General features: G+C 73.9%; 54 protein-coding genes and 1 riboswitch (1 of these 55 only partly in view). Of the genes, 25 read left to right on the top strand and 29 right to left on the bottom strand.

The window, feature by feature from the left end:
- Window positions 1-1,209, bottom strand: the 5' portion of a protein-coding gene (locus AB0K51_RS22900) for an acyltransferase (RefSeq protein ID WP_363458483.1). The gene continues 144 nt to the left of window position 1, outside the view; 1,209 of the gene's 1,353 nt are visible here — the first part of the coding sequence; its start codon is at window positions 1,207-1,209; the stop codon falls past the left edge of the window.
- 339 nt (window positions 1,210-1,548) lie between these two features.
- On the opposite strand from AB0K51_RS22900, the gene AB0K51_RS22895 reads away from it, so the two are divergent.
- On the top strand, window positions 1,549-3,114 hold the full coding sequence (locus AB0K51_RS22895; RefSeq protein WP_363458482.1) for an APC family permease: 1,566 nt from the start codon (window positions 1,549-1,551) through the stop codon (window positions 3,112-3,114).
- A gap of 63 nt (window positions 3,115-3,177) precedes the next feature.
- Here AB0K51_RS22895 and AB0K51_RS22890 read toward each other — a convergent pair whose 3' ends face one another.
- Window positions 3,178-4,194: a hypothetical protein gene (locus AB0K51_RS22890; protein ID WP_363458481.1), complete on the bottom strand. Its 1,017-nt coding sequence runs from the start codon at window positions 4,192-4,194 to the stop codon at window positions 3,178-3,180.
- Window positions 4,195-4,372: 178 nt separating this feature from the next.
- On the opposite strand from AB0K51_RS22890, the gene AB0K51_RS22885 reads away from it, so the two are divergent.
- Window positions 4,373-5,707, top strand: a complete 1,335-nt coding sequence (locus tag AB0K51_RS22885) for a cytochrome P450 (protein WP_363458479.1) — start codon at window positions 4,373-4,375, stop codon at window positions 5,705-5,707.
- Window positions 5,708-5,789: 82 nt separating this feature from the next.
- Here the strand turns inward: AB0K51_RS22885 and AB0K51_RS22880 are convergent, their stop codons facing one another.
- Window positions 5,790-6,440: an NAD(P)H-binding protein gene (locus tag AB0K51_RS22880; RefSeq protein ID WP_363458478.1), complete on the bottom strand. Its 651-nt coding sequence runs from the start codon at window positions 6,438-6,440 to the stop codon at window positions 5,790-5,792.
- A gap of 288 nt (window positions 6,441-6,728) precedes the next feature.
- Here AB0K51_RS22880 and gcl point away from each other — a divergent pair, with 288 nt between their 5' ends.
- A complete protein-coding gene (gene gcl / locus AB0K51_RS22875; protein WP_363458476.1) occupies window positions 6,729-8,510 on the top strand; it encodes a glyoxylate carboligase in 1,782 nt (593 codons plus the stop codon).
- Between the two features lie 194 nt (window positions 8,511-8,704).
- Here the strand turns inward: gcl and AB0K51_RS22870 are convergent, their stop codons facing one another.
- Together AB0K51_RS22870 and AB0K51_RS22865 are read right to left on the bottom strand one after the other, a co-directional pair.
- Window positions 8,705-8,962 carry a DUF4190 domain-containing protein gene (locus tag AB0K51_RS22870; protein WP_363458474.1) on the bottom strand — a complete coding sequence of 86 codons (258 nt, stop codon included), beginning with the start codon at window positions 8,960-8,962 and terminating at the stop codon, window positions 8,705-8,707.
- 15 nt (window positions 8,963-8,977) lie between these two features.
- A complete protein-coding gene (locus tag AB0K51_RS22865; RefSeq protein WP_363458473.1) occupies window positions 8,978-9,130 on the bottom strand; it encodes a hypothetical protein in 153 nt (50 codons plus the stop codon).
- 103 nt (window positions 9,131-9,233) lie between these two features.
- Here AB0K51_RS22865 and AB0K51_RS22860 point away from each other — a divergent pair, with 103 nt between their 5' ends.
- The 5 genes from AB0K51_RS22860 (at window position 9,234) to AB0K51_RS22840 (ending at window position 13,833) form a co-directional block, all read left to right on the top strand.
- Window positions 9,234-9,854 (top strand): TetR family transcriptional regulator, encoded by a 621-nt coding sequence (locus AB0K51_RS22860; RefSeq protein WP_363458471.1) that lies wholly within the window; start codon window positions 9,234-9,236, stop codon window positions 9,852-9,854.
- Window positions 9,855-9,973: 119 nt separating this feature from the next.
- Window positions 9,974-10,792: a serine protease gene (locus tag AB0K51_RS22855; RefSeq protein ID WP_363458470.1), complete on the top strand. Its 819-nt coding sequence runs from the start codon at window positions 9,974-9,976 to the stop codon at window positions 10,790-10,792.
- A 126-nt stretch (window positions 10,793-10,918) separates the two neighbouring features.
- Window positions 10,919-11,515 carry a TetR/AcrR family transcriptional regulator gene (locus tag AB0K51_RS22850; RefSeq protein ID WP_363458468.1) on the top strand — a complete coding sequence of 199 codons (597 nt, stop codon included), beginning with the start codon at window positions 10,919-10,921 and terminating at the stop codon, window positions 11,513-11,515.
- Entirely contained in the window at window positions 11,515-13,134 is a 1,620-nt protein-coding gene (locus tag AB0K51_RS22845) for an isovaleryl-CoA dehydrogenase (protein ID WP_363458466.1), read from the top strand. Before AB0K51_RS22850 ends, AB0K51_RS22845 begins: the two co-directional genes overlap by 1 nt.
- Window positions 13,135-13,347: 213 nt before the next feature.
- Window positions 13,348-13,833: a DUF2269 family protein gene (locus AB0K51_RS22840; protein ID WP_363458464.1), complete on the top strand. Its 486-nt coding sequence runs from the start codon at window positions 13,348-13,350 to the stop codon at window positions 13,831-13,833.
- Here AB0K51_RS22840 and AB0K51_RS22835 read toward each other — a convergent pair.
- Window positions 13,802-14,038: a DUF2277 domain-containing protein gene (locus tag AB0K51_RS22835; RefSeq protein ID WP_363458462.1), complete on the bottom strand. Its 237-nt coding sequence runs from the start codon at window positions 14,036-14,038 to the stop codon at window positions 13,802-13,804. The genes AB0K51_RS22840 and AB0K51_RS22835 overlap by 32 nt on opposite strands.
- 20 nt (window positions 14,039-14,058) lie before the next feature.
- Window positions 14,059-15,045, bottom strand: coding sequence for an Lrp/AsnC family transcriptional regulator (locus AB0K51_RS22830; protein WP_363458461.1), 987 nt, complete (start codon window positions 15,043-15,045; stop codon window positions 14,059-14,061).
- A gap of 101 nt (window positions 15,046-15,146) precedes the next feature.
- Here AB0K51_RS22830 and AB0K51_RS22825 point away from each other — a divergent pair, with 101 nt between their 5' ends.
- Together AB0K51_RS22825 and AB0K51_RS22820 are read left to right on the top strand one after the other, a co-directional pair.
- Window positions 15,147-15,932 (top strand): inositol monophosphatase family protein, encoded by a 786-nt coding sequence (locus AB0K51_RS22825; RefSeq protein WP_363458460.1) that lies wholly within the window; start codon window positions 15,147-15,149, stop codon window positions 15,930-15,932.
- A gap of 85 nt (window positions 15,933-16,017) precedes the next feature.
- Complete coding sequence (locus AB0K51_RS22820) at window positions 16,018-16,935, top strand: SDR family oxidoreductase (protein ID WP_363458458.1); 918 nt, start codon at window positions 16,018-16,020, stop codon at window positions 16,933-16,935.
- Window positions 16,936-16,991: 56 nt separating this feature from the next.
- Here AB0K51_RS22820 and AB0K51_RS22815 read toward each other — a convergent pair whose 3' ends face one another.
- Window positions 16,992-17,648, bottom strand: a complete 657-nt coding sequence (locus AB0K51_RS22815) for a 4'-phosphopantetheinyl transferase superfamily protein (protein ID WP_363458456.1) — start codon at window positions 17,646-17,648, stop codon at window positions 16,992-16,994.
- Window positions 17,649-17,812: 164 nt separating this feature from the next.
- On the opposite strand from AB0K51_RS22815, the gene AB0K51_RS22810 reads away from it, so the two are divergent.
- Window positions 17,813-19,216, top strand: coding sequence for a choice-of-anchor A family protein (locus AB0K51_RS22810; protein WP_363458454.1), 1,404 nt, complete (start codon window positions 17,813-17,815; stop codon window positions 19,214-19,216).
- A gap of 67 nt (window positions 19,217-19,283) precedes the next feature.
- On the opposite strand, the gene kynU is transcribed toward AB0K51_RS22810, so the two are convergent.
- A complete protein-coding gene (kynU, locus tag AB0K51_RS22805; RefSeq protein WP_363458452.1) occupies window positions 19,284-20,513 on the bottom strand; it encodes a kynureninase in 1,230 nt (409 codons plus the stop codon).
- A complete protein-coding gene (locus AB0K51_RS22800; protein ID WP_363458450.1) occupies window positions 20,510-21,337 on the bottom strand; it encodes a tryptophan 2,3-dioxygenase family protein in 828 nt (275 codons plus the stop codon). Before AB0K51_RS22800 ends, kynU begins: the two co-directional genes overlap by 4 nt.
- A gap of 161 nt (window positions 21,338-21,498) precedes the next feature.
- Between AB0K51_RS22800 and AB0K51_RS22795 the strand changes: the two genes are divergently transcribed.
- Window positions 21,499-21,933, top strand: coding sequence for an Lrp/AsnC family transcriptional regulator (locus AB0K51_RS22795; protein WP_363458448.1), 435 nt, complete (start codon window positions 21,499-21,501; stop codon window positions 21,931-21,933).
- A 6-nt stretch (window positions 21,934-21,939) separates the two neighbouring features.
- Here the strand turns inward: AB0K51_RS22795 and AB0K51_RS22790 are convergent, their stop codons facing one another.
- Window positions 21,940-22,566 (bottom strand): MarC family protein, encoded by a 627-nt coding sequence (locus AB0K51_RS22790; RefSeq protein ID WP_363458446.1) that lies wholly within the window; start codon window positions 22,564-22,566, stop codon window positions 21,940-21,942.
- A gap of 17 nt (window positions 22,567-22,583) precedes the next feature.
- Window positions 22,584-22,901 carry a barstar family protein gene (locus AB0K51_RS22785; RefSeq protein WP_363458444.1) on the bottom strand — a complete coding sequence of 106 codons (318 nt, stop codon included), beginning with the start codon at window positions 22,899-22,901 and terminating at the stop codon, window positions 22,584-22,586.
- 112 nt (window positions 22,902-23,013) lie between these two features.
- Here AB0K51_RS22785 and AB0K51_RS22780 point away from each other — a divergent pair, with 112 nt between their 5' ends.
- From AB0K51_RS22780 to AB0K51_RS22770, 3 genes are all read left to right on the top strand, one after another.
- Entirely contained in the window at window positions 23,014-23,577 is a 564-nt protein-coding gene (locus tag AB0K51_RS22780) for a DoxX family protein (RefSeq protein WP_363458442.1), read from the top strand.
- Window positions 23,578-23,611: 34 nt separating this feature from the next.
- On the top strand, window positions 23,612-24,142 hold the full coding sequence (locus AB0K51_RS22775; RefSeq protein ID WP_363458440.1) for a hypothetical protein: 531 nt from the start codon (window positions 23,612-23,614) through the stop codon (window positions 24,140-24,142).
- A gap of 268 nt (window positions 24,143-24,410) precedes the next feature.
- Window positions 24,411-26,225 (top strand): glycosyl hydrolase family 18 protein, encoded by a 1,815-nt coding sequence (locus AB0K51_RS22770; protein ID WP_363458438.1) that lies wholly within the window; start codon window positions 24,411-24,413, stop codon window positions 26,223-26,225.
- 91 nt (window positions 26,226-26,316) lie between these two features.
- On the opposite strand, the gene AB0K51_RS22765 is transcribed toward AB0K51_RS22770, so the two are convergent.
- Window positions 26,317-26,877, bottom strand: coding sequence for a MarR family transcriptional regulator (locus tag AB0K51_RS22765; protein ID WP_363458436.1), 561 nt, complete (start codon window positions 26,875-26,877; stop codon window positions 26,317-26,319).
- 142 nt (window positions 26,878-27,019) lie between these two features.
- Here AB0K51_RS22765 and AB0K51_RS22760 point away from each other — a divergent pair, with 142 nt between their 5' ends.
- Entirely contained in the window at window positions 27,020-28,294 is a 1,275-nt protein-coding gene (locus tag AB0K51_RS22760; protein WP_363458434.1) for an MFS transporter, read from the top strand.
- Window positions 28,295-28,352: 58 nt separating this feature from the next.
- Here AB0K51_RS22760 and AB0K51_RS22755 read toward each other — a convergent pair whose 3' ends face one another.
- Window positions 28,353-29,408: a MerR family transcriptional regulator gene (locus AB0K51_RS22755; protein ID WP_363458432.1), complete on the bottom strand. Its 1,056-nt coding sequence runs from the start codon at window positions 29,406-29,408 to the stop codon at window positions 28,353-28,355.
- Between the two features lie 168 nt (window positions 29,409-29,576).
- Between AB0K51_RS22755 and AB0K51_RS22750 the strand changes: the two genes are divergently transcribed.
- From AB0K51_RS22750 to AB0K51_RS22740, 3 genes are all read left to right on the top strand, one after another.
- A complete protein-coding gene (locus AB0K51_RS22750) occupies window positions 29,577-31,145 on the top strand; it encodes a phospholipid carrier-dependent glycosyltransferase (RefSeq protein WP_363458501.1) in 1,569 nt (522 codons plus the stop codon).
- 21 nt (window positions 31,146-31,166) lie between these two features.
- Complete coding sequence (locus AB0K51_RS22745; protein WP_363458431.1) at window positions 31,167-31,931, top strand: ABC transporter permease; 765 nt, start codon at window positions 31,167-31,169, stop codon at window positions 31,929-31,931.
- 241 nt (window positions 31,932-32,172) lie between these two features.
- A complete protein-coding gene (locus tag AB0K51_RS22740) occupies window positions 32,173-32,760 on the top strand; it encodes a TMEM165/GDT1 family protein (protein WP_363458429.1) in 588 nt (195 codons plus the stop codon).
- A 73-nt stretch (window positions 32,761-32,833) separates the two neighbouring features.
- Here the strand turns inward: AB0K51_RS22740 and AB0K51_RS22735 are convergent, their stop codons facing one another.
- Together AB0K51_RS22735 and AB0K51_RS22730 are read right to left on the bottom strand one after the other, a co-directional pair.
- Window positions 32,834-34,198, bottom strand: a complete 1,365-nt coding sequence (locus tag AB0K51_RS22735) for a peptidoglycan-binding protein (protein ID WP_363458427.1) — start codon at window positions 34,196-34,198, stop codon at window positions 32,834-32,836.
- Window positions 34,199-34,547: 349 nt separating this feature from the next.
- Entirely contained in the window at window positions 34,548-35,489 is a 942-nt protein-coding gene (locus tag AB0K51_RS22730) for an AraC family transcriptional regulator (RefSeq protein ID WP_363458425.1), read from the bottom strand.
- A 138-nt stretch (window positions 35,490-35,627) separates the two neighbouring features.
- Between AB0K51_RS22730 and AB0K51_RS22725 the strand changes: the two genes are divergently transcribed.
- The gene (locus AB0K51_RS22725) at window positions 35,628-36,158 is read left to right on the top strand and encodes an anthrone oxygenase family protein (RefSeq protein WP_363458423.1); all 531 of its coding nucleotides are present in this window, start codon (window positions 35,628-35,630) and stop codon (window positions 36,156-36,158) included.
- Window positions 36,159-36,256: 98 nt separating this feature from the next.
- The gene (locus tag AB0K51_RS22720; protein WP_363458422.1) at window positions 36,257-36,589 is read left to right on the top strand and encodes an antibiotic biosynthesis monooxygenase; all 333 of its coding nucleotides are present in this window, start codon (window positions 36,257-36,259) and stop codon (window positions 36,587-36,589) included.
- A gap of 40 nt (window positions 36,590-36,629) precedes the next feature.
- Here the strand turns inward: AB0K51_RS22720 and AB0K51_RS22715 are convergent, their stop codons facing one another.
- The 6 genes from AB0K51_RS22715 to AB0K51_RS22690 form a co-directional block, all read right to left on the bottom strand.
- Window positions 36,630-37,481 carry an ECF transporter S component gene (locus tag AB0K51_RS22715; RefSeq protein ID WP_363458420.1) on the bottom strand — a complete coding sequence of 284 codons (852 nt, stop codon included), beginning with the start codon at window positions 37,479-37,481 and terminating at the stop codon, window positions 36,630-36,632.
- Window positions 37,478-39,274 carry an ATP-binding cassette domain-containing protein gene (locus AB0K51_RS22710; protein WP_363458418.1) on the bottom strand — a complete coding sequence of 599 codons (1,797 nt, stop codon included), beginning with the start codon at window positions 39,272-39,274 and terminating at the stop codon, window positions 37,478-37,480. Before AB0K51_RS22710 ends, AB0K51_RS22715 begins: the two co-directional genes overlap by 4 nt.
- Window positions 39,271-40,356, bottom strand: a complete 1,086-nt coding sequence (locus AB0K51_RS22705) for a CbiQ family ECF transporter T component (RefSeq protein ID WP_363458500.1) — start codon at window positions 40,354-40,356, stop codon at window positions 39,271-39,273. The genes AB0K51_RS22710 and AB0K51_RS22705 overlap by 4 nt, the downstream gene beginning before the upstream one ends.
- A gap of 50 nt (window positions 40,357-40,406) precedes the next feature.
- Entirely contained in the window at window positions 40,407-41,180 is a 774-nt protein-coding gene (locus AB0K51_RS22700; RefSeq protein WP_363458416.1) for an SCO2322 family protein, read from the bottom strand.
- A gap of 31 nt (window positions 41,181-41,211) precedes the next feature.
- A complete protein-coding gene (locus AB0K51_RS22695) occupies window positions 41,212-42,633 on the bottom strand; it encodes a hypothetical protein (protein ID WP_363458414.1) in 1,422 nt (473 codons plus the stop codon).
- Window positions 42,634-42,736: 103 nt separating this feature from the next.
- A riboswitch (cobalamin riboswitch) is annotated at window positions 42,737-42,807 on the bottom strand.
- Window positions 42,808-42,869: 62 nt separating this feature from the next.
- Window positions 42,870-43,526, bottom strand: coding sequence for a TetR family transcriptional regulator (locus tag AB0K51_RS22690; RefSeq protein WP_363458412.1), 657 nt, complete (start codon window positions 43,524-43,526; stop codon window positions 42,870-42,872).
- Between the two features lie 214 nt (window positions 43,527-43,740).
- Between AB0K51_RS22690 and AB0K51_RS22685 the strand changes: the two genes are divergently transcribed.
- Genes AB0K51_RS22685 through AB0K51_RS22675 form a run of 3 tightly spaced genes read left to right on the top strand, consistent with a single transcriptional unit; the run spans window position 43,741 to window position 46,915 of the window.
- A complete protein-coding gene (locus AB0K51_RS22685) occupies window positions 43,741-45,060 on the top strand; it encodes a glycosyltransferase family 4 protein (RefSeq protein ID WP_363458410.1) in 1,320 nt (439 codons plus the stop codon).
- A 47-nt stretch (window positions 45,061-45,107) separates the two neighbouring features.
- The gene (locus AB0K51_RS22680) at window positions 45,108-45,839 is read left to right on the top strand and encodes a class I SAM-dependent methyltransferase (protein ID WP_363458498.1); all 732 of its coding nucleotides are present in this window, start codon (window positions 45,108-45,110) and stop codon (window positions 45,837-45,839) included.
- Complete coding sequence (locus AB0K51_RS22675) at window positions 45,836-46,915, top strand: prenyltransferase/squalene oxidase repeat-containing protein (protein WP_363458409.1); 1,080 nt, start codon at window positions 45,836-45,838, stop codon at window positions 46,913-46,915. The genes AB0K51_RS22680 and AB0K51_RS22675 overlap by 4 nt, the downstream gene beginning before the upstream one ends.
- 100 nt (window positions 46,916-47,015) lie before the next feature.
- Here the strand turns inward: AB0K51_RS22675 and AB0K51_RS22670 are convergent, their stop codons facing one another.
- From AB0K51_RS22670 to AB0K51_RS22650, 5 genes are all read right to left on the bottom strand, one after another.
- Window positions 47,016-48,002, bottom strand: a complete 987-nt coding sequence (locus tag AB0K51_RS22670) for a hypothetical protein (RefSeq protein WP_363458407.1) — start codon at window positions 48,000-48,002, stop codon at window positions 47,016-47,018.
- A 183-nt stretch (window positions 48,003-48,185) separates the two neighbouring features.
- Window positions 48,186-49,166, bottom strand: a complete 981-nt coding sequence (locus tag AB0K51_RS22665; RefSeq protein WP_363458405.1) for an N-acetylmuramoyl-L-alanine amidase — start codon at window positions 49,164-49,166, stop codon at window positions 48,186-48,188.
- A 7-nt stretch (window positions 49,167-49,173) separates the two neighbouring features.
- Window positions 49,174-50,502 (bottom strand): hypothetical protein, encoded by a 1,329-nt coding sequence (locus AB0K51_RS22660; RefSeq protein ID WP_363458403.1) that lies wholly within the window; start codon window positions 50,500-50,502, stop codon window positions 49,174-49,176.
- 236 nt (window positions 50,503-50,738) lie between these two features.
- Window positions 50,739-51,404 carry a class I SAM-dependent methyltransferase gene (locus tag AB0K51_RS22655; RefSeq protein ID WP_363458402.1) on the bottom strand — a complete coding sequence of 222 codons (666 nt, stop codon included), beginning with the start codon at window positions 51,402-51,404 and terminating at the stop codon, window positions 50,739-50,741.
- A 67-nt stretch (window positions 51,405-51,471) separates the two neighbouring features.
- Entirely contained in the window at window positions 51,472-52,827 is a 1,356-nt protein-coding gene (locus AB0K51_RS22650; protein WP_363458400.1) for a M48 family metallopeptidase, read from the bottom strand.
- 226 nt (window positions 52,828-53,053) lie between these two features.
- Between AB0K51_RS22650 and AB0K51_RS22645 the strand changes: the two genes are divergently transcribed.
- The gene (locus AB0K51_RS22645; protein WP_363458398.1) at window positions 53,054-54,142 is read left to right on the top strand and encodes an alcohol dehydrogenase catalytic domain-containing protein; all 1,089 of its coding nucleotides are present in this window, start codon (window positions 53,054-53,056) and stop codon (window positions 54,140-54,142) included.
- A gap of 180 nt (window positions 54,143-54,322) precedes the next feature.
- Here AB0K51_RS22645 and AB0K51_RS22640 read toward each other — a convergent pair whose 3' ends face one another.
- Both AB0K51_RS22640 and AB0K51_RS22635 read right to left on the bottom strand, forming a co-directional pair.
- Window positions 54,323-54,475: a hypothetical protein gene (locus AB0K51_RS22640; RefSeq protein WP_363458396.1), complete on the bottom strand. Its 153-nt coding sequence runs from the start codon at window positions 54,473-54,475 to the stop codon at window positions 54,323-54,325.
- 202 nt (window positions 54,476-54,677) lie between these two features.
- Window positions 54,678-55,632, bottom strand: a 955-nt coding sequence (locus AB0K51_RS22635; protein WP_363458394.1) for an ABC transporter ATP-binding protein, incomplete at its 5' end; no start/stop codon positions are given.

Here is a 55,632-nt window from a genome sequence, read left to right as displayed (position 1 = left end):
CTCCACCAGCCAGGAGGTCCAGGGGAGTTGGAGGGTGGCGACGGGGCTGAAGGCGACCGGGAGGGCGCCGGCCAGCGGGTGGTCGTAGAGGCCCAGGCGGCACCAGTTGGAGAGGGTGAGGGTGCGGCGGGCCGGGTCGAAGCCGGTCGGGATGCAGTCGGTGACGCGGTCCCGTCCGAGCGCTTCGAGGAACAGCCGGGTGCTCCGCACGCTCAGGTGGCGCTCGGTGAACTCCTCGACGGCACCGCGCAGTTCGGCGGCGAAGCCGGCGGGGGTGGTGCCCGCCCGCCAGGGCAGGCGGATCTCGCCGAGCAGGTTGCCGAGCGCGCCGTCCGGGAGGCCGAGGACGCGGCGCAGGTTGACCGGCATGGTCAGCGAGGGCTCGGACGCGCCGCCGTCCACCTCGCGCAGCACGGCCAGCAGGTGCGCGCAGAGCGCGTCGTTGGCGGACAGCCGGCGGCCGGCCTCGGCGCTGAACTCGTCGCGCAGCCGGGCGACTTCACCGGGCGTGAAGTAGACCTGCAGGGTGCGGTTGGCCAGTGCGGCGGAGGCGATCTCGCGGCGCAGCGCCTCGTTCTCGGCGGCCGAGGGCAGCCGCAGCGTGGGGGCGCCGCCGTCGACGGGCGGCAGGTGGGCGTCCAGGTAGGCGTCGCGGTCGGCGGCGAGGTCGACGGGGGGCAGCGGCAGGTCCTCGGTGCAGGCGGACCAGGTGCGCAGCAGCAGCGCGAAGGTCTGCATGTCGCCGATCGCGTGGTGCCAGGAGATGCCGAGCGCGCTGGTGCCGTCGGCGAGGCGGTTCAGCCGGACGGTGAGCAGCGGCAGGTCCTCCTGCCGGGCGCGGGTGGCCTGGACGTGGTCGACCAGTCCGGAGGTCGGCAGCAGCACCCGGTCCAGCGCCTCTTCGAGCGTGTAGGGGGCGTCGGCGACGGTGAACGGGACGCCGGCGCCGGTGCAGTCCAGGTACAGCTCGCCGCCGGGGGCGGTGCGCAACCGGCCGGCGAAGGCGGGCAGGTGGGCGAGGGCGCGGGCGAGTCCGGCGGCGAGGGCGTCGGCGTCCAGCAACCGGTCGTAGCAGAGCACCACCGAGACCGGCAGGTCGGCGAGCGACAGGTCGCCGACCGAGCAGCGGACGCTCACGGTGTCCGCTCCGGGTGTGCCCTCGGCGCGGACGGTGCGGATCTCGGGGTCGGACGTCAGCGTGCCGGTCATACCGCTCCCCTCCCAGGACTGACGGGGGAACGATAGGGGCCCGCGGGCCGGGGAACCAGAGGTGTCCGAACGGCCGGGGGCGCGGCGCCGCTTGGCCCGGTCGCGTTACCGAGTCGGTATGTGGTGTTTCTCATACTGATGCCGGAAAGGCCGGGAATCGTCCGAGCTGCGGTTTTCGTCCCGTCCCAAGCAAGGGTCAAGAGGAGTGAAACTAAGGTCGATCACGGGAAAAGATCATGCAATCAACGGAAACATAGCCTAGCAGCTCGATGAAACGCAGGGGAATCCCAGCCTGTCGCCTCGACCTGCTGCGGAAACAGTGCCCGTTACGGTTCCCGCATGGTTCAGCTCGACAATCGTCCGCGGGCCGGCGCCGAGGGCGCCGCCGGCCGGGACGCCCACGGCGGCGTCCGCGACAAGGGCCTCAACGGCAACTCGGTGGGTCTGCTCGGCAACGCCGTCATCGGCGTCTCCACCGTCGCCCCGGTGTACTGCCTGACCACCACGCTGGGCACCACGGTGGCCGCCGTCGGCCTGCAGATGCCCGCGCTCTTCCTGGCCGGGTTCCTGCCGATGATGCTGGTGGCGTTCGCCTACCGGGAGCTGAACAAGGCGATCCCGGACAGCGGCACCTCGTTCACCTGGACGGTCAAGGCGTTCGGCCCGAAGGTCGGCTGGATGTGCGGCTGGGGCCTGGTGATCGCCACCATCATCGTGCTGTCCAACCTCGCGGGCGTCGCCACCGAGTACCTCTACCTGCTGCTCGGCGAGATCACCCGCAGCGACTCGGTCGCCGCACTCAACGACGACCGGCTGGTGCACGTCGCCACCTGCCTGGCGCTGATCGCGATCGCCACGATGATCAGCTACCGCGGCATGACGGCCACCAAGGGCGTCCAGTACGCCCTGGTCGGGCTGCAGTTGGCGGTGCTCGGCCTGTTCGGGGTGCTCGCGATCGGCAAGGCGCTGGACGGCGACGCGGCCGGCTCGCTCGACTTCTCCTGGAGCTGGATGAACCCGTTCCAGGCCGACTCCTTCAGCTCCTTCGTCGCCGGGCTCTCGCTCTCCCTCTTCATGTACTGGGGCTGGGACGCCTGCCTGAGCGCCAACGAGGAGACCGGCGGCAGCGAGAAGACCCCGGGCCGGGCCGCGATGCTGGCGATGGCGGTGCTGGTCGGCTCCTACCTGTTCACGGCCGTCGCGGTGCAGATGTACGCGGGCGTCGGCACCACCGGCACCGGCCTCGGCAACCCCGACACCTCCTCCAACGTGCTGGCGGTGCTGGCCGGGCCGGTGATGGGCCCGGTGCTCGGCGTGCTGCTCTTCGTCGCGGTGCTCGCCTCCGCCTCCGCCAGCCTGCAGACCACCTTCATCCCGGTCAGCCGCACCGTGCTGGCGATGAGCGTGTACGAGGCGCTGCCCGCCTCCTTCACCAAGGTCAACGCGCGCTACCGGACCCCCGGCCGGGCGATCGTCACCGCCGGCGTCGGAACCGGCGCGTTCTACACCGTGATGACGCTGGTCAGCTCGCACGTGCTCGCCGACACCATCGCCGCACTGACGCTGATGATCTGCTTCTACTACTCGCTGACCGCGTTCGCCTGCGCCTGGTACTTCCGCCGCGACCTGCGCCGCTCGGTCCGCGACGCGGTGCTCAAGTGCGTCTTCCCGCTGCTCGGCGGGCTCACCCTGGCCGCGATCTTCGCCAAGTCGCTGGTGGACATGGTCGATCCGGCCTACGGCAGCGGCAGTTCGGTCTTCGGCGTCGGCAGCGTCTTCGTGGTCGGCGCCGGCCTGCTCGCCCTCGGCCTGGTCGGCATGGCCGTGATGACCCGCCGCAGCCCGGCCTTCTTCCGCGGCGAGGTGCTCACCCGCGACACCCCCGCGCTGGTCATCCCCGACTGACCGCGCGCGAGCGCCGCAAGGGCCCCGGACCGCTCACGGTCCGGGGCCTTCGGCTCCATGGGTTCAGGTCCGGTACCGCTCGGCGGCGGCGCACCAGACCAGGTTGCCGACGATCAGGCGGCCGAGGTCGTCGATGTGCCGGTAGACCGGCAGCCGGTCCTCGGGCGCGAGGCCGAGCCCGTCCAGGACGCGCGGCACGGTGGCCTGGTGCGCGAGGAAGTCGTCCGTGTAGACGCGGATCATGCGGTGCACCTCGCACAGGGCGTCGACCCGGCCCAGGGAGCGTTCCCGCTCCAGGACCAGAACCATGTTGAGGTTGTCGCCGATCGCCTCCTCCTTGGCGAGCGACTGGACGTCCTGGGAGATGTTGACGGCCCGGATGGTGCTCAGCCGCATGGACGCCAGGGCCGGGGTGTCCAGGACGGCCTGCGGGACCTCGTAGTGCCCGACCCGTTCCGTCGCGTCCAGTTCGAGCGCCATCTCGCCCGACCGGTCCCTGATGGCCAGGTACTGGTCCATGCTCGGAACCGCTCCGTCGCGTCGCCCGGCGCATTCGTCGATGAGCGCCTCGAAGAGCTTCGCCCAGTTCTCCGCCGTGCGGGCCTGCCAGCCCGGCGACATGCCCTGGCGCCAACGCCGCCAGATGTCAGCGAAGGCCTCGACCATGGGGTCCGCACCGAGGTCCGGGTGCCCGCTCTGGCGGTCGGGAGCGACCACGGCGATGAGTCGCCGGTAGAACTCCTCCACCCGGCGCGGGTCCTGGATGAACTCGCCGTCGTCGCGGTCGTCCATGACGACCCACCAGCACACCCAGTTGCACAGCAGGTCGAGGTCCGCACCGGTGGCGTTCGGGAAGTTCAGCCCGGGCCAGGACGCGAGTGCCATGCGATCGTGACGGCGCAGCTCCTCGTCGGTCGTGACGATCCCCATGCGTTGGACCCAGGTGCGGGCGTCCGTCACCGCGCGGTCGTGTTCAGGGTGCGGAACCGGGCGAGGGAACGGCAGGTCGAAGGCCCAGGTGGCGAGATGGGGCGGGTTCAGCTCGCGGGGCAGGACGATCGGCGGAGTCGGGCCGGGCATGTGCACACTCCATCGCATGCTCGCTAGGCCGGCCGTTCACCGGCCGACGGGTTCGTCAGACCACACGGGAGCGCTGGTCACGACGGTTCAACGCCGCGGCCCTGAACCGGGAGGCGCGGTGGTCCGTGGAACGGATCGAAGTGGACGACTGGAGTCCGCTTCGACGGGAGATGCACCGATGCAGGCTGTCGCAGAGATTGCCCGGATGCCGAAGTCGCTGCCGCTGCTGGGCCATGCCCTCAAGCTGCTGCGCGACCCGCTTCGCTTCCTCGAGGAGCAGCGTCCACTGGGAGACGCCGTGCAGATCCGGCTGGGTCTGCGGAAGGCCTACATCCTCAACAGCCCCGAGCTGGTGCGCAAGATGCTGGGTGCACCGGGCGACCAGTTCGACCGGGGGGTCATCTTCGAAGTGGCTCGCCCGCTGTTCGGCAACGGCGTCGTGGTGGCCAACCGCGAACACCACCGCGAGCGCCGCCGGGCGGCCCGGCCGGCCTTCCAGCCGGCCCAGGTGTCGTCCTACGCGAACGCCATGGTCGAGCTGGCCGAAGCCGGCGCATCGAGTTGGCACGCCGGGCAGGTGATCGACCTGCACGACGCGATGGCCGACCTGACGACGCAGGTGGTCGCCGCATGTCTGTTCGGCGTCGATCTGGCGGAGCGGGACCGGCGTGACGTGTACGAGAGCCTGCCGGTGTTCGTGGTCGGCCTGGCCCGGCGGGCCTACGGTCCGCTCGAGCTGATCTGCCGGCTCCCGACCGCGGAACGGCGCCGCTACACCGAGGCGGTGCGGCGGATCCACGACGCCGTGGACACCCTGATCGAAGCCGCCGAGGAACGGGTGAGGGCGACGGGAGACCCGATGGCGGGCGGCATGCTCGCCATGCTCCAGGCCCCGCCCGGGACGAGCGCGCAGCAGGTGCACGACGACGTCCTGGGGGTGCTGATCGGCGGCTCGCACACCACGGCCGCGGCCGCCGCGTGGATCTTCCACTTCCTGGCGGCCCATCCGGACGTGGAGAGCCGCCTGACGGAAGAGGTCGACCGGGTGCTCCAGGACCGGCGGCCGGATCGGTCGACCCTGACCGACATGCCCTACCTGCAGGCCGTGATCTACGAAACGCTGCGGATCGTCCCGCCGGTGTGGCTGTTCCCGCGGCGGGCGCGGCAGGAGGTCCGGCTGGGTGACCACCTCATCCCGGCCGGGGCGGACGTGTTCTACAGCCCGTACGCGCTGCACCACGACCCGAGGTACTTCCCGGCCCCCGACACCTTCGATCCGCAGCGTTGGCTGTCGGGGCGCGACGCAGCCCTGCCGCGCGGTGCGTTCTTCCCCTTCGCCAGCGGAACCCACCACTGTCTGGGTGCCGACTTCGCGATGACGGAGCTGGCCGTCATCACCGCCGCCGTGGTCTCCCGTTGGCGGCTGCGTCCGGTCGCGGGTGAGCCGGTCCGGCCGAAGGTGGGCGCGACGCTCGGACCGTCCGAGATGCGCATGCGGGTCGAGCCGCGCTGACCCGGCAGCTCGGTCGTCCTGCCGGCCGAGCTGCTCCACGCGATCCGGGAACCGGCTGCGGATGGACGGGGCTGACGGTGGATCAGTACGCGGCGGTGAAGCGTCGGCCGACGTGCTGCGGCTGCTCGACCTCGTCCAGCAGCGCCACCGCGTAGTCCTCGGCGGAGATCCGGCTCTCGCCGTCCGCGCCGATCAGCAGCTCCTCCAGGCCGACCCGGTAGGCGCCGGTGCGCTCGCCGGGCTCGATGGTGCCCGCGGGGGAGAGGTTGGTCCACCGCACGTCGGTGACGGTGCGCAGGTAGTCCAGCGCCTCGCCGTGCGCGTGCATGATCGGCAGCACGAACTCCGGGATCCCCTCGGCGTCCCAGACCTGCCTGCCGTCCGGGGTGCGCAGCGAGCCCGCGCCGCCGACCGCCAGGAGTCGCGGGGCGTCCGCGCCGACCGTGCGCAGGCCCGTCACCAGCGACTCGAAGGCCGGCTGGATCAGCGCCCGGTGACCCGGCCCGTCGCCGCCGCCGACCGCGCTGACCACCACGTCCGCGCCCTTGGCGTGCTCGGCCACCGACGCCGGGTCCAGCACGTCGCCGGCCACCACGGTCAGCTGCGGGTGGGCGGCCGTCAGCTTCGCCGGGTCGCGGACCACCGCGGTGACCCGGTGGCCGCGGTCGAGCGCCTCGGCCAGGACGCGGGAGCCGATGGTGCCGGTGGCGCCGTACAGGGTGATGGTGCTCATCGTGGGTCTCTCCTCGGGTGTTTCCGTCGCTTGGCGTTTTCTGCCGACACCCACGACGGTACGGCGACGACTGCGGGGTGGACGAGGTCCCGGGGCGACCGAGCATGGTGAAAAACGGACATCGTGATCGAAGGGCCCTGGAGGTTCCGTGGTCGGGGCGGCCGCAGGCCTGCAACGTTCTGTTGAAACGCACCTTGACGACCCCTTTGGGCCCGGCTTAGCTTACTTTCGCATTCCAAAACTATTCTTCCGCATCATGGAAGTCGCGTCGACCGCAGGAGTAAGCCGATGCCTCGTATGACAGCCGCCCGCGCCGCAGTGGAGATCCTCAAGCTCGAAGGCGTCGACGTGGCGTTCGGTGTGCCGGGCGCCGCGATCAACCCCTTCTACGCCGCACTCAAGGCCTCCGGCGGGATCAAGCACACGCTGGCCCGCCACGTCGAGGGCGCCTCGCACATGGCCGAGGGCTACACCCGCGCCACGGCCGGCAACATCGGCGTGTGCATCGGCACGTCGGGCCCGGCCGGCACCGACATGATCACCGGCCTGTACTCGGCGATCGCCGACTCCATCCCGATCCTGTGCATCACCGGCCAGGCCCCGGTCGCCCGCCTCCACAAGGAGGACTTCCAGGCCGTCGACATCGCCTCGATCGCCAAGCCGGTCACCAAGGCCGCCACCACCGTCCTGGAGGCGGCGCAGGTCCCGGGCGTCTTCCAGCAGGCCTTCCACCTGATGCGCTCCGGCCGTCCCGGCCCGGTCCTGATCGACCTGCCGATCGACGTCCAGCTGACCGAGATCGAGTTCGACCCGGAGGCCTACCAGCCGCTCCCGGTCTACAAGCCGGCCGCCAACCGCACCCAGATCGAGAAGGCCATCGCGCTCCTCCAGGAGTCCGAGCGCCCGCTGATCGTCGCCGGCGGCGGCGTCATCAACGCGGACGCCGCCGACCTGCTGCTGGAGTTCGCCGAGCTCACCGGCGTCCCGGTGGTCCCGACCCTGATGGGCTGGGGCATCGTCCCCGACGACCACGAGCTGAACGCCGGCATGGTCGGCCTGCAGACCTCGCACCGCTACGGCAACGAGAACTTCCTCGCCTCCGACTTCGTCCTCGGCATCGGCAACCGCTGGGCCAACCGCCACACCGGCGGCCTGGACGTCTACACCGCGGGCCGCAAGTTCGTCCACGTCGACGTCGAGCCCACCCAGATCGGCAAGATCTTCGCCCCCGACCTCGGCATCGCCTCCGACGCCAAGGCCGCGCTGCTGCTCTTCCTGGAGGTCGCCCGCGAGCTCAAGGCCGCCGGGCGGCTCAAGGACCGCGGCGAGTGGGTCGCCGCCACGCAGGAGCGCCGTGCCGCCCTGCAGCGCAAGACCCACTTCGACAACGTGCCGCTCAAGCCGCAGCGCGTCTACGAGGAGATGAACAAGGCCTTCGGCCCGGAGACCCGCTACGTCACCACCATCGGCCTCTCGCAGATCGCCGGCGCGCAGATGCTGCACGTCTACAAGCCCCGCCACTGGATCAACTGCGGCCAGGCCGGGCCGCTCGGCTGGACCATCCCCGCCGCGCTCGGCGTCGCCACCGCCGACCCGGACGGGCAGGTCGTCGCGCTCTCCGGCGACTACGACTTCCAGTTCATGATCGAGGAGCTCGCGGTCGGTGCGCAGCACCGGATCCCGTACGTCCACGTCCTCGTCAACAACTCGTACCTGGGCCTGATCCGCCAGGCGCAGCGCAACTTCGACATCGACTTCCAGGTCAAGCTCGAGTTCGAGAACATCAACGCCCCCGAGCTCGGCGTCTACGGCGTCGACCACGTCCGGGTCGCCGAGGGGCTGGGCTGCAAGGCGATCCGGGTCACCCGGCCCGAGGACCTGCTGCCCGCGTTCGAGGAGGCCAAGAAGCTCGCGGCGGAGTTCCGCGTCCCCGTCGTGGTCGAGGCCATCCTGGAGCGGGTCACCAACATCTCGATGGCCGCGGCCGACATCGACAAGGTCATGGAGTGGGAGGAGCTCGCCACCCAGCCGGGCGACGCTCCGACGGCGATCAAGACCCTGAAGGTCTGACCGCTTAGGGAGTCGGGCCAGTTGCACTATCCAGGGGCTCGGGGAACCGCGAGGCGAGTGGCTGGTGGTCTGAACTGGGCTGGTGGTCTTGGAGACGTCCATGCGTCTTGACCGGCAGCGCCCTGTGAGACCGACCGCCACGCACCCCCGCCGTTCCCCGGGCCCCTGACTGTTCCCGAGCCACCTGCCGAAAGTCAGCCGAGCTGCCAGATGGTGCCGCCCGTGGCGGCGAGGGTGGCGGCGAGGACCGCGAGGTCGGCCGCGCCGAGGGCGAGGCCGAGGAGGGCTCGGGTGCGGCGGGTGGTGCCGCGCCAGAGGGCGAGGGCGGCGAGGGCGAGGGCGAGGGGGCCGAGGACGAGGTTGAAGATCAGCAGGCCGAGGAGGCCGAGGATGAAGGAGGCCACGGCCAACTGGTCGGCGTCGGCTGTGGTGTGACGCTCGGTGGGGTTCAACGTGGGCTCCGGATATCAGTGGCGGCGGGTACGGGCCAGACCCTCGCGGGCGCCGAAGGCCAGCAGCCAGGCGGCGACGGCCGTGGCGGCGGCGAGGAACAGCGGCATCGGCAGATGAGCGGCGGCCCCCGCGAGCAGGCCGAGGGCGATCAGGACGACGAGCAGCACGGCGACACCTTTCGGAGGACAGCTGCGTTCGGGTAACAACTGTTCGCTGAAAGTACTGTAGCGACGCTGGCGAAAATCAGCAAACAGTTGTTTACTGATCGCCGTGACCCAGAACCCCGGTATCCGTCAGGCCCAGAAGCAGGCCAGCCGTCGCGCCCTGCTGGATGCCGCGTTGGAGCTGTTGGAGCATCAGAACCTCAGCGGCCTCGGCGTGCGCGAGGTCACCCGGGAGGCGGGCCTCTCGCCGGCCGGGTTCTACCGGCACTTCCCGGACCTGGCCGAGCTGGGCGTGGTGCTGGTGCAGGAGTCGCTGGCCAACCTGCACGAGATGGTCCAGGCGGTGTTCGCGGGCAGCGGTGAGCCCGAGCAGCTGATCGACCGCTCGGTGGAGGTGATCACCGCGCACGTCGCCGAGCATCCCGCGTACATCCGCTTCCTGGCGCGTGAGCGGTTCGGCGGGGTGAAGCCGGTGCGGGATGCGGTCGCCGCCGAACTGGCGCGCTTCGCCGAGGAGTTGGCCGAGCTGCTGGCCGGGCAGCCGGACGTCGCGGACTGGTCGTACGTGGACCGCCGGATGCTGGCCGAGCTGTACGTGGACCGGATGGTGACCACCGCGCTCGCGCTGGTCGAGGCGCACCCGGCGGAGCGGCTCGGGATCGCCCGGACGGTGCGCACCCAGTTGCGGCTCATCAACATCGGAAGCCGTCACTGGAAGGAAAGTTGACGGCAAATCAGTGAAAGCACCGGGTGTGGGCACGGTCTTGACATGGTGTCATGGGCGCGCCAACTTAGGGCTACCCCAGTGGTACCCCAGTGGGACCCCCACACCACGAGAGGCACCCCATGAAGAAGCCGCTCATCGGCGCAGCTTCCGCGCTGTTCCTCGCCGGGGCCACCGCCCTGGCCACCGCCGCCCCCGCGTCCGCCGCCACCGTGACCTTCGCCGGGACGGTCGCCCTCAGCAACTGCTCGGGCTCGCTGGTCCGGATGCCGAACTCGGTCGACACCGACCCCGGGCTGATCCTGACCAACGGCCACTGTCTGGAGACCGGGATGCCCAACCCCGGCCAGGTGATCACGAACAAGTCCTCCAACCGCAGCTTCACCCTGCTCAGCTCCTCCGGCTCCAGCCTCGGCACGGTGCGCGCCAACCGGGTCCTGTACTCGACGATGACCGACACCGACGTCACCCTCTACCGGCTGAGTACCAGCTACTCCACGATCAAGAGCCGCTACGGGATATCGCCGCTGACCATGTCCACCAGCCACCCCGTGGCCGGCAGCGCGATCAAGGTGGTCTCCGGCTACTGGAAGACCACCTACTCCTGCAACGTCGACGGCTTCGTGTACCGGCTCAAGGAGGGCGGCTGGACCTTCAAGGACTCGGTCCGCTACACCTCCGCCTGCAACACCATCGGCGGCACCTCCGGCTCCCCGGTGATCGACGTCAACAGCGGCCAGGTGGTCGCCGTCAACAACACCGGCAACGAGAACGGTGAGACCTGCACCGTCGACAACCCCTGCGAGGTCGACCAGAACGGCGTGGTGACGGTCCGCCAGGGCATCAACTACGCGCAGGAGACCTACACCATCCCGAACTGCTTCGCCCCGGGCAACGTGCTCGACCTGACCCGGGCAGGCTGCGTGCTGCCCCGCCCGTAGCCGAGCCCACCGCGCGCAGCCACCCGCGTATCCCCTCGCGCGGGTGGCTGCGCGCGTTCCGGGACGGTTCACGGCCGCCCGGCGCGGCTCTTCCTGAAGCAGTGAATCGGTGCTTCAATCCTTTGCGTGGCCTACCGACGCACCGCCGCCGTCCAGGCCCGCCTGGACGGCCAGCGCGAAGCCGTCCTGCGGGCCGCCGTCGCCCTGCTCGCCGAACGCGGCTACGCGGGCTGCTCGATGGCCGCCGTCGCGCAGCGGGCCGGCATCGCCACCGGCAGCATGTACCAGCACTTCGACGGCAAGGCCGACCTCGCCGTCACCCTGTTCCGCACCGTCTGCGGACGCGAGATCACCGCCGTCACCGAGGCCGCCGAACGCGCCGCCGACCCGCTGGACGGCATCGCCGCGCTGGTCGCCACCTTCGCCGCCCGCGCGCTCAAGGCCCCGCGGCTCGCCTACGCGCTGCTCGCCGAACCCGCCGACACCGTGGTCGAGGCCGAACGCCTGGTCTTCCGCCGCGCCTTCCGCGACCTGATCGCCACCCGCATCGACCAGGCCGCCGCCCGCGGCCAACTCCCCGCCCAGCACGCCGAACTGACCGCCGCCGCGATCGTCGGCGCGGTCGGCGAGGCGCTGGTCGGACCGCTCACCGACGGCCGCCCGCCGGAGACCGTCCTGCCCGACCTGGTCACCTTCACCCTGCGCGCCCTGGGAGGGCACTGATGGCAAGCACCCACGAGGTCACCAACCAGGTGCCCGACCCGTACGGCCACGACGTCGCCGCCGACCCCACCCTGCTCGCCGCCCTGCACCGGGCGGGCGCCGGCTGGGCCGAGGACGAACTCCACACCCTCGGCCGCCTCGCCGGCAGCGCGGAGGCCGCTGACTGGGCCCGCCTCGCCAACGAGAACCCGCCCGTGCTGCGCACCCACGACCGCTACGGCCACCGCATCGACGAGGTCGAATTCCACCCGCACTGGCACCAGTTGATGCGCACCGCGGTCGAGCACGGCCTGCACGCCGCCCCCTGGCGCGACGACCGGCCCGGCGCGCACACCGCCCGCGCCGCCAAGTTCTACGTCTGGGGCCAGGTCGAGGCCGGCCACACCTGCCCGATCTCGATGACCTACGCCGCCGTCCCCGCCCTGCGCACGACCCCCGAACTCGCCGCTGCCTACGAGCCGTTGCTCGCCGCCCGGGAGTACGACTTCGGCCTGCGCGAACCGCACGGCAAGCGCGGCCTGATCGCCGGCATGTCGATGACCGAGAAGCAGGGCGGCTCCGACGTCCGCGCCAACACCACCCGGGCCGTCCCCGCCGGCGACGGCACCTACCGCCTGACCGGCCACAAGTGGTTCACCTCCGCCCCGATGTCCGACGTCTTCCTGACCCTGGCCCAGGCCCCCGGCGGACTCTCCTGCTTCCTGCTGCCCCGCGTCCTGCCCGACGGCACCCGCAACGCGCTGCGCCTGCAACGCCTCAAGGACAAGCTCGGCAACAAGTCCAACGCCTCCGCGGAGATCGAGTACGAGGAGGCCACCGGCTGGCTGGTCGGCGAGGAGGGCCGCGGCGTGCGCACCATCATCGAGATGGTCAACATGACCCGCCTCGACTGCACCGTCGGCGCCGCCTCCGGCATGCGCTACGGCGCGATGCGCGCCCTGCACCACGCCACCCACCGGCACGCCTTCGGCAAGGCGCTGGTCGAGCAGCCGCTGATGCGCAACGTGCTCGCCGACCTGGTCGTGGAGTCCGAGGCCGCCACCGCGATCGCCATGCGACTGGCCGAGGCCACCGACCGGGCCCTGGCCGGCGACCCCGCCGAGACGCACTTCCGCCGCCTCGGCCTCGCCGTCGCCAAGTACTGGGTCTGCAAGCGCGGCCCCGGGCACGCGGCCGAGGCCCTGGAATGCCTGGGCGGCAACGGCTACGTCGAGGAGTCCGGGATGCCCCGGCTCTACCGGGAGGCCCCGCTGGTCTCCATCTGGGAGGGCTCGGGGAACGTCGCCGCGCTCGACGCGCTGCGCGCGATGGCCCGTCAACCCGAGAGCGTGGCGGCCGTGTTCGAGGAGCTGGACGCCGCGAGCGGGCTCGACCGGCACTACGACGCTGCGCTCGGCGCCCTCCGCAAGGACCTCGCCGACCCCGCGGAACTCGAGTACCGCACCCGCCACCTCGTCGAACGCCTCGCCCTCACCCTCCAGGCCTCCCTCCTCCTCCGCCACGGCCACCCCGCCGTCGCCGAAGCCTTCACCACCACCCGCCTCGCCGGCCACTCCGGCCTCGCCTACGGCACCCTCCCGACGGGCATCGATACGGAAGCGATCCTCTCCAGGATGTAGTGGCACCACCTAGGGGCCCTGGGGGTACCTCCCGGCCCCCCTTGGGGCTGGGGGCGGAACGGCGGGGGTGCGTGGCAGCGAGGGTTCCGGGGCGCTGCAAGGTCTGGGCGCATAGACGTCTCCAAGACGCACTGCCACTGGAGCCCCTGAAATAAGGCGCTGCTAGCGTGACCGGCGATCCCGTTCCCCGCCTTGTCGAAGGGTTGCGCCCCGATGGCCAAGTTCCTGCTGAGTCTGCACGTCCTGGTCTCGGTGCTGTTCATCGGTCCGGTCGCGGTGGCGGTGAGCATGTTCCCGCGGAAGGCGAAGGCCGCGCTCGTGGAGGGGCCGGAGCAGGTGGGGGCGGCGGCTTCGGTGCGGCTGTTGCACCGGATCAGTCAGCTGTACGCGCTGCTGGGGATCGCGGTGCCGGTGCTGGGCATCGGGACCGCGCAGGTGATGGGTGTGATGGGCGACGCCTGGATCACGGTGTCGATCGTGCTGACGGCCCTCGCGGCGGGCGTGCTGCTGCTGTTCGTGCTGCCGGGTCAGCAGGCGACGATCGACGCGCTGGACGCCACCGAGGAGCGGGAGGCGGAGACCGTCCGGGCCACCGGCAAGCTGGGGAGGCTGCCGATGACCGCGGGTGTGTTCAACCTGCTGTGGGCGGTGGTCGTGGTGCTGATGGTCATCCGACCGGGGTCGACGACCGGGGCGTGACGCCGCGGACCTCTATTCCGGCGAGCAGGTCGGCGGTGGCGGCCGCGACGGCGGCCACCGCGGCTTCGAAGACCTCGCGGTTGTGCGCGGCGGGCGCCCGGAACCCGGAGATCTTCCGGACGTACTGGAGGGCCGCCGCGTGGATGTCCTCGGGTGTGGCGTCGGGCGTCATCGGCGGGCGGAGCGTCTTGATGCTTCGGCACATGCCTCCAGTCTGCCGCGCCGCTACGACAGCCGGGGAAGCGGACGGAGGCGGAAGCCCGCCCGCTTGACCGCGCGGGCGACGATCGCGGTCTCGGCCCGTTGCACCCCGAGCGGCCCGAGCACCTCGGTCTGGAAGCGGTACAGCGCGGCGTGGTCCGGGCAGAACACGGCGGCCATCAGGTTGGCGGGCCCGCTGGTGGCGAGGACGCCGTGCACCTGGGGGTGGTCGGCGAGGGCCCGGCCGGTGGCGGCGAGCCGGTTCGGGGGGACGTCGAGCCACAGGTTGGCGTCGACGGTGATGCCGAGCAGCCGGGGGTCGACGCTCGTGTGGGTGCGCAGCAGGCCGCCGTCGGCGAGGCGGTGCAGGCGGCGGCGGACGGTCGACTCGGGGGCGCCGAGGGCGGTCGCGAGCGCGGCGTGCGACTGGCGGGCGTCGACGGCGAGCAGGTCGAGCAGGCGGTGGTCGAGGGCGTCCGGGGTGGGCGGTTCGGCGGTGGGCGGCGGTGGGGCGAGCGCGGCCTCCTGTTCGGCGGTGAGGTAGCCCGCCCGCCACTGCGAGGCGTCCGCGAACAGGTGCAGGACGGCGTGCGCGGTGGACTCCACCACCGCGTCGGTGGCCGGGAGTTGGCCGTACAGCAGGCGGTCCCTGGCGGCCGGGTCGGAGAGCACCACGGCGGAGACCTCCTGCCCGCCGAGCATGACGTCGACGAACGGGACGTCGTCCCGGGCGGCGAGGGCCAGCGCCAGGGCGTCGACCCGGCCGCGCAGCACCCGGACCCGCAGCAGGAGTGCGCCGAGCGCCGCCTGCCGGGTGTCGGGCATCCGCACCACCCGGACCACTTCGGCGTCCAGCATCCGGCCCAGCCGGCGGGTGACGGTCCGCGTGGAGACGCCCAGCACCTCGGCGATCCGCCCGGTCTCGGCCCTCCCGTCGACCTGCAGGGCGTGCACCAGTTGCCGGTCCAGGGTGTCGAGCAGGGTGGCGGAATCCGCCGTATCGGTGTCCATGTCGTCCGATCTCCGCCGGATCGTGGGCAGTCAGCGTCCTGATGAGTCGGTCTCACGGTACTCCTGGCCGCACACCGAGGACATCCACCGGGGAGGAAGCGATGCGGGAACTGCTGGACGGCGTTGAGGCGGCGGTGCGGGAGGCCGGCACCTGGCTGAGGGAGCGTCAGGAGCCGGAACCGGTCGTGGCCGCGAACCGGGCGGAGGCGTTCGCGGCCTTCGAGCGGTTCGACCGTCCGGCCGCCGGGATGCTGCGGGAGCGGCTGACCGCACTGCGGCCCGGGGCGGGCTGGCTGGACGAGGAGTGGGAGCGGTCGGTGCCGGACGAGGGCGAGTGGTGGGTGTGCGACGCCACCGACGGGGCGGTGCAGTACCTGTCGGCGCTGCCGCACTGGGCGGTGACCGCCACCCTGCTGCGGGACGGCGCGCCGGTGCTGGCGGTGGTGCACGCGCCGCGCCAGGACGCCACGTACACCGCCACCCTCGGTGGCGGCACCCGCCTGAACGGGCGGCCGTGCGCTCCGCGCCACCGCGAACTGGCGGCCGCGGTGGCGGCCACCTCGCAGCCGCCGCGCCCGGACCGCGACCCGCGGGCGCTGCATGCCGCCGGGGCCTCGCTGAGCGCGGTGCTGCCCCGGGTCCTGGCGGTGCGCAACCTCGGTCCGACGGCGCTGCAGATCGCCCAGGTCGGCTCCGGCCACCTCGGGCTGTTCTGGCAGTACGGCGCGGACCCGGCCAACCTGCTGCCGGGCGCGCTGCTGGCCGCCGAGGCCGGGGCGCGGGTCGCCGACGCCGAGGGGAAGCCGTGGACAGCGGGCTCGACCTCCTTCGTCGCGGCGGCGCCCAGCCTGTACGACGAGCTGCTGGACGTGCTGCGAAACGGGTGACCGAGCGGAAGCCACGACAGTAGGTGTCGGGACTCGGGGCCATGATCGGTCCTGACACCGACTGTCGAGCACCCCGGAGGTCTCCATGTCCACCCAGCCACTGACCGGCAAGGTCGCCCTGGTCGCCGGCGGCACCCGGGGCGCGGGCCGGGCGATCGCCGTCCAGCTCGGCGCGGCGGGGGCCACCGTCTACGTCACCGGCCGCTCCGCCGAGGGCCACCGCTCCGAGTACGACCGCCCGGAGACCCTGGAGCAGACCGCCGACCTGGTCACCGAGGCCGGCGGCCTGGGCATCCCGGTCCGGACCGACCACAGCGTCCCCGCACAGGTCGGCGCCCTGGCCGCCCGGATCGACGCCGAACAGGGCCGCCTCGACGTGCTGGTCAACGACATCTGGGGCGGCGAGGGCAACTTCGCCTGGGACAAGGCGCTCTGGGAGGACGACCTCGACCGCGGCCTGAAGCTCCTGCACCGGGCCGTGGATACCCATGCGATCACCAGCCACCACCTGCTCCCGCTGCTGCTGCGCCGACCCGGCGGGCTGGTGGTGGAGATGACCGACGGCACCGCCGCCTACAACGCCACCCGCTACCGGGTCTCCTTCTTCTACGACCTGGCCAAGGCGTCCGTGCTGCGGATGGCCTTCGCCCTCGGTCACGAACTGGGCCCGCGCGGCGCGACCGCCGTCGCCCTCACCCCGGGCTGGATGCGCTCCGAACTGATGCTGGAGCACTACGGCGTCACCGAGCCCACCTGGCGCGAAGCACTCGCCCGGGAACCGCAGTTCGGGATCTCCGAGTCGCCCGGCTACGTCGGCCGCGCGGTCGCCCACCTGGCCGCCGCCCCCGACCGGGCCCGCTGGAACGGCCGCTCCACCTCCAGCGCCGAACTCGCCCGCGCGTACGGCTTCACCGACCTGGACGGCTCCCGCCCCGACTGCTGGGCGTTCATGCTCGCCGCGGAGGAGCCGGACGCCGCCCCCGATCCCGCCGACTACCGCTGACACCCGCCGCCACGCACTCCCGCCGTTCCGCCCCCGGCCCCCAGGGGCCGGGGCCCCTATCGGCCAAGGGTGATCGGGAGTGTTGCCGCGGCGGTGAAGAGGGCTTTGGGGGTGGTGAGTTCGAGGAGGTGGAGGTCGCCGTGGCGGTGGTGGAGGGGCGGGTCCAGGGGGAGGTCGGAGAAGTCGATGGTGTCGAGGGTGTCGAGGGTGGCGCGGCCGAGCTTGATCAGGGCTTCCTTGCGGACCCAGAGCCGGAGGAAGGCGCGGCCGGGGTCGGGGTGGTTGCGGACCAGTTCGGCTTCGGCGGGGGTGAGGACGCGGTCGAGGTGGGAGGGGTCGGAGGCGCGCGGGCCGAGGTGTTCGACGTCGACGCCGATCGGGACGGGGCCGGCCGCGGCGGCGATGGTGCCGCCGGTGTGGGAGAGGCTGAGGTGGGTGCCGGGGCGGTCGGTGAGCAGCGGGCGGCCGTGGCCGGTCTGGCCGCAACCGGGGCACTGCTGGCCGAAGTCGACGTCCGCGGGGTCGATGCCGAGGTGCGCGGCGGCGCAGAACCGGATGAGCAGGTGCGCGGCGACGTAGTCCTCGCGGTCGCCCGGGCGGTGGAAGCGGTCGGCGCGCTCGCGTTCGACCGGGGTGAGCAGGCGTTCGTCGGCTTCGGGCCTGGCCAGTACCTCGCCGCTGGTGGCGAGCATGGCGAGCGGATGGTCGGACACCGGATCTCCTTTGCCTGCAGGGGCCTTGCTGACGGGACATCACGCTAGTCCGTTCGAATGGCTTTCGGCGCGTCGCGGGAGTGACATCCGGCCTACCGCTGCGGGAGCACCTTTTGCTGACGATGTCCGCTGCCTGTGACCCATCGTCAACGAGAGGGGTGTCCGTGCGACACGGCGTCCGTACCAAGAGTTCGCTGGTCAGGCTGGCGGTGGTGGGAGCGCTGACGGCCGCGCCGCTGGTGACGCCGGCGGCGATCGGCCAGGCCGACCAGCTGGCGCCGCCGCTCGGGCCGTGTTCCGGTACCTGCCCGTCGCCGTACCCGCCGCCGCACAACGGGAACTTCACCGGCGAGGACGGCACGATCAACATCTACGTCGGCGGGAACTACACGGCGCGGGGCCGGGCCGCCGAGGCCGAGGGGAAGATCGTCACGGTGGGTAGCCTGACGATCGACAAGGACGGCGGCGGCAGCTTCAACATGGGCGTGGTGGGCGTCGGTTCGCGGGTCACCCCGCCGAGCGGCACCGACCACGTGACGGTCGGTCAGGCCGTGGACGTTCGCACCGGCAACACGCTCCTGCTCGGCGGCAGCGACCTGACCCCGAAGACGGTCTGGGGCAACCTGGTCTACGGCACCACGCTGACCGGCGCCACCAACCTCGCCCCGGACGGCCGGACCCGGCACGACCCGGCGGCGATCGGCCAGTTCACCGGCCTGACCGCGATCATCGAGGGCCACTCGGCCTGCATGGCCCGGCAGACCGCCACCGGAACGGTGACCCAGCAGGGCAACCTGTACACCTTCACCGGCGACGGCACCAGCGCCCGGCAGGTGTTCGACGTGCCGAACGACATCGGCTCCGCGAACGCGGCGGCGGACCTGGTGTTCGCCGGGATTCCGGCCGGGGCGACGGTGATCGTCAACATGACCGGAACGGGCCCGGTGCTGATCAGGACCAACACCGGCACCGGCCTGGACGGCGACCCGGTGACGGGGCTGCGCTCCCGCCTGATGTGGAACTTCCCGACCTCGGCCGACGCCACGATCACCGGCGGCGCGCAGTTCCAGGGCTCGGTGATGACCGGCAACCCGGCGGGCACCATGACCCTCTCCGGCCCGGGCAACAACGGCCGGGTCTACCTGGCGGGCAACCTGGTGCAGGAAGGTTCCGCCGGCACCGAGATCCACAACTACCCGTTCGACGGCGACCTGCCGGTCTGCACCAGCCCCTCGCCGTCCCCGTCCCCGAGCGACTCGTGGAGCCCGAGCCCGTCGCCCAGCGACAGCCCGAGCCCCTCCCCGAGCGACAGCACCAGCCCGGGCCCGTCGCCCAGCGACTCCCCGAGCCCGAGCCCCAGCCCGTCGCCGAGCCGGAGCACCGGGCCCTCGCCCTCGGAGTCGGCCCCGGCATCGCCGAGCGCCTCGCGCTCCTCGTCGACGCCGGTCGGTCCGCCGCTGCCGAGCACCGGTGACAGCCTGGTCGCGCCGGCGGCCGGGGCCGCCGCGGTGCTGCTGGGCCTCGGGCTCGGCGTGGTCGCGCTGGCCCGCCGGGGCCGCCACAGCTGACGGCTCGTCAGGACTGACAGCCCCGGAGGGTGCGGCCGCGGTCCGGTGGACCGCGGCCGTCGCGTCGTCAGGTGACCGCGCCGCGGCGGGCGAAGCGCCCCTCGCGCCACTCCTCGCTCGTGAGCACCTCGCGCAACGCCTCGGCGGCGTCGAAGACGTCGACCCGGCTGAGGTAGAGCGGGGTGAAGCCGAAGCGCATCAGGTCGGGGGCGCGGAAGTCGCCGATCACGCCGCGGGCGATCAGCGCCTGGACCACGGCGAAGCCGTCGGGGTGGCGCAGGGCCACCTGGCTGCCGCGGAGTTCCGGCTGACGGGGCGTCACGACGTCCAGGCCGAGCGGTTCGACCAGGTCCGTGAAGAGCGCGGTGAGTTCCAGGCTCTTCGTCCGGACCGCGGTGATCTCGGCCTTCTCCCACACGTCGAGGGAGGACTCCAGGGCGGCCAGGCCGAGGATCGGCGGGGTGCCGGTGAGGAAGCGGGTGATGCCCTCGGCGGGGCGGTAGCCGGGCTCGAAGTCGAACTGCCGGGCGTGGCCGAACCAGCCGGTGAGCGGCTGGCGGGCCTCGGCGTGGTGGCGGTGCGCGGCGTACAGGAAGGCGGGCGCGCCGGGGCCGCCGTTGAGGTACTTGTAGCCGCAGCCGACCGCGAAGTCGACGCCCGACGCGTCGAGTTCGATCGGCAGCGCGCCGGCGGTGTGGCACAGGTCCCAGACCATCAGGGCGCCCGCGCGGTGGACGCGTTCGGTGATCGCCGCCATGTCGAGGAGTTCGCCGGTGCGGTAGTCGACGTGCGAGAGCAGCACCACGGCGGTGTCCGGGCCGAGCGCGGCGTCCAGGTCGGCGGCGGAGTCCAGCAGCACCGGGCGGGTGCCGGGGTACAGCTCGGCGACGCCGTCGGTGATGTACAGGTCGGTGGGGAAGGCGTGCCGTTCGGCCAGGACGGCGGGGCGGCCGGGGCGCAGCCGCAGCGCCGCGCCGAGCACCTTGAACAGGTTGACCGAGGTGGAGTCGCAGACCACGGTCTGCCCGGCGGCGGCGCCGAGCAGGTGGGCGCCGATCCGGTCGCCGAGCCGGCCGGGCTGCTCGAACCAGCCGGCCTCGTTCCAGCTGCGGATCAGGCCGCGGCCCCACTCCTCGGCGACCACCTCGGCGAGGTGGCCGGGGGTGCGGCGGGGCAGCGCGCCGAGCGAGTTGCCGTCCAGGTAGAGCACGCCCTCGGGCAGCGTGAACTCGGCGCGCAGCGGGTGCAGCGGGTCGGCGGCGTCGAGCGCCGCGCACTCCTCGCGGGTGGGGGTCACAGTTCGTTCCTGACGGTCCACAGTTCCGGGAAGACGTCCTGGTCGGCGGCCTGCTTCAGCCAGTTGAGGCCGGAGGAGCCGCCGGTGCCGGGCTTGGCGCCCATGGTGCGCTTCACCGCGGCGTAGTGCCGCTGGCGCCAGCGGGTGACCCGCTCGGCGGTGTCCAGCAGGGCCTCGCCGAGCCGCGCCAGGTCGGCGAGTTCGGGGTCGGCGTAGACGGCCAGCCAGGCGGACTCGACCGCCGGGTCGTGCCGGTGGCGGCCCTGCTCCGGCTGCCCGGATATCGGCAGCCCGCGGCGGCCGAGGAAGGCCAGCGCGTCGTCGTACAGGCTGGGGGCGCGCAGCGCGGCGGACAGCTCGTCGTACTCGGCGGGGGAGTCCTGGTACATCCGCAGCAGGCCCTCGCTCTTGTTGCCGAGCAGGAACTCCAGCCGCAGGAACGCCGAGGACTGGAACCCGGACGCCTCGCCGAGCACCGGGCGGAAGGAGTTGAACTCGGCCGGCGTCATGGTGGCCAGCAGGTCCCAGGACTCGGTCAGCACGTCCTGGACGTACGCGCCGCGGCGCAGCGCGGCCAGCGTGCCGGTCAGGTCGTCCTCGCGCAGCGCCTGCTGGGCGCCCGTCCACTCGCGGTGCAGCAGGTCGAAGAGCAGCTCCATCACCTGGGTGGCGACGATGAAGGTGTACTCGGCGGGTTCCTTGCTGCGCGGCTGCTGCAGGGCGTGCAGCTCGGCGAGCCGGACGTACCGGGCGTACGGGGTGGCCCCGCCGGGTTCGTGCGCGGGCCGGAACGAGAGATTCGGCCGGTGGGCTTCCCCGTTCATGCGGGCTCCTCCTGATCGGTGCGGCCAGGGTGCGGCCGGCGCCACCATTGTGCGGCGCTACCGGCTGGTCTTGAATGGGCGACGGACCCCCGATGGGCCAACCGGGTTGCCGATCGCAAGCTCCCCAGGCCCATTCGCCTCATGAACGCAAAGGACGCCCGATGGACGCGGTGGACCGCCTGCTGCTCGCCGAACTCCAGGCGGACGCCCGCCTGTCCTACAACGAGCTCTCCCGCCGGGTAAACCTGTCCGCCCCGGCGGTGGCCGAGCGGGTGCGCCGGCTGGAGGCGGACGGGGTGATCACCGGGTACCACGCCCACCTGGACCCGGCGAAGGCCGGCGCCGCGGTGATGGCGCTGGTGACGGTGCAGTGCTACGGGGTGCGCTGCGTGCTGCGCGACCCCGCGGTGGCGTCCTGGCCGGAGGTGTTCCAGCTGCACCGGGTCACCGGCGGCGCCTGCTGCGTGCTGCTGGTCGGGGTGCCCGACATGGCGGCCTTCGAGCGCCTCACCGACCGGCTCGGCGGCTACGGGCAGCCGACCAGTTCGATGATCCTCTCCAGCCCGGTGCCGTGGCGGCCGATCGCGGCCTCCTGACCGGCGTCAGTGCTCGGCGAAGGGCACGCCCAGGCCCTCCAGCCCGTACAGCACCAGCTCGACGCCGACCGCCGCGAGCAGCAGGCCGAGCAGCCGGGAGATCACCTCCAGGGAGGTGCGGCGGCTCCACTTGAGCAGCGGGGCGAGCAGCAGCACGGCGGCGCAGTCCAGGGCGATCACCGAGACGTACATCGCGGCGACCGCGGAGTGCCACTCGAAGGTGTCGTGGTTGAGCGACTCGACGAGCAGTGCGGTGATCGCCAGCGGGCTGGCCACGAAGGGCAGCAGCAGTTCCCGGATGCCGTCCGCCAGCGGGTTGGCCAGGTGCCCCTCGTCGGCGCCGCCGCCGAGGTGGATGCCGAGCACCAGCGCCACCGCGTAGATGAAGAAGATCACTCCGCCGGCGATCTGCAGCGACTGGTCGGAGACGTGGAACAGCGCGGTGACGAAGTCCGCGGTGTAGGTCATCACGATGCCGACCAGGGCCGCGATGAACGAGCTGACCAGGGTGAGCTTGCGCAGTTCGGCGATGGTCCGGGTCTGGCTGACGTGGGCGAAGGCCAGCAGCACCTTGGGCGGGCCGACCACGGCGAAGAAGGTGATGAAGACGGTGCTCAGGTTGATCGCCGGCATGCGCCCATGATGGGTCGTCAGCGCAGCCGGACGGTGACGCCACCCTGGCGCAGCACGTCGAGAATCGCGTCGAAGTACGAAGTCTCGCCGCCCTCTGGGTCGGCCACCCGGCGGGCGAGCGCCCGGGCGGAGGCCTCGGCCCGCTGCCAGACCAGGGTGAACGGCGGCTCGGGGCCGAAGCCGCCGCGCAGGCAGTCGGCGAGGGCGTCCAGGTTGCGGCCGTAGTAGCCGTCGGGGGCGCCGACGGCGCGGCCGAGCTCGGTCCAGAAGGCGGGTTCGTCGGCGACGCGCTCGCCGTGCAGGCGGTACTCGGGCGGCTCGGCTGCGGTGGGCATCGCTCTCCCTGCGAGTGCGCGGGTCGCCCGGATGGCTTCGCCGGGTCGAGCGGCGGCGGCGGGCGCGTTGGGATGGACCCTACTTGTCTTCTCTCCCTACGGGGGCCACACCATGACCTGTCTGCACCGCAAGGATCTCGGGCTGCTGGCGTTGCGCGGCGCCGTCGGCGGCGTCCTGTTCGCGCACGGCACGCAGAAGCTGTTCGGCTGGTTCGGCGGCGGTGGCCTGGAGGGCACCGCCCAGGCGATGGAGCACATGGGCTTCCAGCCGGGCCGGCAGAGCGCCCTGGCCGCGGGCCTCGGCGAGGCCGGCGGCGGGGCGATGCTCGCGCTGGGCCTGGCCACCCCGGCGGCGGGCTCGATCGTCGCCGGGACGATGGCGGGCGCCATCTCGGTGCACGCCCCGGCCGGCTTCTTCGCCCACGGCGGCGGCTACGAGTACCCGGCGCTGATCGGCGCCTGCGGCCTGGCCCTGGGCATCGCCGGGGCCGGCCGCTACTCGCTGGACCACGCGCTCGGCCACGCCTTCGACCGCCCGTGGCTGGGCGTGCTGGCGTTCGCGGCGAGCGCGCTGGGCGCCGCCTCGGTGGTGACCCGCCGGCAGGACGAGGTGCGCCGCCGGGAGGCGCGGGCCGCGGACGACGCGGCGCGCGAGATGGGCTCCGGGCTCTCCTGAGCGCCGGACACACCGAAACGAACGGAAGACAGCGATGAAGCGATCGATGCGGGCCGCCGCCACCGGGGCGGCGGCCGTGCTGTTGGGCGGCGCGGCGGTGACCGGGTGCTCCTCGGACGGCTCGCCGTCCCCCGCGGTCTCCTCGGTGCTGCAGAGCGCCCAGTCGGCGATCGGCTCGGCGGCGAACTCGGCCGCCAGCGGGCTGGCCTCCGCCGCCTCCTCGGCGCTGACCGGGGCGGCGTCCTCCGCGCTGGCCGGTGCCTCCTCGGCCCTGGCGGGCGTGAAGGGCGGACTGGACGCCAAGACCGACGTCACCCTGGGCAGCCCGGCCACCGACTCCGACGGCAAGGTGACCGTGCCGGTGACGGTGGTGAACCACGGGACCCAGCCCGGCAAGTACACGATTCAGGTCAACTTCGACGACGCGTCCGGAAACCTGCTCGACGCCGCCGTGGTGACCGTGCCGGAGACCGCCGTCGGGGCGACTGCGCAGGCCACGGCGCGGAGCAACCGCACCCTGACCGGCACGGTGACGCCAGTGGTGGCGAACGCCGTGCGGTACTGAGCGGACACCGAACCTTAAGCGTGGCGTAAGCGTCAGATCCCGCTCTTGACGGTCGAGTTGGTCTAGTCCATTTTACTTGGCAGGTGCAGGGAGCCCCTGGGCCGGCGCCGGTGGTCCATACCACCGGCGCCGGTTCGGCATATCTGTACCTGGCATTTGTGCAGGCCAACGCTCGATTCCCCTGTCATGCCCCTGGCTGTGCGACCCCACCTCGCACGGAGCGCAACCCGGGCCCGGCAGGACCCCCACAACCAGGAGTCACGCAGCCATGCTTCGTTCCGTTCCCACCCAGCAGCCGCGCTCGCGGCGCCGGCCGAAGAGTGTGGCGGCCCTCGCGGCCGGCACCGCGGCCTCGCTGCTGCTCGGCGGTGCCCTCGCGCTGACCGGCGGTGCCACCGCCCAGGCCGCCGCGACCAACTCCACCGGCGCCCCGGCGACCAGCGGCGGCATCAAGGTCGCCTACTTCGACCAGTGGTCGATCTACAGCAACGCCTACTACCTGAAGACGCTGAACGACACCGGCGCGGCGTCCAAGCTCGACTACCTGATCTACGACTTCGCGAACATCGACCCCACCAACCTGACCTGTTTCGAGGCCAACAAGGCCGCGTCGCAGAACGAGGACGACCCGAACGCGGGCGACGGTGCGGGCGACTCCTTCGCCGACTACCAGAAGACCTTCGACACCAACACCTCGGTGGACGGCGTCGCGGACACCTGGAACCAGCCGATCGTCGGCAACTTCAACCAGCTCAAGAAGCTGAAGGCGAAGAACCCGAACCTGAAGGTCCTGCTCTCCATCGGCGGCTGGACCTACTCGAAGTACTTCTCCGACGTCGCGGCCAACGACGCCTCCCGCAAGAAGTTCGTGTCGTCCTGCGTCGACATGTTCCTCAAGGGCAACCTGCCCTCCCAGGGCGGCTACGGCGGCGCGGGCACCGCGGCCGGCATCTTCGACGGCTTCGACCTGGACTGGGAGTACCCGGGCGGCGGCGGCCACACCGGCAACCACGCGGCCGCGGCCGACAAGCAGAACTTCACCGCGCTGCTCGCCGAGTTCCGCAGCCAGCTCAACACCCAGGGCACCGCGGACAGCAAGACCTACGGCCTGACGGCCGCGGTCGGCGCCGGCCAGGACAAGATCAAGAACGTCGAGACCGACAAGATCGGCCAGTACCTGACGTTCCTGGACATCATGACCTACGACATGCACGGCGGTTGGGAGGCCCAGGGCCCGACCAACCACCAGGCGCCGATCTACAACAACCCGAACGACCCGATGACCCCGGTTCCGGGCGGCAACGGCAAGTACTCGGTGGACAGCGCCATCAAGGCCTACACCGTGGGTGACCCGCAGTACGGCATCCCCGGCGGCTTCCCGGCGAAGAAGATCAACGTCGGCATCCCGTTCTACTACCGCGGCTGGACCGGCGTCACCGCCGGCGCCAACCACGGCCTGTTCCAGACCGCGACCGGCCCGGCCACCGGCGCCGCCATGTCCGGCAACGTCAACGGCATCCGGATGTTCAAGGAGCTCAACGGCTTCGTCGACAACCCGGCCTACACCTACTGGGACGACGCCGCGAAGGCCGCGTACTTCTACGACGGCACCACCTTCTGGAGCGGCGAGAACGCCCAGTCGATCCAGGCCAAGCTGGACTACGCGCACTGCAACGGCCTCGGCGGCTCCTTCGCCTTCTCGATGTACGACCTGGGCACCCAGACCGGCCTGTTCGACAAGATGGTGACCGCGACCAACGGCTCCGCCGCGTCCTGCCCGGCCCCGACCCAGTCGGCCAGCCCGTCGGCCTCGGCCTCGCAGTCGACCAGCCCGTCGCCCTCCGCCTCGGCTTCGCAGTCGGCCAGCCCGTCCGCGTCCGCCTCGCAGTCGGCCAGCCCGTCCGCCTCGGCCTCGACCGGCACCTGCTCCGGTGCGCCGAGCTGGAGCGCCACCACCACCTACGCCACGGCGACCAAGGTCTCCTGGAAGGGCCACTACTACACCAACAAGTGGTGGACCCTGAACGAGGACCCGACCCTGAGCGGCCAGTGGGGCGTCTGGGCGGACAACGGCGCCTGCTGACCCTGAGTCGGAGCGCCTGATCCGCTGAACGCAGCGAGGGGCGCGGGGAGAGTGATCTCCCCGCGCCCCTCGTCGGCGTTCCGACGCGCCGTCAGTCCAGGTCGGCGGTGCGGCCGAGGGCGTCCGGCTGGGTCTCCTCGATGCGGCGCAGCATCCGGGTGAGCATCGCGGACAGCTCCGGGCGGAGCTCCGGGGCGATGTCCTGCAGCAGCTCGGCCTCGAAGACGGCCGCCATCCGCATCAGTTCGAGCCACTTGTCGCGGCCCTCGGGCGTCAGCTCGATGATCACCCGCACCCGGTTGGCCTCGTCGCGCTCCCGGGTGACCAGGCCCTCGGTCACCATCCGGTCGATCCGGTGGGTCATCGCCGCCGGGGTCAGGCCGAGCCGCTTGGCCAGCTCGCCCGGGCCCAGCTGGTACGGCTGGCCGGAGATCACCAGGGCCTTGAGCACCTCCCACTCGGCGGAGGTGATGCCGAGGGTGGCCAGCTGCCGGCTGTACGCCACGTTCATCCGCCGGGCGAGCCGGGAGAGGGTGGAGACGATGGTCTCCACCTGGGGGTCCACGGTGGGGAATTCCCGCTGGTAGACGGCCACCTGCTCGGCGATGCCGAGTTCCGGCGCGGGGGCGGGCTCCGCTCTGCGTGCGCTCATACCGTCATTCTTCCACGCATCGTGCAGTTGTTAAGCCTTTGACGCGTTAAGGTTCCAACCCTTAGACTTTAGGTCTGAAATCTTACGGGGTAAAGCCAGGGCCCACCGGTCCGGCTTCGGAGTCTTCCCAGAGGGGTGCCAAGTGAAGGAGTGGGGCGGCCGACTGCGTCGCGTCCAGATCGGCAACGCGCTCAGCGCGTTCGGCAGCGGCTTCACCATGCCGTACATGTTCGTGTACGTGGACCAGGTGCGGGGCCTCGGCACCGCCGCGGCCGGCGCGGTGTTCACCGTGTTCGCGCTGGCCGCGCTCGCCGTGCTGCCGTTCACCGGCCGCGGCATCGACCGGTACGGGCCGAGGCCGGTGCTGCTGGCCGGTGCGGCGATGGCCGCCACCGGGGCGTTCGCGTTCGGGCAGGCGCAGTCCACACCGGCCCTGCTGGTCTCCTCCTTCCTGTTCGGCGCGGGCGTCACCACCTGCCAGCCCGCGCTCGCCACGATGATCGTCCGCTGCACCGGCCGGACCGAGCGCTCGCGCGCCTTCGCCCTGCAGTTCACCCTGGTCAACCTGGGCATGGGCATCGGCGCGCTGGTCGGCGGGCAGATCGTCGACGTCGCGGACCCGGCCAGCCTGACCCGGCTGTTCACCATCGAGGCGCTCACCTTCCTCGGCCTGGCCGCCGTCACCGGCACCGCACGGATACCCGCCGCGGTGGTCGAGGCCGGCGGGCCCGGGGCGTCCGGCAAGGGCGGCGGCCTGCGCGCGCTGGTCGCCGACAAGGCGATGCTGCGGCTGTGCCTGCTCGCCGGGCTGATCTTCTTCACCTGCTACGGGCAGTTCGAGTCCGGCGTCGCGGCCTTCGCCACCGACACCGTCGGCACCGCGCCGTCCACCCTCGGCATCGCGATCGGCGCCAACGCGCTGACCATCGTGCTGCTGCAGATGTTCGTCGTCCGGATCACCGAGCGCCGCCGCCGCACCACCGCGATGGCCGCCGCCGGCGTGGTCTGGCTGGCCGCCTGGGCGATGGCCCTGCTGGCCGGGCTGATCCGCTCCGAGGCCGCCGCCGCGACCGTGGCCGTCGTCGCGATCTACGCCCTGTTCGGCGTCGGCGAGTCGCTGCTCGCCCCGACCATGGGCCCGATCGTCGCCGACCTGGCCCCCGCGCGCCTGCTCGGCACCTACAACTCCGGCTACGCGCTGGTGAAGCAGATCGCCGTCGCGGTCGGCCCCGCGGTCGGCGTCCTGCTGGTCGGCTCCGGCACCTGGCCGCTGTACCTCGCCGCGATGGCGCTGTGCACGCTGCTGATCGTCGCCCTGGCGATGCGCCTGCGTGGCCACCTGACGCCCGCTCAGGACAACGTGCGGGTGCTGTCCGTTCCGCAGCGCGAGATGGCCGAGCTGCGCACGGCGGCCTGAGGCACACCGCCGTGCGAAGGGCCCGCCCGATCGGGCGGGCCCTTCGGCGTTCGCGGGGTCAGCGGGCGATGGGCATCAGCAGGGAGAAGGTGTCCTCCCGGGTGGGGAAGCGGATGGCGAGCGGGGCGATCGGGCCGCCGAGTTCGAGGACGAGCTGGTCGGCCCGGCCGACGGCCTCCAGGAGGAAGTCCCGGTTGACGTGGACCAGCAGGTCGGCGGGGGAGGCGACGCCGGGGAGGGCGTCGGCGCCGGTCGCGGTGAGCGTGGTGACCGGGTGGTCGGCGTCGTCGGCCGAGCGGGTGCCGGTGGAGCCTCCGGCAGCGGCTTCGGCGGCGGCGAGCTGGGCGTGCAGCTGGTCGGCGGTCAGGGTGAGGCGGTGGGTGGGCTCCAGGCGCAGCAGGCGGCGGTAGTCCGGGAAGTCGTGGTCGAGGCGCTCGCCGGTCAGTTCGCGGCCGGCCGCTCGGATGGTGAACTGCCGCTCGGTGACCAGGAGTTCGGCGTCCTCGGCGTCGTTCAGCAGGGCGCGGGCGGCGTCCGTCAGGGCGGTCGGCAGCAGCGCGCCGACGGCCGGGCCGTCGAGGGTGGCCGGGCACTCGGCGACCGCGAGCCGGTAGCGGTCGGTGGCGACCAGGCGGACGGTGTCGCCCTCGGCGTCGAGGTAGATGCCGGCGACGGCGGGCAGCGCGGTGTCCGCGGGAGCGGCGAAGCGTACGGCGTCCAGGGCGGCGGCGAGCTTGGCCGCCGGGACGGTCAGCAGGGTCTGGGGCATGGGGGACTCCCTCGAGTCGAGCAGGTCGCGGACCGCGGAGAGCTCCCGGCGGGCATCGGCGAGGCCGTCCTCCAGCCGCCGCAGGTGCGCGTCCAGCTCGGCCCGGGCCTCCTCCCGACTCCCGTGCAGGACCCGGGCGAGGCCGGCCAGCGGCAGGCCGACCCGGCGCAGCCGGCCCAGCAGGCGGGCCTGCGGCAGCTGCTCCGGCGCGTACCAGCGGTAGCCGGTCACCGGATCGGTGCGGGCCGGGACGAACACGCCCGCGCCGTCGTAGAACCGCAGCGCGCTCACGCCCAGCCCACTGGCCCGGGCCGTCTCGCCGATGCTGTGCATGGTGCTCTCCACGTCCCTGACCCTGGCCCCTCGACCTGGTCGAGGGTCAAACGGTAGCGGCGGGCAGGGACACGGGCAGTTCCCCGGACCCCCGGCGGTGCGCCGATAGGATGCGGATATATCGGACATTCCGTCAATTCGTGGGTGGCGAGGGTATTGGCGCAGGCGGTCGTCGATCGGGTGGTGGCGGGGCGGGCCGCGCAGGTGGTCGGGGCGCGGGACCGCTGGCGGTGGTGGGGGCCCGTCGGGGTGGCGGTGTTCGCGGCGGTGCTGCGGCTGTGGGACCTGCCGTACCCGAACGCGTTCGTGTTCGACGAGACGTACTACCCGAAGGACGCCTGGTCGCTGTGGGAGCAGGGGTACGAGTCGGTCTGGCCGGACAACGCCAACCAGCTGATCCTGGGCGTGCCGCAGATCATCCCGCTCAGCCAGGCGCCGGCGTTCGTGGCGCACCCGCCGCTGGGCAAGTGGGTGATCGGGATCGGCGAGCAGCTCTGGGGACTGCACCCGTTCGGCTGGCGGATCGTGGTCGCGGTGCTGGGCGGCCTGAGCGTGCTGATGCTGGCGCGGATCGGACGGCGGCTGCTGCGCTCGACGCTGCTGGGGTGCGTGGCTGCGCTGCTGCTGAGCGTCGACGGCCTGCAGTTCGTGATGAGCCGGGTCGGGCTGCTGGACGGGGTGTCGGCGTTCTTCGTGCTGGCCGCGTTCGGATGCCTGCTGATCGACCGGGACCACGCCCGCGCGGTGCTGCGGGCCGCCCGCGCGGAGGGTGGAGCGGCGGCCGACCAGGTACGGCTGGGCCTGCGGCCGTGGCGGCTGTCGGCGGGCGTGCTGCTGGGGGCGGCCTGCGCGGTGAAGTGGAACGGGTTGCAGATCCTCGCGGTGTTCACGGTGCTGACCCTGCTGTGGGACCGGGCGGGGCGGCGCGCCGCCGGGGCGTACCGCTCGTGGCGGTCGACGCTGCGCCGTGACCTGTGGCCCGCCGCGCTGTCCATGGTGGGCAGCGCCCTGGTGGTCTACGCCGCCTCGTGGAGCGGCTGGCTCGCGACCGGCGGCGGCTACGACCGGCACTGGGCGGACGGCCGGGCCGGGCTGTCCCCGCCGCGCACCCCCGTGGTGGACGTCCCGCTGCCGCAGGTGTCGATGAGCTGGGTGCCCGCGCCGCTGCGCAGCCTGTGGCACTTCCACGCGCAGATGTACGACTTCAACACCGGCCTGTCGTCCCCGCACACCTACCAGTCCAACCCGTGGAGCTGGCTCGTCCAGGGCCGGCCGGTCTCGATGTACTGGGAGCAGGTGCCGGACGGGCAGCGCGGCTGCACCTCCAGGGAGGGGTGCGCGAGCCAGATCCTGGCGCTGGGCACGCCGCTGCTGTGGTGGGCGTCCTGCTTCGCGCTGGCGTACGTGCTGTACCGGTGGTTCTTCCGCCGCGACTGGCGGTCGGGTGCGGTGCTCGCCGCGGTGGCCGGGATCTACCTGCCCTGGTTCCAGTACCAGCAGCGGACCATCTTCTCCTTCTACATGGTGCTGTTGGTGCCGTTCCTGTGTCTGGCGGTCACCCAGATGCTGGGGGCGATGCTCGGACCGGACGGCTGCCCGCCGCGCCGCCGGGCCTGGGGGGCCGCGGGGGCGGGACTGATCGTGCTGGCCATCGTCGGCTGTTTCGCGTTCTTCTATCCCCTGTACACGGCGGAGGTGATCCCGATGTCCGAGTGGCGTGCCCGGATGTGGTTCACCAGCTGGATCTGACGGACCGTGAGGGGGTACGCGGTGAGTGGTGGCGGACAACTGCTGCCGGTGACGCCGGCGCTCGGGGTGGCCTGTGCGGTGCTGCTGGCGGCGGCCGCGCTGGTGGCCGGACGCGGCGGGCTGGGCCACGGGCGGGCGGTGCTGCGGGCCGGGGTGCGGGCGGCGGTGCAGCTCGCGGTGGTCGCGCTGGTGATCGCCTGCGTGGTGCGCTCGCTGTGGACGTCGGTGCTGTTCGTGCTGCTGATGTTCGCGGTGGCGGTGCGCACCGCCGGACGGCGGGTGCTGGAGGGCAGCCCCGGCGCGGGCCGCTGGGAGTGGGCGTGGGCGGCGGCGCCGATCGCCGCCGGGGTGGCGCCGGTGCTGCTCCTGCTGGCGGCCACCGGGCTGCTGCCGCCGCACGGGCTGAGCGTGATCCCGGTCGCGGGCATCCTGATCGGCGGGGCGCTCACCGCGACCTCGCTGGCCGGGCGCCGGGCCCTGGACGAACTGCGGGTCCGGCGCGGCGAGGTGGAGGCCGCGCTGGCGCTGGGCTTCGAGGACCGCGACGCCCGGCTGGAGATCTGCCGCACCGCCGCCGCCACCTCACTGGTCCCGGCCCTCGACCAGACCCGCACCGTGGGCCTGGTCACGCTGCCCGGGGCGTTCGTCGGCATGCTGCTCGGCGGGGCCACGCCGGTGCAGGCCGGGGCGGTGCAACTGTTCGTGCTGGTCGCGCTGCTGGCGGTGGAGGCGGTGGCGGTCACCGTGGTGCTGGAACTGGTCGGACGGGGACGGCTGGGCGGGTGACCGGGGCGGACGGGCCGTCCGGTAGGCTGGGCGTCGTTGAAGGGGAGTAGCCCTCCACCGGACCGTCGACATACTGGCCCGTCCCCCGCGGACGTGCCCGGCGCCCGGGGCACCTCACGGGGTGTCGGCGAGACCTTCGGCCGCAGTGCTGTGACCATGAACCAGTGCTGTCGGGCCGAGGCGTCCCCTGCAGAGGTGGCTCACGGCCAGGCGGCCCGAGACCGAGAGACCTTCGCCCCCGATGAACAGCCTGACCATCGCCGCGCTGACGTTCGGCATCATCTTCCTCGCCGAACTACCCGACAAGACCGCCCTGGCCAGCCTCGTCCTCGGCACCAAGTACCGGGCCTCCTACGTGTTCGTCGGCATCGCCGCGGCCTTCGCCCTGCAGGTCGCCCTCGCCCTGGTGGCCGGCAGCCTGCTCGCGCAGCTGCCGCAGCGCTGGGTGGAGGGCGTCACCGGCGTGCTCTTCCTGGTCGGCGCGGCGATGCTGCTCTGGCACAAGGACGAGGAGGACGACGGCCACGAGGGCAAGGAGCCCGCCGACAACACCTTCCGCAAGGTGGCGGGCACCAGCTTCGTCATCGTCGCGGTCGCCGAGTTCGGCGACCTCACCCAGATCATGACCGCCAACCTGGCCGCCAAGTACGCCGATCCGCTGGCGGTCGGCCTCGGCGCGTGGCTGGCGCTGTGCGCGGTCGGCGGCGTCGCCATCGTCGGCGGGCAGAAGCTGCTGCAGCACGTGCCGATGAAGGTGATCGTGCGGGTCGCCGCGCTGGCGATGGCCTGCCTGGCCGCGTTCAGCCTGTTCAAGGCGATCACCGGCTGACGGGTGCCGTACGGCGAAGGCCGGTCGGGAACTCCCGGCCGGCCTTCCGCATGCGTGCGCGGGTGACGGACCGTCAGCAGTCCGGGTTGGCGGCCGCGGCCTCCAGGGCGATGCGGGTGTTCGGGCCGTACACGTTGTCCTCGCCCTTGATCTTGTGCGAGCGCTGGAACCTGGCCAGCGTGCTCTCGGTCCAGTAGCCGAAGTTCGGCTCGGAGTCGAGCGGGCCGATGTTGTTGCAGTACGCCGCCATCAGCAGGCGCTGCATCTTGACCACCTCGGGGCCGCTGTCGCCGCGCTTCAGGACGGCCGGCGGGGCCGAGCTGCTCGGTGCGGCCGAGGACGGTGCGGCCGAGGACGGCGGCGCGGCGCTGGTCTGCGCCGGCGGGGCGGCCGCCTTGGTGGTCGCCTGGGTGGGGCGGGCCGAGGTGCGCGACGGGGAGGCCGACGACGCCGACGGGGAGGCGGCGCTCTCGCTGGACGGCGCCTGGGAGGGCGAGGGGTCCGCGGGCGAGGTCGGCGCGGGCCCGGTCGGGGCGGGCAGCGCGTTGTCGACCGGCGCGGGGGAGGACGACAGCAGCATCGCCAGGCTGGCGCCGAGCGCGGCCAGGCCGACCGCGCCGCCGGCGATCACCAGGCGTCTGCGGTCGGCGCTCTGCTGGCGCAACTCGCGGCGCTCGGAACGGCTGAGCGCCGCGGTGGCGCTCTCGTCCCGGAAGGTGAACATGCCGAGGTCCTCGCCGCGTTGCGCGGACCACTCCTCGGCCCCGTCGAGCGTGATCAGCTGGGTCGCCTCGGCGGCGCCCGGCGGCTGCACCTCGAGCGGCGGCGGGCCGGCCTGCGGCGACACCTGGGCCGGGAACTGCGGCGGGACCTGGGGCGAGAACTGCGGAGGGAGCTGAGTCGGCGTCACCCGGCCGAGAGCCAGCTGGGTCGGCGCCTCGGGCGGCGGGGTCGGCACGAACCGGCCCGAGACCGGCGGCAGCAGCTGGGTCTCCGCGGCGGCCGGCGCCGACTGCGCGGGCGGCGGGCCGAATGGCGAGGCGGCCTGCGGCACGGCCGGCGGCTGCGCCGGCGGGGGCGGCGGAGCCATCGGCCGGGGCGGGACCTGCTGGACGGGCGGGGCCGGTGCCTGTGGCGCGGGCGAGTTGACGAGCGGTTGCACCGGCGGGCGCGAGGGCGCCTGCGGCGCGGCGACGATCGGCTGGACCGGCGGGGCGGTGATCGGGTGCACCGCAGGGGCGATCCGGGTCGCGAACGGGTCGACGGACGAGTCCGCGGCCTCCACCACCGGCGTGACGGCCACGTACGGGCGGACCAGCGGCGGGCCGCCGTCCAGCGGGGGCAGGAGCGCGGTCTGCTCGGTGGCGGAGGGCGCGCCGCACGCGCAGCGGCCGGCCGTCCGTGCCGTGCCGCAGCGGGGGCAGCGCTCTGCCGGCATGGGCCGGTCCTCCTCGGGTCGGAATCGAACGGGGTGATTATGCAGGAGCAATCCTTGGGGCAACAGGGATGCCCGGGTCGGCGCGGGGCTGTTGTCCGATTTGATGGGCAATTGGACGGTATGAACGGTGGGTGAATGCTCAGTTGACGGTGCGGGGGACGGCCCACGCACCGGGCGGGGCGTGCGCTAGGGCCTGTCTTCACACTGCCGTCGCAGCCCCGCGTCGTCTGGTGCGTGCTCTCGGCGTGCCGCGCGGAAGCCCTCGTACTGGGTGTACTTGGGCTTTCGCCCGGTGCGGCGAGAGTGCGTGCCAGGCGGCGTGGGGCAGACGGGAGTGTGAAGACAGGCCCTAGAGCGGCGCGGTCCCGGTGCGGTGATGGTGGGGGCTGATGCCGCGGACGCGTTTGAAGGCGGCGCTGAGGGCGAAGCCGCTGCCGTAGCCGACCCGGCGGGCGACGGCGTCGAGGGTGGCGTCGGGTTCGGTGAGGAGGTCGGCGGCGTGGGCGAGGCGCCAGTCGGTGAGGTAGGACATCGGGGGTTCGCCGACCAGGTCGGTGAAGCGGCGGGCCAGTGCGGCCCGGGAGACGCCGACCTCGGCGGCGAGTCCGTGGACCGTCCAGGCGCGGGCGGGGTCGGCGTGCAGCAGGGAGAGCGCGGGGCCGACCACCGGGTCGCCGTGGGCCCGGTACCAGACGGGTGCGTGGGCGGCGTCGCGGGCGAAGTGGCCGCGCAGGGCGGAGATCAGCAGCAGGTCGAGCAGCCGGTCCAGGACCACCTCCTGCCCGGGCCGGTCGTGGCCGATCTCGGCCTCCAGCAGCGGGACCAGCGGCGAGTCCCACTCCGCGGCGGGCAGCCGCAGCACCTGCGGGAGGGCGCGCAGCAGCCGTCCGCTGACCTCGCCGTGCAGCTGGTAGGTGCCGCTGATCAGCACCGTCGAGGCGTCCGGCGCGCTGCCCCAGGTGCGCACGCCCTGGTCGAGCGTCTCGCACATGCCCTCGCCGTCCGGCGTGGTGGAGACCTGCCCGGGGTGCACCACCACCAGCGGCGCGGTGTCCGGACGGTCGGCGACGGTGTACGGCTCGGGGCCGCGGACGATCGCCAGGTCGCCGGTGCGCAGCGGGACGGGCGGCGTGTCGTCCGGGACGATCCAGCCGTCGCCGCGGACCATGGTGAGCAGGGTGAGCGGCGCGCGGTCCGCGATCCGCACCGACCACGGCGGATCGAACACCGACCGCAGCAGGAACGCCCCCTGGGCGCGCGGGCCGGTGAGCAGTGCGGCGAGGGCGTCCATGGCGGTCAGCGTACGGCCGTCGACTTCCGGTCCGCAGCCCGGTTCCGGGCTGACGGTCCGTCCGATCTGGACGCTCGCGCATGGCAACGAGCGCCTCGGCCATGGCTCGTGACGGCCGGCGCGAGTTGACTGGGTGTCATGGAGATGCGAACGGGGGCACGGGGCATAGCGGTTCTTCGAACGGTGGCGCTGGTCGGGGCGGTGCTCACGACCGGACTGAGCGCGGGACTCTTCTACTCCTACGCCTGCTCGGTGATGCCGGGTCTGGCGAAGGTCGAGGACCGGGCGTTCGTCGACACCATGCAGCGGATCAACGTGGCCATCCTGAACGGGTGGTTCATGCTGACCTTCCTCGGCGCGCTGGTGCTGATCGTGCTCGCCGGGATCCTGCAGTGGCGCGGCGGCGACCGGACGGCGCTGCCGTGGATCGGCGCGGCGGCGGTGCTGTACCTGGTGATGCTGGTGATCACCGGGACGGTGAACGTCCCGCTCAACGACAAGTTGGCAGCGGCCGGCGCACCCGACCGGCTGGCCGACCCGGCGGCGGTGCGGGCGGCGTTCGAGGACGTGTGGGTGCGTTGGAACGTGGTCCGGGCGGTCGCCTCGACGGCCGCGTTCGGGTGCCTGACGTGGGCGCTGGTGGTGGCCGGGCGCAGCTCGGCCGTCTGACCGGCACCGCAGGACGGGAGCAGTGCGGCGGGCGTGAGGTGTAGCAGACTGCTACCGGAGCAGTGACCGAGTGTCCGACGACGAGAGGCGGCCCCCCGATGGCCAGCGTGGTGAAGATCAACGTGCTGACGGTTCCGGCGGAGATGCGCGAGACGCTGGAGCAGCGTTTCGCCTCTCGCGCCGGGGCGGTGGAGAACTCCGACGGCTTCGAGTGGTTCGAGCTGCTGCGACCGGTCGAGGGCACCGACCAGTACCTGGTGTACACCCGCTGGGCCAGCGAGGACGCGTTCCAGGCCTGGATGTCCGGCCCGATGCAGTCCGCGCACCGGCCCGCGCCCGAGGGCGGCGAGGCGCCGAAGCGTCCGGCGGCCAGCGACTCCACGCTGTGGTCCTTCGAGGTGGTCCAGTCGACCGGCCCGAAGCAGGGCTGACGGTCCGTCCGCGGACGAGGCCGCCGGCTCCGCGGCGGCCTCAGCGCGGGGTGAAGGCGGCGCGGCGGGTGGCCCGGCGCAGGGTGCGCAGCAGCGGCCCGCCGACGGTCAGGCAGAGCACGGCGGTCAGCGCGGCCCGCGGCAGGTCCCAACCCAGCGAGGTGGTCAGGCAGTACACCGCGAACCGGGCCAGGTTGGCGCCCAGCGGATCGCCCGGCACGAAGGAGATCGCGGTGCTCAACCCGCCGATGTACGGCCAGCCCTGCAGGTTCATCACGGTGCCGTAGCCGACCGCGGACAGCGCCCCGTAGCCCGCCAGCAGCAACTGCTCGCGGCGGCCGCGCAGCCGGGCCGCGCCGGGGAGCAGGCCCGCGCCCAGGCACACCCACCCCATCGCCAGCATCTGGAACGGCAGCCACGGGCCCACCCCGCCGGTCAGCAGACCCGAGGCGAACATCGACAGCGCGCCCAGCACGAACCCGAAGCCCGGGCCGAGGGCCCGCCCCGCGAGCACCATCAGGAAGAACATCGGCTCCAGCCCGGCGGTGCCCGCACCGAGCGGACGCAGCGCCGCACCCGCCGCCGCGAGCACCCCGAGCATCGCCACCGCCTTGGCGTCCAGCCCCGGCGCGCCGGTCGCCGCCCGGCCCTCGGACAGCTGCGCCACGGCGACCGCCAGCAGCAGCGGCAGCAGCAGGGCGAACAGCCACGGCGCGTCCGCGGAGTGCCCGACCAGGTCGGACCCGCGGGCCGCGAGCAGCGGCCAGCCGAACGCGGCCACGCCCACCGCGGAGACCAGCGCCAGCGTGAGCAGCGAGCTGCGGCCGAGCGGGACCGGGCGGGCGAGGGCGGACGGCGGGAGCGCGGGCGTCCCGGGGAGCCGGCGGTTCATCGGGGCGGCTCCAGGGCGGCGGCGACCTCGGCGACGGTCAGGTACGGCGGGAGGATCTTGGCGGTCTGCGGGGCGAAGGTCGGCGAGGCCAGCACCACCTCGGCGGTCGGGCCGTCCGCGACGATCTCGCCCTCGGCCAACACGGCCGTACGGTCGGCGAGTTCGGCGGCCAGTTCGACGTCGTGGGTGGCCAGCAGGACGGCGTGGCCCTCGGTGGCGAGCGCGCGCAGCGTGGTCACCAGCCGGGCCTTGGCCGCGTAGTCCAGACCGCGGGTCGGCTCGTCCAGCAGCAGCACCGGCGGACGGGCCGTCAGCACCACGGCCAGCGCGAGGGTGAGCCGCTGGCCCTCGGACAGGTCGCGCGGGTGGGTGCCGTCCGCGATGCCCGGCAGCAGGCCGGCGAGCAGCGCCCGGCAGGTGCCCGGCTCGGCGCCGGCGTCCGCGTCGGCGGCGGCGCACTCCTCGGCGACGCTCTCCGCGTACAACAGGTCGCGCGGGTCCTGCGGCACCAGGCCGACGGTGCGGATCAGCTCGCGGGGGCGGGACTTGTGCGGCGTCAGCCCGGCGATCCGGACGGTGCCGGAGGTGGGGGCGTGCAGCCCGACCAGGGCGCCCAGCAGGGTGGACTTGCCCGCCCCGTTGCGGCCCATCAACGCGGTGATCTCGCCGGGGAACAGGGCGAGTTCGACCCCGCGAAGCGCTGCCACGGGGCCCCGGGAGACCACCAGCCGGGCGGCCAGGGCGACGGGTTCGCCTGCGGCGGGCGGGGGTGGGGTCTTTGGGAGGGGCCTGCGGCGGCGTAGGAGTGACGGCTTGTCGGGTGCGGCGGCGACGGGTTCGCCTGCGGCGGGCGGGGGTGGGGTCTTTGGGAGGGGCTTGCGGCGGCGTAGGAGTGACGGCTTGTCGGGTGCGGCGGGCGGGAGTTGGCCGGTGGGTGTGCCTGCGGCGGCGGGGCGGGAGGGCGTCGAGGGTGTGTCGGGGCGGAGGCGGTGGTGGAGGGTGGGGGCTTGGCGGCGGGCGTCGCGGATGGTGAGGGGGAGCGGGGACCAGCCGGCCAGGCGGCCGAGGTCGACGACCGGGGGGCGGACGGGGGAGCGGGCCATGAGGGTGGCGGGGTCGCCGAGGACCGGGGGCTCGCCGGGGCCGGGGATCAGCAGCACCTGGTCGGCGTACTGGATGACGCGTTCCAGGCGGTGCTCGGAGAGCAGCACCGTGGTGCCGAGGTCGTGCACCAGCCGCTGCAGCACGGCCAGCACCTCCTCCGCCGCGCCCGGGTCGAGCGCCGAGGTCGGCTCGTCCAGCACCAGCACCTTGGGGTGGACGGTCAGCACCGAGCCGATCGCCACCCGCTGGCGCTGCCCGCCGGAGAGGGTGGAGAGCGCCCGGCCGCGCAGGTCGGCCAGGCCCAGCAGGTCGAGGGTCTCCTCCACCCGGCGCCGCATCACCGCCGGGGCCAGGCCCAACGACTCCATGCCGTAGGCGAGTTCCTCCTCCACCGTGTCGGTGACGAAGTGTCCGGCCGGGTCCTGCCCGACCGTGCCGACCAGGTCGGCGAGGTCGCGCGGCCGGTGGTCGCGGGTGTCCCGGCCGCCGACGGTGACCCGTCCGGTGAGGGTGCCGCCGGTGAAGTGCGGGACCAGCCCGCAGACCGTGCCCAGCAGCGTCGACTTGCCGGCGCCGGACGGGCCGACCAGTAGGCAGAGTTCGCCCTCCGGCACGGTCAGGTCGACGCCGCGCAGGGCGGGTTCGGCCGCGTCGGCGTAGTGGACACTGACCTGTTCGAAGGTGATCACCGGGTGCTCCGGGGCGGCTCGGGGGTGACGAAGGCGGGCAGCAGGCCGAGCAGCACCGCCGCGGCGGGCAGCAGCGGCAGGCGGGGCGCGGTCGGCGGGACGACGGACGGGGTGAGCGCCTCCGGGTAGCGGCTCGCGTAGCCGATCAGCGCCGCCGCGACCAGGACCCCCGAGGCGGCGGTCAGCCATTCCGGCAGTGCCCACGGGTCCGGCCGGTAGCGGGTCCTGACGGACCGCCGGCCGCCGAGCGCCAGTCCGGCCGCGCTCGCGCCCGCTCCGGCCAGCAGCACCGGCAGCGCCCACGGATGGCTGCCCTGGGAGAGCAGCCCGAACGTCCCGCAGCCCACCCCGAGCAGCCCCAGCAGGGTCAGCGCCCCGCCGGTGCGCAGCACCGCGCGCGGGACGTCCGCGGTGCGGCCGAAGCCGCGGGTGTCCATCGCCGCGGCCAGGGCCACCGAACGCTCCAACGCCCCCTCCAGCACCGGCAGTCCGACCGACAGCACCGCCCGCACCCCGCGGTCGGAGCGGCCGCGCAGCCGGCGCGCCGCGCGCAGCCGCCGCACGTCGGCGACCAGGTTCGGCGCGAAGGTCATCGCCACCACCGCGGCCACCCCCGCCTCGTACAGCGCGCCCGGCAGCGAGCGCAGCAGCCGGGACGGCGAGGCCAGCGCGTTCGCCGCCCCGACGCAGGCCAGCAGCACCGCCAGCCGCAGGCCCTCGTACAGCGCGAACAGCACCCCCTCGAGGGTCACCGCACCGCCCAGCCGCACCCCCTGTGCCCAGTCGGGGAGCGGGAGTTGAGGAAGCGTCAGGAGGACGTGGGTGCCGCCGACCGGGGAGCCCAGCACGATCGCGAACACCACCCGGGCGGCCAGCACCGCCAGCCCCAGCCGCAGGAACGCGCCGTACGAACGGGACCACGGCGCGTCGCTGCGGCGCGCCGCCACCACGAAGCCCGCGACCGCCAGGATCAGCAGCAGGAGCAGCGGCTCGGTGGTCCGGGACGCCGCCGCGGCCAGGCCCAGCGACCACAGCCACCAGGCACCGGGGTGCAGCGAGCGCACCAGCGAACGGCTGTGCACCGCGCGGGAGTTGTCGCGCGCGGCGGCTGGCGTGGGGCGGCCGGCCACGGTCAGCCGGTACGCCGGCGGCGGGCCTGCCAGACCGCGCCCGCGCCGAGCAGCAGGACGGCGGCGCCACCGGCGATCAGGCCGAGCGACGGGCCGCCGTCGCCGTCCTTGCCGCTCGCGGCGGAGCTCCCGGACACCTGCTCGCCGCACCCCGCGTGCGGGAAGCCCGCGATGGCGCACAGCAGGCCGTTGGAGTCGTAGCGCAGCGGCGGGGCGACGGCCGCCAGCACCTCCGCGGAGCTCGCCGCCGACGGCACCGAGGCGCAGGCGCTGCGCGGCGCGGCCGGCTGCTCCCCGTTCGGGGCGTCGGCGGCGGTGCCGAAGTCCAGCACCACGGCGACCCGCTTGTGCCCGCCGCTCGGCGCGGTGGCCGCGCAGATCGCGGCGAAGTCCGCGGCCGGGCCGGGCTTCGGCGTGTCCTGCCCGCCGTCCGGGCTCAGCACGAACCGCCAGCCGTCCACGCTCCCGTCCGCCGGCACGTTCGCGGTCGGCCCGAGCTGCTGGTACGCCCAGCCGTCCGGGCTCCCCTTCCAGAACGACCAGTACCGGTACCCGGCGGCGTGCGCGGGGGCGGCGGCGAGGCCGAGGACGAGGGAGAGAAGGAGGAGAACGAGAGCGAGGGGGAGGGGCCGGCCGGTCACGGCGCGAGCCCGCCCGCGGTGGCCGGCGACGGCGGGTGCCTGGCCGGGCCGGGGCCGGGAGCCGCCGCGCTGCACCGGCGGCTGCGCGGTGGAGCCGGTGGCAGGGCCGAGGGGGCGGAGCTGACGGGTGGTCATCGCTTCGGCCCGGCTTCCCCGGCGGAGCCGGTCATCGGTTCTGCTCCGGCTCGCCCTCGGCCGGGGCGTCCTCGGCGGGGGTGGCGCTCTCGGTCTCCGCGGCCGGCGTCGCCTCGGCGTTCGCGGCGGCGGCGTTGCGGCGGCGGTTGAGGCTGAGCAGGAGCCCGGCACCGATGCCGACCAGGAGGCCGACGCCGATCAGCCAGCCGGCCGAGAAGCCGGAGTTCTCGTCGGGCTCGGTGATCGCGGAGCCGGGGGCGCGGGTGGCCTGCGGGTCGCCCGCGGCGGGTGCCGACTTCGGCTTGGGGCCGGAGTCGACGAGCAGCTGGACCAGGTTGGCGCCGCCGAAGTTGTACGGGTCGAGCTTGGCGGCGCGGGCGGTGAGCACCAGGGTCGCGGCGGCGGCCGGGTCGGTGCCGTTCTTGCCCTGCGCGGCCCAGGCGTAGCCGTTGCCGGCCAGCCAGTCGGCGGCGCTGGCGGCCTCCGTGGCGTGGCCGGCCTGGACCAGGCCGAGCACCGCCCAGGCGGTGGAGTTGAAGTCCGGTCCGGCGGCCGCGCCGGGGGTGTCCAGCAGCAGGCGCTGGCCGCCGGCGGCGAGCTTGGCGGTCAGGTACGCGGAGTCGGCCTCGGCGGAGTCGGCGGGCGCCACGGTCGCGGCGCCCTGCCCGGCGTCACAGGCGAGCGGCTTGGGCGCGGCGGCCTTGCGGTCGGTGGTGGCGACCGGCAGGTGCCCGCCGGCGGCGGCCAGCAGGGCCTGCGCGGAGGCCAGCGTGTTGGCGGTGAGCGGGCTGCCCGGCACCGGCTGGTAGGCGAACGCGCCGCGCTGGTCGCCGGGGGCGGTGCAGCCGAGCTGGAAGCCGGCCAGGCCGTCCAGTGCGGAGTGGCCGGAGGCGGTCACCGAGGCCGGGTCGGTGCCCGCGGCGAGCAGCGAAGTGACGGCCAGCGCCGTGGAGTTGGCGTCACCGGGGGTGCCCGGGTTGTACGCCCAGGTGCCGTCCGGGTTCTGGTTGGCCTTGAACCAGGCGACGCCGCGGGCGACCTGGTCCTGGTGGCCGCCGAGCGCGGCGAGCGCCTGCACGGCCAGCGCGGTCGCGTTGGAGTCCTCGGTGGCGGGCGTGCAGGCGGCCGCGGCGTCGGCGCGGTAGGACGGCCAGCCGCCGTCCGCGCACTGCTGGCCGAGCAGCCAGTCGACGGCGGCGTCCGCGGGCACCACCTGCTCCTGGTGCAGGGCGAGCAGCGCCAGCGACTGCCGCCACACCCCGTCGTAGGTGGCGTCGCCCTTGCCGTACAGCCCGGCCGGCACGCCCGCGGGCGCAGCGGTGGTGGCGGTGGTGGTAGCAGCGGGGGCGGAAGGCGACGGCGAGGCGGTGTCGGCGAGCGCCGGGACGGCGGCGGCACCGGTGAGCAGGGCGCCGGTCAGTGCGGCGGCGCCCAGGCGGGCTGCGGTCAGCATGGTGAGGTGGGGTGCCTTTCGATGAGCGGTCGCAGCCGCCCGTGCACGCACACACGGGCCGCCCGTAGACCACGACGGAGGGGCCGCTCGCCTCCGGCCGGGCGGTCCGACTCGCCGCCCGCGCGGGGCGGCTCACGGTTGCGGGTCAGTGCCGGAGTCACACCGGTCTTTCCCCGGGCCGGGAGGCGGATGAAGTTGTCGGCGCGGCCGCGGGGACGCGGCCACGGCCCAAGACTCTATCCGGCGGTCCGCGCGCCGGTGGCCGCGGGAGGTGGAACCGGTTCCAGTTCCTCCGCTTCGCCGGACGGGTCGAGCAGGCGCGCCGCGGTGTGCAGGTCGGCCCGGACCTCGGCCAGCGAGGCCCGGCCGGACAGCCAGGCCAGCAGGGTCGCGTGCCAGGTGTGGCCGATCACCCGCAGCGCCGCCTGCTGCGCCGCGCCGGGCGGGCCGGGCAGCCGGGCCGCCTCCAGCACGATCGCCGAGGTGACCTGCGCGACCTCGTCCACCTCGCTGCCCACCGACCGGTCCGCGAAGGACAGCGCCCGCACCATCGCCTCGGCCAGCCGCGGTTCGCGCTGCAGCGCGTGGAAGGCGGTGGTGAGCGCCTCGGCGACCCGGCCGGCCGGGTCCGCGCCGCCCGGCGGACGCCGCCTCACCTGCTCGTGCAGCTGCTCCAGCTGCTCGCGCATCACCGCCACCAGCAGGTGCACCTTGGACGGGAAGTAGCGGTACAGCGTGCCCAGTGCGACCTGTGCGCTCTCCGCCACCTCGCGCATCTGCACGGCCTCGTAGCCGCCCCGGGCGGCCAGCGCGGTGGCGGCCCGCAGGATGCCCCGGCGGCGCTCTGCCTGGCGCGGCGTCAGCACCCCGTCGGCGGCGGCGGTCGAGGTCACGGCTACTCCCGGAGCGAGGTTCGGTACGGGCCACAGCGTGGCGTGAATCACCTGCCCGGGCTCCTGACGGGAAGCTACGGCCCGGTAATCTTCGAGGACTCTCGTTGTTCACTTTCCCCAACGACGAGCCCGCACCACTGTGAAACGTGATCTACTTTACCGGCCACCGGCCACGTCCGTCGCCGGTCCCGGTGAGTAGGGATAGGGGCCCCGGATGTCCGCGCTGCCGCCGCCGTCGCTGCGGATCGCCCTGCTGTCCTACCGCGGCGACCCGTTCTGCGGCGGCCAGGGCGTGTACGTGCGCCACCTGTCCCGCGAACTGGCCCGGCTCGGCCACCACGTCGACGTGATAGGCGCCCAGCCGTACCCCGTCCTGGACGAGGTCGAGGGCCCCGGCTCGGTGCGCCTGGTCGAACTCCCCAGCCTGGACCTGTACCGCGCCGACGACCCGTTCCGCACCCCCGCCGCCGGCGAGTTCCGCGGCCCGGTCGACGTGCTCGAGTACGCGGTGATGCGCACCGGCGGCTTCCCCGAACCGCTGACCTTCTCGCTGCGCGCCCGGCAGTACCTGGCCCGGCACAAGGGCCGCTACGACGTCGTGCACGACAACCAGACCCTCGGCTACGGCCTGCTCGGCCTGGCCCGGCACGGCTTCCCGCTGGTCACCACCATCCACCACCCGGTCACCGTGGACCGGCAGTTGGAGATCGACGCGGCCGCGACGACGCTGCAGAAGCTCGGCAAGCGCCGCTGGTACGCCTTCACCCGCATGCAGCGGCGGGTGGCCGCCCGGCTCGACCAGGTGATCACCGTCTCGGAGAGCTCCCGGGCCGAGATCTCCGAGCAGCTCGGCGCCGCCCCCGGCGCGGTCTCCGTCGTCCCGATCGGCGCGGACACCCGGCTCTGGTCGCCGTCCGAGCGGATCGCCCGGGTCCCCGGACGGATCGTCACCACCTCCAGCGCCGACGTCCCGCTCAAGGGCCTGGTGTACCTGGTCGAGGCGCTCGCCAAGGTCCGCACCGAACGCGAGGCCCACCTGGTGGTGGTCGGCAAGCCGCAGAAGGAGGACGGGCCGGTCGCCGACGCGGTGCGCCGGTTCGGCCTGGAGGCGCACATCGAGTTCCGCACCGGCCTGACCGACCGGGAGCTGGTCGACCTGTACCGCTCCGCCGAGGTCGCCTGCGTCCCCTCGCTGTACGAGGGCTTCTCCCTGCCCGCCGCCGAGGCGATGGCCACCGGCACCCCGCTGGTCGCCACCACCGGCGGCGCCATCCCCGAGGTGGCCGGCACCGACGGCGACACCAGCCTGGCCGTCCCGCCCGGCGACGCCGGCGCGCTGGCCGCCGCACTCGGCCGGCTGCTGGACGACCCGGAGCTGCGCGAGCGGCTCGGCGCGGCCGGCCGCGCGCGGGTGCTCGCCAACTTCACCTGGACCCGGGCCGCCGAGCTCACCGTCGAGCGCTACCGGGCCGCGATCGCCACCGGAGCCGGCGCCGCCGCCCGCTCCGGCCACGGCTGGCGCTACGTCAGCTGACGGTCCCTCAACCGTCGTACCACCCCTTCGTGAATGGGAGCCCCGCAGTGCTGACCGTCGACTTCTCCCGCTTCCCGCTCGCCCCAGGCGACCGGGTGCTCGACCTGGGCTGCGGCGGGGGCCGGCACGCGTTCGAGTGCTACCGGCGCGGCGCCAACGTGGTCGCCCTGGACCAGAACGCCGAGGAGATCGCCGAGGTCCGCAAGTGGTTCGCCGCCATGGAGCAGGCCGGCGAGGCGCCCGCCGGGGCCAGCGCCGTCGCCATGGAGGGCGACGCGCTCAACCTCCCGTTCGACGACGACACCTTCGACAAGATCATCATCTCCGAGGTGATGGAGCACATCCCCGACGACAAGGGCGTGCTCGCCGAGATGGTCCGCGTCCTCAAGCCCGGCGGGCTGCTCGCCGTCACCGTGCCCCGCTACCTGCCGGAGAAGATCTGCTGGGCGCTCTCCGACGCCTACCACGAGGTCGAGGGCGGCCACATCCGCATCTACAAGGGCGACGAGCTGGTCGAGAAGGTCCGCGAGGCGGGCCTGAACCCGTACGGCACCCACCACGCGCACGCCCTGCACTCCCCGTACTGGTGGATCAAGTGCGCGGTCGGCGTCGACAACGACAAGGCGCTGCCGGTCCGCGCCTACCACCAGCTGCTGGTCTGGGACATCGTCGGCACCCCCGTCATCTCCACCCTCACCAAGGCCGCCGAGAAGGCCCTCAACCCGGTCATCGGCAAGTCCTTCGTGGTGTACGCCAGCAAGCCGCGGACCGGCGAGTGACGGCCGCCGTCCCCGAGGCGCTGCTGCTCGACGGTGTACTCGACGCCGCGCAGGCCGCCGACACCGTCCGCGCGATCCTCGCCCACCAGCAGCCCGACGGCGCCATCCCGTGGTTCCACGGCGGCCACCTCGACCCGTGGGACCACACCGAGGCCGCGATGGCCCTCGACACGGCCGGCGAACACGCCGCCGCCGAGGCCGCCTACCGGTGGCTCGCCGACCGGCAGAACCCGGACGGCTCCTGGTACGCCGCGTACGCCTACGGGCAGCCCGACCACGCCGACGGCACCGCCACCGACCTGGCCCGCGAGTCCAACTTCTGCGCCTACGTCGCCGTCGGCGCCTGGCACCACCACCTCGCCACCGGCGACGACCGCTTCCTGGAACGCCTCTGGCCCACCGTCAGCCGCGCCCTCGACTACACCGTCGGCCTGCGCCTGCCCGACGGCCCGATCGCCTGGCGGCAGGACCCCGACGGCGCCGTCGCCACCGACGCGCTGCTCACCGGCTCCTGCTCGGTCCTGCACGCCCTGCGCTGCGGGCTCGCCATCGCCGACCACCTCGACCGGCCGCAACCCGACTGGGAACTGGCCGCCGGACGGCTGCGCCACGCCATCGCCCACCACCCCGAGCGGTTCCTCGACAAGGACCGCTACTCGATGGACTGGTACTACCCCGTCCTCGGCACCGCGCTGCGCGGCGACGCCGCCAGCCGGCGGCTCACCGCCCAGTGGGACCGCTTCGTCGTCCCCGGCCTCGGTGTCCGCTGCGTCAGCGACCGGCCGTGGGTCACCGGCGGCGAGAGCGCCGAACTCGCCCTGGCGCTGTGGGCCGCCGGACAGTCCGACCGCGCGGTGGAGATCCTCCGCTGGATCCAGCACCTGCGGCACGAGGACGGCTCCTACTGGACCGGCTACGTGTTCGAGGACGACGCGATCTGGCCGGAGGAGCGCACCACGTGGACGGCGGGCGCGCTGCTGCTCGCGGTCGCGGCGCTGGGGGGCGACCATGCGACGGTGTCGGTGTTCGGGGGGGACGAGTTGCCGAGTGGGCTGGTTGTCAACGACTGCTGTTGAGGGGTGAACGCAGAGATCCGCCCGGGGAGGGGAGTTCCCTTCCCGGGCGGATCTTGCTGTGCGTGGGTGGTTGCTCGCGCCCCTGCGGGGCGCGACCGGGTCAGCCGCGCTGGATGCCTGACGTGTCGTTGAGGACGCCGTGGGTGCCGTCGGGGAGCTGGGCGACCAGGGTGGCGCCGTGCTGGTCGACGGCGAGGTACCAGGTACCGGGGACGAGCTCGCCGACCGGGGGGAGGCCCGGGTTGTCCTTGTTGGCGAGCTGGCGGACGGCCGGGACGGCGAACCAGAACGGGGCGAACGGGGCGGCGGGCTGGGCGGCCTGCGGCGGGACGACGTCCTGGATGGCCGGCTGCACGGCGGTCGGCTGCGGCGCCGGGACGGCCTGCGCGGCGACGGGCTGGGCGGAGGACTGCGGGAAACCGTAGCCCCCGGCCGGCTGGTGCGCGCCGTACGGCTGCGGCTCCGGCTGCTGCTGGGCGGCGTAGGCCTGCGGGGCCTCGGGCTGCTGCTGGGCCGGGAACGCCTGCTGCTGGGCGGCCGGGTCGGGGTAGCCGTACGGGCCGGGCTGGCCCGGCTGCGGGGCGCCGGGGGCGCCCGGGTACTGGCCGAAGTTCTGCGGGACGGTCGGCGCCGGGGGCTTGTCCGACATCAGCGGGGCCTGCAGCACGGGCAGCAGCGGGCCGCCCGCGGTGGCGGCCACCAGGACCAGCAGCGAGAGCAGGCCCAGCCAGGCACCGATGCCGTGGCTGAGGCCGGTGCCGCCGCCGAGGACCGAGAACAGCGAGGTCCACAGCGCGGCCACCGACAGCGCGGTGCCCCACTGGTCCAGGCGCAGCCCGAGCACCTGCTTGGTGGCCCAGGCCTCGCCCTGCAGGCGGAACAGCAGGGTCAGCGCGGCGGAGGCGATGCCCAGCACGAAGACCGAGGTGAGCACCGGGAACAGCTCCGGCGCCCAGCCGTTGCGGGACAGGCCGCTGCACAGGCCGCCGCAGTCCACGGAGACGTAGGGCAGGAAGGACGAGACGAGGAGCAGTACGGCCGCACCGGCGACGGCGGCGTCCCCCCTGGTGAGAGCGCGCAGATTCACTGACGTTCCCCTCATTGGTGTAGTCGTGGTCGGCGGTCGGCGGTCGGGACTCCGCGGTGGCGGAACGGCCCGACGGGGCAAAAGCCTAGAGCCAAGCCGTCGTCGTGTGCACAGCACCCTCCGGATCCGGTCGGACCGGGTCGGCCGGGAGGGCATCGGACGGGAGTGGTTCCTGACCGGGCGTCACCCGGAGAGGTAGGAGGTCAGGGCGTCGGCGAGGGCCTGCGCGGCCTGCTGGCGCCACTGCGGGTCGGTCAACCGCTTGGCATCGGCGGCGTTGCGCATGTTGCCGCACTCGATGAAGACCTTGGGTACCTTGGAAAGGTTGAGCCCGCCCAGATCGCTGCGGGTGTCCAGGCCCTGCTGCCCGATGTAGTCGGCGTACGGCTCACCGGTGCCCGCCTTGAAGGTGTCGCGCAGCAGCACCCCGAGCCGGTGCGAGGGGTCGACGATCCCCGAGGTGTCGGCGACCCCGGCGGTCACCCTGGCGGGCATGATCACGTGGAAGCCGCTGCCGGAGGCCGGCGCGCCGTCCCCGTGCACCGAGACCGCGGCGTCCGCCTTGGCCTCGTTGCCTATCCGGGCGCGCTCGTCGATGCACGGGCCCCAGGCGCGGTCGCCGTCCTGGGTGAGCACCACCTTCGCGCCGCGGTCCTGCAGGATCTGCCGGGCCCGGTGCACCACGTCCAGCGTGAAGTCGGCCTCGGCGTACCCCGCGTTGGTCGCGGTGCCGGTGGTGTCGCACTCCTTGCGGGCGTTGCCTATGTCCACCTGGCGGTTGATCTCGGTGGTGTGCCGGGCGTTGCCCGTGTTGTGGCCCGGGTCGAGCAGCACGGTCCGGCCGGCCAGCGGACGCCCGGCGGCGGACGCGGCCGGGGAGGGCGCCGCCGCGGAGGCGGCGGACGGGCTGTCGGCCGCAGCGGCACCGGACGGGCCGTCGGACGGGTCGACCCGGTCGCCCTCCGCGAAGTGCGGCGAGGCCGCGGCGGGCGGGGCGGCCTGGCGCGAACTGTTCGTCGTCGCCTGCCAGCCCAGCCAGCCGATCAGGCAGACGGGCAGCACCACGCCGGCCACCTTCGCGGCGGGCCGCCAGAGGGCGGTGCGCCGCGCCGGGTCGGCGTGGTCCTCGGGTCCCATGGGGTGCTCGGTGGTGCGGCCGGTCACGTGCTTCTCAGATCCTGTCCCAGGTACGCGCCGTCAGACCGTAGGCGTCGGCGATCGGCTTCCACTTCGCCACGAAGTCCTTCTTCGACTGGGTGGCCTGCGGGTTGAGGTCGTTGGCGCGGTTCAGGTCGGCGGTGGTGGGCGCCGAACCGTTGGTGCACCCCTGCGTGGACACGGTACGCGCCCACGTCGCGTACGCGCGGTCGATGTCCCCGGACTGCTGCCACGCGGTCTTCAGCGTCTGCACCGCCTCCGCGCCGCCCGGCAGGTCGGACGTCTGCAGCCCGGCCAGCTCGGTGATCAGCTGGTCGCGCTGCTCGGCGCCGGTGTCGAACACCTTGGCGGCGCTCTCCACCTCCGGCTTCGCCGGGCAGCTGCGTACCTTCGCCACCGCGCTGCCGATCGGCGCCTTGGCGTTCTCCCCCTTGGTCAGCAGCGCGTCCAGCGCCTTCGCCTGCGCCGCCGCGTTCGGGCCGGCCGCGCCCGCCGAGGCGGAGGCCGACGCGGACGCCGACGGCGAACCCGAGGCCGCCGGAGCGCTCTGCGGGTCGCCCGGCGTGCCCGAACTCGCCGGCGGCGGTGGCGCGGTGCCCGCGCCCTTCGCCTGGCCCGGGTCGTCGCCGCTGTTCTGCACCGCCCACACCACGCCGACGCCGATCACCAGCAGCAGCGCCACCGCCGCGCCGACCAGCACCGGGGTGCGCCGGCGCCGCGGGTCCTCCTCGTAGTCGAACTCCGGCTGGGCCGCGAAGTCCGGCTGCGGGTCGAGGTTCGGCTGCCGGCCGAACGGCGGCTGCTGCCCGAACGGCGGCTGGCCGCCGCCGGGGGGCTGGGCGTTGTACGGCTGCTGCGGGCTGAAGGGCTGCGGCGGGGCGTTGAAGCCCTGCCCGCCGAAGCTCTGCTGGTTGCCGTAGCCCGGCTGCTGCCCGTAGCCCGGCTGCTCACCGTAGCCCGGCTGGTCCGGGTAGCCCTGCTGACCGCCGAAGGGCGGCGGGGGCGCCGCCTGCGGGAAGCCGCCGGACTGCGATGCGGCGCCCGCGTACGGGGCCGGTCCCGGCGGGGCAGCGGGCGGTGCCTGCTGCGGGGCCGGGCCGGTCGGGCCCGGCTCGGTGCGGGGCGGCCGGACCGGCGTGGCGGCGGGAGTGCGCGGCGGGGCCGCGGGCGGGACCGGGTAGGGCGCCGCGGCGGGGGCCTGCGGCGGGTTCGGGCCGGGCAGCGGCGACTGGGCGGACGGGGACGCCGGGTCGGGCGTGATCGGGCGGCGGACCCAGCCGCCCGCGCCGTTGTTCGCCGTCGGGTCCCAGACCGCCCTGGCGTTGTTGCCCTGTTCCGTCATGCGCCGCCTCGCCCCCAACTCGCCGGTCGGGCACCGCTGCCGGTGCCGCCACGTCCGAACGGCGCCTCCCACCCGGACCGTTCGCCGTCTGCCGCCGACACCGTACCGGCCGATTCCTGACCGGGCCACGGCGGTCCAGCAGTCGGCGGTCCGGGAGTCGGCGCCGCCCCGAGGATGACGTTAGGCCCCGGGTGATCGTTCCCGCGGAAGGCCGGGCTGATCGAGCTGACCGGGCGTCAGGAGGTGGCGGCGCCCTCGCGGCGCAGCACGCGCAGCGAGCCGGTCACCGAGACCTCGCGGAAGCCGTCGGCGAGGGCCCGCAGGTAGACCCGGTACGGGGCCTGGCCGCCGTCCGCCGGGTCGGGGAAGACGTCGTGGATGACCAGCAGGCCGTCCTCGGCGAGGTGCGGCGCCCAGCCCTGGTAGTCGCCGCCGGCGTGCTCGTCGGTGTGCCCGCCGTCGACGAAGACCAGCGCCAGCCGGCCCTGCCAGACGGCGGCGATCTGCGGGGAGCGGCCGACCATGGCGATCACGTGGTCCTCCAGCCCGGCCGCGTGCAGGGTGCGGCGGAACCGGGGCAGGGTGTCCATCAGGCCGACCTCCGGGTCGACCAGGGTCGGGTCGTGGTACTCCCAGCCGGGCTGCTGCTCCTCCGAGCCGCGGTGGTGGTCGACGGTCAGCGCGACGGTGCCGGTGCGGCGGGCGGCGTCCGCCAGCAGGATCGCCGACCGCCCGCAGTAGGTGCCGATCTCCAGCAGCGGCAGCCCGGTCCGCGTCGCCGCCTCGACGGCCGCCGCGTACAGCGCCAGGCCCTCGTCCTCGGGCATGAAGCCGGTGGCCTGCCGGAACGCCGCGAGCACCTCGGCGTCGGGGGCGTCGGCGGCGAGGGGAGTGTCGGTCATCGGGTGCTCCTGCCGGGCTGGTCGGTGGACTGACCCAGGACCCTACTGGATGGTAGCCAGCCGGTGCTCAGAGCAGGTCGCGCGCGATCCGCTCCCGGTGCCCGGCCAGTTCGGCCTCGATCGCGGCGTCCTCGGCGGCGTCCAGCACCACGGGGTGGCGGTCGGACGGCGGCGGGGGAGCGGTGGCGAGCATCCGCAGCCGCAGGTGGGTCGGCGGGTGCGAGCCGTCGACCGCGCCCAGCTCCCGCTCGGACAGCCGCAGGCGGCGCTCCACCTCGATCGGCGGGATGGAGCGGGTGGCCTCGGCCAGCGACTGCCACAGGTCCGGCGCCGCCGGCTGCCCGGTACGGCCGGGGCGCGGGCGCGGCAGGGCGCGCTGACGGAGGATCACCGTCTCGACGGTGGACGAGTGGAGGATCCCGGTCAGCATGCCGCGGGTGTCCGCCACCGAGGTCAGCCCGGCGGCCAGCCGGTCGGCGCGGTACTCGGCGGCCTGCCCGGAGCGCAGGTTCAGACGGTGCATCAGCTCGGTCAGTCCGAGCACCCCCTGGTGCACCACCCACAGCAGCAGGGCGGCGGCCGCGGCGGCCGCGACCACCATGAGGTTGCCCCTGGTGTCGACGCGGCCGGGCCGGGTCAGCAGCGACCACTCCTCCAGGGCGCGAACCGCCGAGCCGGTCCACAGACTGCGCCGGTTGTCCCGGTTCACGCCGTGGCCGAACTCGTGGCCGAGCAGCGCCACCTTCTGCTGCCGGGTCAGCGTCGCCCACAGCGGCAGGCCGATCACCAACTGCCGGCGGCGGCGCAGGCCGAGCACGCCGAAGCCCGCGTTGAACGCGCCGTCGACCGCGATCAGGTCGACCGGCGCCGTCCCCAGGGCCGCCGCGGTGCGGTCCGCCAGCGCGTACAGCGCCGGCGCGGACTCCCGGGCGAGGACGTTCGGGCCGCGCTCGGGCCGGCCCAGCCGCGGCCGTAGCGCGAACGCCACGCACAGCCCGATCACCCCCAGCACCGGCCCGGGCCAGCCCGGCAGCAGCAGCCCGGACACCAGGCCGAGGGCGAGCAGCAGCACGCCGAGCGACACCAGGTGGACCAGCCCCGCCAGGGCGAACGCCGCCGCCACCGAGCGGTCCCGGAAGTTGGACCCGCCCGCCGCGACCAGCTCGAACACCTGCTCCGTGCGCGCCCGGACGGCCCGTCGACGGCTCTCGGTACGCCGCTCGGCCCGCACGGCGCGGCGCCGCTCGCGCTTGCTCCGCGCCGGGTCGGCCCGCTTCGACGGGATCAGGTTCCACTCGCAGGCGGGGCACCAGACGGGGAAGCGGTCGTGCCCGGCCAGGGCGGCGGCGCACTGCGGGCAGCGCTGGGTCTCCACGGCGGCGCCGCCGGCGGCATCGGCACTGGTGGCACGGGGTTCGGTCATCGACACGGCGGCGGATCATGCCATGCTGCGGACCGCCCTGGGAAGGGGCTTTCACCACCCGGACGGCCGGAGCCGAGCGGGGGCGGCCTGCCGGGCGGCGGCGGTGATGCGCTATACAGGATCGGTCCGCAGTAGAACGCGTTCCAGTGCCGGGCGGTGGTCCGGCGACGCGTTCCAGCTCAGTGCCGCCGCTCCCGCGGGTGGTGGCCGCACCCTCGGAGAGCCCGTGCGCGCAGCGATCCTGCACCAGACCGGCCAGGACACCCTGGACGTCCGCGAGGACGTCGAGGCGATCGGCTTCGGCCCCGGCCGGGTCCGGGTCCGGCTGCACGCCACCAGCCTCTGCCACTCCGACCTCTCCGCGATGGCCGGGATCCTGCCGCAGCCCGCCCCGTTCGTCCCCGGCCACGAGGGCGCCGGCGAGGTGCTGGAGGTCGGCGAGGGCGTCACCGGCCTCGCCCCCGGCGACCGCGTGGTGCTCTGCTGGATGCCGCCGTGCGGCACCTGCGCCCTGTGCCGGCGCGGCGACACCCACCTGTGCGTGGCCTCGATCCGGCGGCTCGGCACGCCCACCTTCCGGATCGGCGGCGCCGACGGCGGGCAGGACGCGTACGGCTTCTACGGCACCGGCACCTTCGCCGAGGAGCTGGTGGTCGCCGCGGACGCCCTGTTGCCCGTCCCCGCCGACCTGCCGTACGAGCTGGCGGCGCTGATCGGCTGCGGCGTCACCACCGGCCTCGGCGCGGCGATCAACACCGCCCGGATCGAGCCGGGTTCGGCGGTCGCGGTGATCGGCGCGGGCGGCGTCGGCGTCGCCGCCGTGCAGGGCGCGCGGATCTGCGGCGCGGCCCGGATCACCGTGGTCGACCCGGTCGAGTCGCGGCGCACCCGGGCGCTCGCCTTCGGCGCCACCGACGCGATCGCCCCCGAGGAACTCAAGGCCGCCGCCCGCACCCTGCCCGCCGGCGGCTACGACTACGTCATCGAGGCGGTCGGCCGCTCCGCCACCGTCCGGGCCGGCTACGACGCCGCCCGGCGCGGCGGAGCCGTGGTGGTGGTCGGCGCGGGCGCCGCCGACGACCGGGTCTCCTTCAGCATGGGCGAACTCTTCTTCAACGAGAAGCGGTTGCTGCCCTCGATGTACGGCGGCGGGGACGTCCGGCGCACCGCCGACCGCGCCGTCGAACTCTGGCGGGCCGGCCGCCTCGACCTGGCCGCCATGGTCACCCACCGGCTGCCGCTGACCGAGGTCAACGAGGCGATCCGGCAGATGCGCAGCGGCGAGGCGCTGCGGACGATCCTCACCGTGGACTGACGGCCCGTGGGCTGACGTGCCGCGGGCTGACGTGCCGTGACCTGACGCCTCGTCGAGGGGTGGTGAACGGCCGACGCTCCCGGGCCCGGTCAGGACGGTGACGGGCGGGGGAGCGTCGGCAGTTCGGGTGGGGCGCTGCGCCGCCGCGGGCGGTGGCCCGGCGGCGGCGCGGCCCGTGACTCAGCGGCGGTGGCGGCCGTGCGGGTCCGCGTCGGCGGCGTCGTCGTTGGCGGTCACGCCGCGGTGCCGGCCGTGCGCCGCGTGGTCGGCGGCCTCGTCGGCGCCCGGCGCGCCGTGGTCGTGCTCGGTGGTGTCGTTGAGGGACTCGGACATCGGGTCAGTCGTCTCCGTGGGAATGGCTGGTTCTGCGGTGGGTGCCACCCGGCACGCCGGAGCGGTCGGTACACGGGCAGCAGGCAACCGGCCGTCCTCGTGGCGGCCCGCGCGGGGGCCACGATAACGGCCGAATCGGATCGGAGCCTATCCAAACCGGCCCCCGGCGCGCCGGTTTCGGCGAACCTGCGACCGCTGGCGGTCATGCCGCGTGCTCCGCCGCGTCCGCCGAACCGGCGCGCTGCCCGGCCTCGACCGGCGGTGCGAGCGGGGCCGGACGGGCTGCCTGAGGGGGCGCCGGGCGGGGTGCCTGGGGTGCCTGCGGTGCCTGAAGGGGTGCCTGAGGGGGTGCCGAACCGCGCCAGTGGCCGACCAGTTCGCGGTAGAGCGGCGAGAGGACCTGCAGGTCGCCGTGGCCGGCGAGGATCCCGCGGCCGCCGTCCAGCAGCAGCACCCGGTCGGCGCGCACGGCGGACGCGATGCGGTGCGCCACCACGAGCAGCGTGCCCGGCCGGTCCGCGAAGGCCCGCTCCACCCGCTCCTCCGCGGCGGCGTCCAGGTGGCAGGTCGCCTCGTCCAGCACCACCGTCGGTGCCGGGGAGAGGAACGTCCGGGTAAGGGCGAGCAGTTGACGCTCCCCGGCGGAGAGCGCGGCGGGCGCCCCGATCGGGCCGTCCAGCCCACCGAGCCGCTCGATCAGCCGGTCGGCGCCCAACCGCTCGGCGATGTCCAGGAGTTCGGCGTCCGTGTGCGGGGTCGGCCGCGGCCAGCAGAGGTTCTCGCGGACCGTGCCCTCGAACACGTACGCCTCCTGCGGGACCAGCGCCAGGCGCAGTGCCCGTTCCGCCGCGGGGAGTTGGGCGAGCGACAGGCCGTCGACGAGCACCTCGCCGGCGTCCGGGGCGAGCAGCCCGGCCAGCAGGGCGGCCAGCGTCGACTTGCCGGTGCCGCTCGGCCCGACCACCGCCAGGTGGCCGCCCGGACGGACGGTGAACCCGAGACCGTCCAGCACCGGGCGGGCGGTCGGCCGGTGGGCGAAGCGCAGGCCGTGGACGGCGAGTTCGCCCCGGGGGGCCCGGCCGGCGGGGGCATCCGGCCGGGCGGGCGCCGGTGCGGGCGCGGGCGCGGGCGCGGGCGCGGGTGCGGGCGCGGGTGCG

Source organism: Kitasatospora sp. NPDC049285, assembly GCF_040678815.1.
GTDB lineage: Bacteria > Actinomycetota > Actinomycetes > Streptomycetales > Streptomycetaceae > Kitasatospora.
This window is presented reverse-complemented; position numbering and strand designations above follow the sequence as displayed.

Coding starts and splice junctions, on each gene's coding strand:
- AB0K51_RS22895 (WP_363458482.1), top strand. CDS start 1,549: ATGGTTCAGCTCGACAATCGTCCGCGGGCCGGCGCCGAGGGCGCCGCC.
- AB0K51_RS22890 (WP_363458481.1), bottom strand. CDS start 4,194: ATGCCCGGCCCGACTCCGCCGATCGTCCTGCCCCGCGAGCTGAACCCG.
- AB0K51_RS22885 (WP_363458479.1), top strand. CDS start 4,373: ATGCAGGCTGTCGCAGAGATTGCCCGGATGCCGAAGTCGCTGCCGCTG.
- AB0K51_RS22880 (WP_363458478.1), bottom strand. CDS start 6,440: ATGAGCACCATCACCCTGTACGGCGCCACCGGCACCATCGGCTCCCGC.
- gcl (WP_363458476.1), top strand. CDS start 6,729: ATGCCTCGTATGACAGCCGCCCGCGCCGCAGTGGAGATCCTCAAGCTC.
- AB0K51_RS22855 (WP_363458470.1), top strand. CDS start 9,974: ATGAAGAAGCCGCTCATCGGCGCAGCTTCCGCGCTGTTCCTCGCCGGG.
- AB0K51_RS22845 (WP_363458466.1), top strand. CDS start 11,515: ATGGCAAGCACCCACGAGGTCACCAACCAGGTGCCCGACCCGTACGGC.
- AB0K51_RS22840 (WP_363458464.1), top strand. CDS start 13,348: ATGGCCAAGTTCCTGCTGAGTCTGCACGTCCTGGTCTCGGTGCTGTTC.
- AB0K51_RS22835 (WP_363458462.1), bottom strand. CDS start 14,038: ATGTGCCGAAGCATCAAGACGCTCCGCCCGCCGATGACGCCCGACGCC.
- AB0K51_RS22830 (WP_363458461.1), bottom strand. CDS start 15,045: ATGGACACCGATACGGCGGATTCCGCCACCCTGCTCGACACCCTGGAC.
- AB0K51_RS22825 (WP_363458460.1), top strand. CDS start 15,147: ATGCGGGAACTGCTGGACGGCGTTGAGGCGGCGGTGCGGGAGGCCGGC.
- AB0K51_RS22820 (WP_363458458.1), top strand. CDS start 16,018: ATGTCCACCCAGCCACTGACCGGCAAGGTCGCCCTGGTCGCCGGCGGC.
- AB0K51_RS22800 (WP_363458450.1), bottom strand. CDS start 21,337: ATGAACGGGGAAGCCCACCGGCCGAATCTCTCGTTCCGGCCCGCGCAC.
- AB0K51_RS22795 (WP_363458448.1), top strand. CDS start 21,499: ATGGACGCGGTGGACCGCCTGCTGCTCGCCGAACTCCAGGCGGACGCC.
- AB0K51_RS22790 (WP_363458446.1), bottom strand. CDS start 22,566: ATGCCGGCGATCAACCTGAGCACCGTCTTCATCACCTTCTTCGCCGTG.
- AB0K51_RS22785 (WP_363458444.1), bottom strand. CDS start 22,901: ATGCCCACCGCAGCCGAGCCGCCCGAGTACCGCCTGCACGGCGAGCGC.
- AB0K51_RS22780 (WP_363458442.1), top strand. CDS start 23,014: ATGACCTGTCTGCACCGCAAGGATCTCGGGCTGCTGGCGTTGCGCGGC.
- AB0K51_RS22775 (WP_363458440.1), top strand. CDS start 23,612: ATGAAGCGATCGATGCGGGCCGCCGCCACCGGGGCGGCGGCCGTGCTG.
- AB0K51_RS22770 (WP_363458438.1), top strand. CDS start 24,411: ATGCTTCGTTCCGTTCCCACCCAGCAGCCGCGCTCGCGGCGCCGGCCG.
- AB0K51_RS22765 (WP_363458436.1), bottom strand. CDS start 26,877: ATGAGCGCACGCAGAGCGGAGCCCGCCCCCGCGCCGGAACTCGGCATC.
- AB0K51_RS22740 (WP_363458429.1), top strand. CDS start 32,173: ATGAACAGCCTGACCATCGCCGCGCTGACGTTCGGCATCATCTTCCTC.
- AB0K51_RS22735 (WP_363458427.1), bottom strand. CDS start 34,198: ATGCCGGCAGAGCGCTGCCCCCGCTGCGGCACGGCACGGACGGCCGGC.
- AB0K51_RS22730 (WP_363458425.1), bottom strand. CDS start 35,489: ATGGACGCCCTCGCCGCACTGCTCACCGGCCCGCGCGCCCAGGGGGCG.
- AB0K51_RS22725 (WP_363458423.1), top strand. CDS start 35,628: ATGGAGATGCGAACGGGGGCACGGGGCATAGCGGTTCTTCGAACGGTG.
- AB0K51_RS22720 (WP_363458422.1), top strand. CDS start 36,257: ATGGCCAGCGTGGTGAAGATCAACGTGCTGACGGTTCCGGCGGAGATG.
- AB0K51_RS22715 (WP_363458420.1), bottom strand. CDS start 37,481: ATGAACCGCCGGCTCCCCGGGACGCCCGCGCTCCCGCCGTCCGCCCTC.
- AB0K51_RS22700 (WP_363458416.1), bottom strand. CDS start 41,180: ATGACCACCCGTCAGCTCCGCCCCCTCGGCCCTGCCACCGGCTCCACC.
- AB0K51_RS22695 (WP_363458414.1), bottom strand. CDS start 42,633: ATGCTGACCGCAGCCCGCCTGGGCGCCGCCGCACTGACCGGCGCCCTG.
- AB0K51_RS22685 (WP_363458410.1), top strand. CDS start 43,741: ATGTCCGCGCTGCCGCCGCCGTCGCTGCGGATCGCCCTGCTGTCCTAC.
- AB0K51_RS22660 (WP_363458403.1), bottom strand. CDS start 50,502: ATGACGGAACAGGGCAACAACGCCAGGGCGGTCTGGGACCCGACGGCG.
- AB0K51_RS22655 (WP_363458402.1), bottom strand. CDS start 51,404: ATGACCGACACTCCCCTCGCCGCCGACGCCCCCGACGCCGAGGTGCTC.
- AB0K51_RS22650 (WP_363458400.1), bottom strand. CDS start 52,827: ATGACCGAACCCCGTGCCACCAGTGCCGATGCCGCCGGCGGCGCCGCC.
- AB0K51_RS22640 (WP_363458396.1), bottom strand. CDS start 54,475: ATGTCCGAGTCCCTCAACGACACCACCGAGCACGACCACGGCGCGCCG.